At 65.2% G+C, this 54,261-nt stretch carries 61 protein-coding genes, 1 pseudogene and 1 riboswitch (1 of these 63 running past the window's edge); of the genes and pseudogenes, 21 read left to right on the top strand and 41 right to left on the bottom strand.

The window, feature by feature from the left end:
* Both ACVMIH_RS32030 and ACVMIH_RS32025 read right to left on the bottom strand, forming a co-directional pair.
* Positions 1-322, bottom strand: partial view of an HpcH/HpaI aldolase/citrate lyase family protein gene (locus tag ACVMIH_RS32030; RefSeq protein ID WP_456853482.1) — the 5' portion only. The gene continues 575 nt to the left of window position 1, outside the view; the window shows 322 of its 897 coding nt (coding positions 1-322); its start codon is at positions 320-322; the stop codon falls past the left edge of the window.
* A 19-nt stretch (positions 323-341) separates the two neighbouring features.
* The gene (locus ACVMIH_RS32025; protein WP_456853484.1) at positions 342-821 is read right to left on the bottom strand and encodes a hypothetical protein; all 480 of its coding nucleotides are present in this window, start codon (positions 819-821) and stop codon (positions 342-344) included.
* Positions 822-1,025: 204 nt separating this feature from the next.
* Here ACVMIH_RS32025 and ACVMIH_RS32020 point away from each other — a divergent pair, with 204 nt between their 5' ends.
* On the top strand, positions 1,026-1,325 hold the full coding sequence (locus ACVMIH_RS32020; RefSeq protein ID WP_016845604.1) for a hypothetical protein: 300 nt from the start codon (positions 1,026-1,028) through the stop codon (positions 1,323-1,325).
* Between the two features lie 117 nt (positions 1,326-1,442).
* On the opposite strand, the gene ACVMIH_RS32015 is transcribed toward ACVMIH_RS32020, so the two are convergent.
* A complete protein-coding gene (locus tag ACVMIH_RS32015; RefSeq protein ID WP_057016412.1) occupies positions 1,443-2,639 on the bottom strand; it encodes a hypothetical protein in 1,197 nt (398 codons plus the stop codon).
* A 149-nt stretch (positions 2,640-2,788) separates the two neighbouring features.
* On the opposite strand from ACVMIH_RS32015, the gene ACVMIH_RS32010 reads away from it, so the two are divergent.
* Positions 2,789-3,004 carry a hypothetical protein gene (locus ACVMIH_RS32010; RefSeq protein ID WP_253588169.1) on the top strand — a complete coding sequence of 72 codons (216 nt, stop codon included), beginning with the start codon at positions 2,789-2,791 and terminating at the stop codon, positions 3,002-3,004.
* Positions 3,005-3,015: 11 nt separating this feature from the next.
* On the opposite strand, the gene ACVMIH_RS32005 is transcribed toward ACVMIH_RS32010, so the two are convergent.
* Entirely contained in the window at positions 3,016-3,645 is a 630-nt protein-coding gene (locus ACVMIH_RS32005; protein WP_456853489.1) for an NUDIX hydrolase, read from the bottom strand.
* Positions 3,646-3,737: 92 nt separating this feature from the next.
* On the opposite strand from ACVMIH_RS32005, the gene ACVMIH_RS32000 reads away from it, so the two are divergent.
* The 3 genes from ACVMIH_RS32000 to ACVMIH_RS31990 all read left to right on the top strand — a co-directional run bounded on the left by ACVMIH_RS32000 (position 3,738) and on the right by ACVMIH_RS31990 (position 5,742).
* On the top strand, positions 3,738-4,163 hold the full coding sequence (locus ACVMIH_RS32000; protein ID WP_057016414.1) for a PaaI family thioesterase: 426 nt from the start codon (positions 3,738-3,740) through the stop codon (positions 4,161-4,163).
* A 106-nt stretch (positions 4,164-4,269) separates the two neighbouring features.
* Positions 4,270-5,289, top strand: a complete 1,020-nt coding sequence (locus tag ACVMIH_RS31995) for an aldo/keto reductase (RefSeq protein ID WP_456853491.1) — start codon at positions 4,270-4,272, stop codon at positions 5,287-5,289.
* Between the two features lie 252 nt (positions 5,290-5,541).
* Complete coding sequence (locus ACVMIH_RS31990; RefSeq protein WP_057016417.1) at positions 5,542-5,742, top strand: hypothetical protein; 201 nt, start codon at positions 5,542-5,544, stop codon at positions 5,740-5,742.
* A gap of 100 nt (positions 5,743-5,842) precedes the next feature.
* Here the strand turns inward: ACVMIH_RS31990 and katG are convergent, their stop codons facing one another.
* Positions 5,843-8,008 carry a catalase/peroxidase HPI gene (gene katG, locus ACVMIH_RS31985; RefSeq protein WP_057016418.1) on the bottom strand — a complete coding sequence of 722 codons (2,166 nt, stop codon included), beginning with the start codon at positions 8,006-8,008 and terminating at the stop codon, positions 5,843-5,845.
* A gap of 118 nt (positions 8,009-8,126) precedes the next feature.
* On the opposite strand from katG, the gene ACVMIH_RS31980 reads away from it, so the two are divergent.
* Positions 8,127-9,110: a LysR substrate-binding domain-containing protein gene (locus tag ACVMIH_RS31980; RefSeq protein ID WP_456864554.1), complete on the top strand. Its 984-nt coding sequence runs from the start codon at positions 8,127-8,129 to the stop codon at positions 9,108-9,110.
* 231 nt (positions 9,111-9,341) lie between these two features.
* Here ACVMIH_RS31980 and galU read toward each other — a convergent pair whose 3' ends face one another.
* Positions 9,342-10,217 carry a UTP--glucose-1-phosphate uridylyltransferase GalU gene (gene galU, locus ACVMIH_RS31975; RefSeq protein ID WP_028334743.1) on the bottom strand — a complete coding sequence of 292 codons (876 nt, stop codon included), beginning with the start codon at positions 10,215-10,217 and terminating at the stop codon, positions 9,342-9,344.
* A gap of 224 nt (positions 10,218-10,441) precedes the next feature.
* Here galU and ACVMIH_RS31970 point away from each other — a divergent pair, with 224 nt between their 5' ends.
* Together ACVMIH_RS31970 and ACVMIH_RS31965 are read left to right on the top strand one after the other, a co-directional pair.
* The gene (locus ACVMIH_RS31970; RefSeq protein ID WP_057016421.1) at positions 10,442-11,821 is read left to right on the top strand and encodes a lytic murein transglycosylase; all 1,380 of its coding nucleotides are present in this window, start codon (positions 10,442-10,444) and stop codon (positions 11,819-11,821) included.
* Between the two features lie 322 nt (positions 11,822-12,143).
* Entirely contained in the window at positions 12,144-13,850 is a 1,707-nt protein-coding gene (locus ACVMIH_RS31965) for an SGNH/GDSL hydrolase family protein (RefSeq protein ID WP_456864552.1), read from the top strand.
* A gap of 203 nt (positions 13,851-14,053) precedes the next feature.
* Here ACVMIH_RS31965 and ACVMIH_RS31960 read toward each other — a convergent pair whose 3' ends face one another.
* Entirely contained in the window at positions 14,054-14,431 is a 378-nt protein-coding gene (locus ACVMIH_RS31960) for a CsbD family protein (RefSeq protein WP_057016161.1), read from the bottom strand.
* Between the two features lie 59 nt (positions 14,432-14,490).
* Positions 14,491-15,225, bottom strand: a complete 735-nt coding sequence (locus tag ACVMIH_RS31955) for an SDR family NAD(P)-dependent oxidoreductase (protein WP_057016184.1) — start codon at positions 15,223-15,225, stop codon at positions 14,491-14,493.
* Positions 15,226-15,405: 180 nt separating this feature from the next.
* On the opposite strand from ACVMIH_RS31955, the gene ACVMIH_RS31950 reads away from it, so the two are divergent.
* Together ACVMIH_RS31950 and ACVMIH_RS31945 are read left to right on the top strand one after the other, a co-directional pair.
* On the top strand, positions 15,406-16,185 hold the full coding sequence (locus ACVMIH_RS31950; RefSeq protein ID WP_456853494.1) for an SDR family NAD(P)-dependent oxidoreductase: 780 nt from the start codon (positions 15,406-15,408) through the stop codon (positions 16,183-16,185).
* A 101-nt stretch (positions 16,186-16,286) separates the two neighbouring features.
* Positions 16,287-17,174, top strand: coding sequence for a TauD/TfdA dioxygenase family protein (locus ACVMIH_RS31945; RefSeq protein WP_057016160.1), 888 nt, complete (start codon positions 16,287-16,289; stop codon positions 17,172-17,174).
* Positions 17,175-17,255: 81 nt separating this feature from the next.
* On the opposite strand, the gene ACVMIH_RS31940 is transcribed toward ACVMIH_RS31945, so the two are convergent.
* On the bottom strand, positions 17,256-17,915 hold the full coding sequence (locus ACVMIH_RS31940; RefSeq protein WP_057016159.1) for a YqgE/AlgH family protein: 660 nt from the start codon (positions 17,913-17,915) through the stop codon (positions 17,256-17,258).
* Between the two features lie 136 nt (positions 17,916-18,051).
* Here ACVMIH_RS31940 and ACVMIH_RS31935 point away from each other — a divergent pair, with 136 nt between their 5' ends.
* Entirely contained in the window at positions 18,052-18,891 is an 840-nt protein-coding gene (locus tag ACVMIH_RS31935; protein WP_057016158.1) for a protein-disulfide reductase DsbD domain-containing protein, read from the top strand.
* Positions 18,892-19,071: 180 nt separating this feature from the next.
* A complete protein-coding gene (locus ACVMIH_RS31930; RefSeq protein WP_253588176.1) occupies positions 19,072-20,463 on the top strand; it encodes an oligosaccharide flippase family protein in 1,392 nt (463 codons plus the stop codon).
* Between the two features lie 82 nt (positions 20,464-20,545).
* Here ACVMIH_RS31930 and ACVMIH_RS31925 read toward each other — a convergent pair whose 3' ends face one another.
* The 14 genes from ACVMIH_RS31925 to cysG form a co-directional block, all read right to left on the bottom strand.
* Positions 20,546-21,727, bottom strand: coding sequence for an MFS transporter (locus ACVMIH_RS31925; protein ID WP_076824940.1), 1,182 nt, complete (start codon positions 21,725-21,727; stop codon positions 20,546-20,548).
* A gap of 24 nt (positions 21,728-21,751) precedes the next feature.
* Positions 21,752-23,143, bottom strand: coding sequence for an FAD-binding oxidoreductase (locus ACVMIH_RS31920; protein WP_456864550.1), 1,392 nt, complete (start codon positions 23,141-23,143; stop codon positions 21,752-21,754).
* Between the two features lie 202 nt (positions 23,144-23,345).
* The gene (locus ACVMIH_RS31915; protein WP_057016155.1) at positions 23,346-24,134 is read right to left on the bottom strand and encodes a 3-hydroxybutyrate dehydrogenase; all 789 of its coding nucleotides are present in this window, start codon (positions 24,132-24,134) and stop codon (positions 23,346-23,348) included.
* A 12-nt stretch (positions 24,135-24,146) separates the two neighbouring features.
* Entirely contained in the window at positions 24,147-25,316 is a 1,170-nt protein-coding gene (locus ACVMIH_RS31910; RefSeq protein ID WP_456783385.1) for a DUF3734 domain-containing protein, read from the bottom strand.
* Between the two features lie 106 nt (positions 25,317-25,422).
* Positions 25,423-25,920, bottom strand: a complete 498-nt coding sequence (locus ACVMIH_RS31905; protein ID WP_028334729.1) for a CAP domain-containing protein — start codon at positions 25,918-25,920, stop codon at positions 25,423-25,425.
* 199 nt (positions 25,921-26,119) lie between these two features.
* A complete protein-coding gene (locus ACVMIH_RS31900; RefSeq protein ID WP_028342240.1) occupies positions 26,120-27,169 on the bottom strand; it encodes a sulfate/molybdate ABC transporter ATP-binding protein in 1,050 nt (349 codons plus the stop codon).
* The gene (gene cysW / locus ACVMIH_RS31895; protein ID WP_375166529.1) at positions 27,159-28,121 is read right to left on the bottom strand and encodes a sulfate ABC transporter permease subunit CysW; all 963 of its coding nucleotides are present in this window, start codon (positions 28,119-28,121) and stop codon (positions 27,159-27,161) included. The genes ACVMIH_RS31900 and cysW overlap by 11 nt, the downstream gene beginning before the upstream one ends.
* 9 nt (positions 28,122-28,130) lie before the next feature.
* A complete protein-coding gene (gene cysT / locus ACVMIH_RS31890; protein ID WP_076824967.1) occupies positions 28,131-28,937 on the bottom strand; it encodes a sulfate ABC transporter permease subunit CysT in 807 nt (268 codons plus the stop codon).
* 50 nt (positions 28,938-28,987) lie between these two features.
* Positions 28,988-29,977, bottom strand: coding sequence for a sulfate ABC transporter substrate-binding protein (locus tag ACVMIH_RS31885; RefSeq protein ID WP_050387293.1), 990 nt, complete (start codon positions 29,975-29,977; stop codon positions 28,988-28,990).
* A 204-nt stretch (positions 29,978-30,181) separates the two neighbouring features.
* Positions 30,182-30,910 carry a phosphoadenylyl-sulfate reductase gene (locus tag ACVMIH_RS31880; RefSeq protein WP_057016152.1) on the bottom strand — a complete coding sequence of 243 codons (729 nt, stop codon included), beginning with the start codon at positions 30,908-30,910 and terminating at the stop codon, positions 30,182-30,184.
* Positions 30,907-31,422 (bottom strand): DUF934 domain-containing protein, encoded by a 516-nt coding sequence (locus ACVMIH_RS31875; RefSeq protein ID WP_456783381.1) that lies wholly within the window; start codon positions 31,420-31,422, stop codon positions 30,907-30,909. The genes ACVMIH_RS31880 and ACVMIH_RS31875 overlap by 4 nt, the downstream gene beginning before the upstream one ends.
* Positions 31,409-33,064, bottom strand: coding sequence for a nitrite/sulfite reductase (locus ACVMIH_RS31870; RefSeq protein WP_456864548.1), 1,656 nt, complete (start codon positions 33,062-33,064; stop codon positions 31,409-31,411). Before ACVMIH_RS31870 ends, ACVMIH_RS31875 begins: the two co-directional genes overlap by 14 nt.
* A 12-nt stretch (positions 33,065-33,076) precedes the next feature.
* Positions 33,077-33,394: a DUF2849 domain-containing protein gene (locus ACVMIH_RS31865; RefSeq protein WP_092086536.1), complete on the bottom strand. Its 318-nt coding sequence runs from the start codon at positions 33,392-33,394 to the stop codon at positions 33,077-33,079.
* Positions 33,391-34,842 carry a siroheme synthase CysG gene (gene cysG / locus ACVMIH_RS31860; protein ID WP_456864546.1) on the bottom strand — a complete coding sequence of 484 codons (1,452 nt, stop codon included), beginning with the start codon at positions 34,840-34,842 and terminating at the stop codon, positions 33,391-33,393. The genes ACVMIH_RS31865 and cysG overlap by 4 nt, the downstream gene beginning before the upstream one ends.
* Positions 34,843-35,089: 247 nt before the next feature.
* On the opposite strand from cysG, the gene cysD reads away from it, so the two are divergent.
* Complete coding sequence (cysD, locus tag ACVMIH_RS31855) at positions 35,090-35,884, top strand: sulfate adenylyltransferase subunit CysD (RefSeq protein WP_168858368.1); 795 nt, start codon at positions 35,090-35,092, stop codon at positions 35,882-35,884.
* 41 nt (positions 35,885-35,925) lie between these two features.
* Positions 35,926-37,845 carry an adenylyl-sulfate kinase gene (gene cysC, locus ACVMIH_RS31850; protein WP_456864544.1) on the top strand — a complete coding sequence of 640 codons (1,920 nt, stop codon included), beginning with the start codon at positions 35,926-35,928 and terminating at the stop codon, positions 37,843-37,845.
* A gap of 130 nt (positions 37,846-37,975) precedes the next feature.
* Here cysC and ACVMIH_RS31845 read toward each other — a convergent pair whose 3' ends face one another.
* Positions 37,976-38,914, bottom strand: a complete 939-nt coding sequence (locus tag ACVMIH_RS31845; RefSeq protein ID WP_375166580.1) for a cupin domain-containing protein — start codon at positions 38,912-38,914, stop codon at positions 37,976-37,978.
* Between the two features lie 139 nt (positions 38,915-39,053).
* Between ACVMIH_RS31845 and ACVMIH_RS31840 the strand changes: the two genes are divergently transcribed.
* Both ACVMIH_RS31840 and ACVMIH_RS31835 read left to right on the top strand, forming a co-directional pair.
* Positions 39,054-40,301 (top strand): MFS transporter, encoded by a 1,248-nt coding sequence (locus tag ACVMIH_RS31840; RefSeq protein ID WP_200844478.1) that lies wholly within the window; start codon positions 39,054-39,056, stop codon positions 40,299-40,301.
* A gap of 206 nt (positions 40,302-40,507) precedes the next feature.
* Entirely contained in the window at positions 40,508-42,670 is a 2,163-nt protein-coding gene (locus ACVMIH_RS31835) for a malate synthase G (RefSeq protein ID WP_456853506.1), read from the top strand.
* Between the two features lie 396 nt (positions 42,671-43,066).
* Here the strand turns inward: ACVMIH_RS31835 and ACVMIH_RS31830 are convergent, their stop codons facing one another.
* The 3 genes from ACVMIH_RS31830 to ACVMIH_RS31820 form a co-directional block, all read right to left on the bottom strand.
* Positions 43,067-43,222, bottom strand: a complete 156-nt coding sequence (locus tag ACVMIH_RS31830) for a Thivi_2564 family membrane protein (RefSeq protein WP_085970696.1) — start codon at positions 43,220-43,222, stop codon at positions 43,067-43,069.
* Between the two features lie 112 nt (positions 43,223-43,334).
* The gene (locus tag ACVMIH_RS31825) at positions 43,335-43,964 is read right to left on the bottom strand and encodes a DUF2865 domain-containing protein (RefSeq protein WP_057016146.1); all 630 of its coding nucleotides are present in this window, start codon (positions 43,962-43,964) and stop codon (positions 43,335-43,337) included.
* 27 nt (positions 43,965-43,991) lie between these two features.
* The gene (locus tag ACVMIH_RS31820; protein WP_456864542.1) at positions 43,992-44,825 is read right to left on the bottom strand and encodes a L,D-transpeptidase; all 834 of its coding nucleotides are present in this window, start codon (positions 44,823-44,825) and stop codon (positions 43,992-43,994) included.
* 227 nt (positions 44,826-45,052) lie between these two features.
* Between ACVMIH_RS31820 and ACVMIH_RS31815 the strand changes: the two genes are divergently transcribed.
* Complete coding sequence (locus ACVMIH_RS31815; RefSeq protein WP_456853510.1) at positions 45,053-46,165, top strand: AI-2E family transporter; 1,113 nt, start codon at positions 45,053-45,055, stop codon at positions 46,163-46,165.
* A gap of 84 nt (positions 46,166-46,249) precedes the next feature.
* Here ACVMIH_RS31815 and ACVMIH_RS31810 read toward each other — a convergent pair whose 3' ends face one another.
* Complete coding sequence (locus tag ACVMIH_RS31810; RefSeq protein ID WP_456853512.1) at positions 46,250-46,450, bottom strand: hypothetical protein; 201 nt, start codon at positions 46,448-46,450, stop codon at positions 46,250-46,252.
* On the opposite strand from ACVMIH_RS31810, the gene ACVMIH_RS31805 reads away from it, so the two are divergent.
* Complete coding sequence (locus tag ACVMIH_RS31805; protein WP_016842979.1) at positions 46,440-46,811, top strand: DUF883 family protein; 372 nt, start codon at positions 46,440-46,442, stop codon at positions 46,809-46,811. The two genes, ACVMIH_RS31810 and ACVMIH_RS31805, sit on opposite strands and share 11 nt — an antisense overlap.
* Before the next feature lie 166 nt (positions 46,812-46,977).
* Positions 46,978-47,418 carry a hypothetical protein gene (locus ACVMIH_RS31800; protein ID WP_456853514.1) on the top strand — a complete coding sequence of 147 codons (441 nt, stop codon included), beginning with the start codon at positions 46,978-46,980 and terminating at the stop codon, positions 47,416-47,418.
* 108 nt (positions 47,419-47,526) lie between these two features.
* On the opposite strand, the gene ACVMIH_RS31795 is transcribed toward ACVMIH_RS31800, so the two are convergent.
* The 6 genes from ACVMIH_RS31795 to ACVMIH_RS31770 form a co-directional block, all read right to left on the bottom strand.
* On the bottom strand, positions 47,527-47,919 hold the full coding sequence (locus ACVMIH_RS31795; RefSeq protein WP_076824921.1) for a hypothetical protein: 393 nt from the start codon (positions 47,917-47,919) through the stop codon (positions 47,527-47,529).
* Positions 47,920-48,270: 351 nt separating this feature from the next.
* Positions 48,271-48,444: a hypothetical protein gene (locus ACVMIH_RS31790; protein ID WP_168857994.1), complete on the bottom strand. Its 174-nt coding sequence runs from the start codon at positions 48,442-48,444 to the stop codon at positions 48,271-48,273.
* A 136-nt stretch (positions 48,445-48,580) separates the two neighbouring features.
* On the bottom strand, positions 48,581-48,763 hold the full coding sequence (locus tag ACVMIH_RS31785; RefSeq protein ID WP_057016142.1) for a hypothetical protein: 183 nt from the start codon (positions 48,761-48,763) through the stop codon (positions 48,581-48,583).
* 83 nt (positions 48,764-48,846) lie between these two features.
* Positions 48,847-49,773 (bottom strand): DMT family transporter, encoded by a 927-nt coding sequence (locus ACVMIH_RS31780; RefSeq protein WP_456864540.1) that lies wholly within the window; start codon positions 49,771-49,773, stop codon positions 48,847-48,849.
* Positions 49,774-49,816: 43 nt separating this feature from the next.
* The gene (locus ACVMIH_RS31775; protein ID WP_456853518.1) at positions 49,817-50,497 is read right to left on the bottom strand and encodes a transglutaminase-like domain-containing protein; all 681 of its coding nucleotides are present in this window, start codon (positions 50,495-50,497) and stop codon (positions 49,817-49,819) included.
* 258 nt (positions 50,498-50,755) lie between these two features.
* Complete coding sequence (locus tag ACVMIH_RS31770; protein WP_229191697.1) at positions 50,756-50,977, bottom strand: hypothetical protein; 222 nt, start codon at positions 50,975-50,977, stop codon at positions 50,756-50,758.
* A 207-nt stretch (positions 50,978-51,184) separates the two neighbouring features.
* On the opposite strand from ACVMIH_RS31770, the gene ACVMIH_RS31765 reads away from it, so the two are divergent.
* Entirely contained in the window at positions 51,185-51,439 is a 255-nt protein-coding gene (locus ACVMIH_RS31765; protein WP_057016138.1) for a hypothetical protein, read from the top strand.
* Here the strand turns inward: ACVMIH_RS31765 and crcB are convergent.
* From crcB to ACVMIH_RS31745, 4 genes are all read right to left on the bottom strand, one after another.
* Positions 51,436-51,822, bottom strand: a complete 387-nt coding sequence (crcB, locus tag ACVMIH_RS31760) for a fluoride efflux transporter CrcB (protein ID WP_168857997.1) — start codon at positions 51,820-51,822, stop codon at positions 51,436-51,438. The two genes, ACVMIH_RS31765 and crcB, sit on opposite strands and share 4 nt — an antisense overlap.
* On the bottom strand, positions 51,819-51,992 hold the full coding sequence (locus tag ACVMIH_RS31755; protein WP_229191695.1) for a hypothetical protein: 174 nt from the start codon (positions 51,990-51,992) through the stop codon (positions 51,819-51,821). Before ACVMIH_RS31755 ends, crcB begins: the two co-directional genes overlap by 4 nt.
* A gap of 68 nt (positions 51,993-52,060) precedes the next feature.
* A riboswitch (Fluoride riboswitch) is annotated at positions 52,061-52,121 on the bottom strand.
* 62 nt (positions 52,122-52,183) lie between these two features.
* Entirely contained in the window at positions 52,184-52,306 is a 123-nt protein-coding gene (locus ACVMIH_RS31750; RefSeq protein ID WP_256521238.1) for a hypothetical protein, read from the bottom strand.
* Positions 52,307-52,343: 37 nt separating this feature from the next.
* Positions 52,344-52,520 carry a hypothetical protein gene (locus tag ACVMIH_RS31745; RefSeq protein ID WP_194295308.1) on the bottom strand — a complete coding sequence of 59 codons (177 nt, stop codon included), beginning with the start codon at positions 52,518-52,520 and terminating at the stop codon, positions 52,344-52,346.
* Positions 52,521-52,698: 178 nt separating this feature from the next.
* On the opposite strand from ACVMIH_RS31745, the gene ACVMIH_RS31740 reads away from it, so the two are divergent.
* Positions 52,699-52,950 carry a hypothetical protein gene (locus ACVMIH_RS31740; RefSeq protein WP_057016136.1) on the top strand — a complete coding sequence of 84 codons (252 nt, stop codon included), beginning with the start codon at positions 52,699-52,701 and terminating at the stop codon, positions 52,948-52,950.
* A gap of 26 nt (positions 52,951-52,976) precedes the next feature.
* On the opposite strand, the gene ACVMIH_RS31735 is transcribed toward ACVMIH_RS31740, so the two are convergent.
* The 3 genes and pseudogenes from ACVMIH_RS31735 to ACVMIH_RS31725 all read right to left on the bottom strand — a co-directional run bounded on the left by ACVMIH_RS31735 (position 52,977) and on the right by ACVMIH_RS31725 (position 54,208).
* Positions 52,977-53,117, bottom strand: coding sequence for a hypothetical protein (locus ACVMIH_RS31735; protein ID WP_155258615.1), 141 nt, complete (start codon positions 53,115-53,117; stop codon positions 52,977-52,979).
* Positions 53,118-53,174: 57 nt separating this feature from the next.
* A pseudogene (locus tag ACVMIH_RS31730) lies at positions 53,175-53,345 on the bottom strand (EamA family transporter); the annotation flags it as partial.
* 140 nt (positions 53,346-53,485) lie between these two features.
* The gene (locus ACVMIH_RS31725) at positions 53,486-54,208 is read right to left on the bottom strand and encodes a TetR/AcrR family transcriptional regulator (protein ID WP_229191703.1); all 723 of its coding nucleotides are present in this window, start codon (positions 54,206-54,208) and stop codon (positions 53,486-53,488) included.
* Positions 54,209-54,261 lie beyond the last annotated feature (53 nt).

Genomic DNA, 54,261 nt, shown 5'->3' with positions numbered 1-54,261 from the left:
TGACGACATGGTGCGGCTCGGCGACCTTCGGCAGCGCGACGATATCCGGACGTCCGCGCATCACGGCGGCGAGATCGTCCATGCCGTCCTGGTCCAGCGGATTGACGCGGACCGCGACCATCACGCCCTGGTCGCGCCAGGCGGCGTAGAGCTCGGCCGCCAAGGCCCGCGCCTTCGGGCGCAGCGGCGGCGGGGTAAAATCCTCGAGCTCGTGGATCAGCACGTCGGCGCCGCTGGCGGCCGCGTGCTGCAGCACGTCCTCGTTGGCGCCTTCGAGAAACAGCCAGGAGCGGCACAGCGGGGCCGGGCGCAGCTTGCGCATCACGCGGCCCGCGCCGACGTCACTGGAACGTCATGTCGAGGCATTTCGAGATGTCGGAGCCGAGGCCGGACGAGATGGTGATGCAGCCGCGAATCTTCTGGGTGTTGACGTCGTTCGCCCAGATCGCATAGCCGCCGGAACCGAAGAACGAGTTGGTGTTCGGCGGCTCGGTCTCGGTGGCGTCGAAGGTGTAATTGCCGTCGGTCTCGAAGATGCGCGGCTTCTTGGTGCAGCCGCCGTCGGCCTGCACGTTGATGACCTCCTTGTTGTCCCGCGTCAGCGCCAGCGAGACCTGGCAGCGGAAGTATTCCGAGGTCTTGGCGTTGAACAGATAGGCGTAGGACTTGCAGGTCGCGGTGTTGAGCTTGCCGGCGGACAGGCCGCGGCTGCAGGAGATCCGCTGGTTGTTGGAGAGCCTGAACTCGTCCGCCTGCGCGACTGACGCCAGCGTCATGAACGACAGAGCGACACCGATTCCGATCTTCATGACGTGGTTCATCCTGATCATCCCAAGGTCGTGTTTCCGGCAATCAAAGCGTTTGTAAACGGTAACGCGAAAATAGTCGCCAAGCTTGATGCGGGAATTCACAAAGTCGCCGATCCCGCGAGCGGTCGCGCCGATTGTCGTATTGACGCGCGAACATCGTTCGTGATTTGTTCAAAAACGTGGGGACGACGCCGTTTTCTCGGCCGGAGGTGGATCATGACGCATTTTTTGACCAAGACTTTTATCGCGACTGCGGCGTTTGCCGCGCTGACGACTTGCGCATTCGCGCAGGAGGCTGCGCCCTGGGAGCTGAAGCCCGACATGGGCTACGCCTATGACAAGGACGGCAAGACCTGGTCCTACAAGATGGGCACCAACAACGCCGGCACGCTGCTGAAGGGCGCCAAGAAGGTGCCGAAGGGGACGCTGTTCTTCATCGGCCAGAACGGCCAGCTCTACATGCGCTCCGGGCCCTATCTCGAGGGCGACGGCAAGTTCAAGTTCGGCTCGAATTAGAGCGTTTTCGAGCGAAGTGGACGCCGGTTCGCGTAAAGAAAACGCGTCAAGAAGAGTCCAGGGCTTCGGTTCTGATTCAATCAGAACCGAAAATGCCCTAGCGGTTTTCGGCAGGCGTCAGAACGTCGCGGCCAATTCCTTCGCGCCCGGCTTGTTGCTGTTGAAATCCATCCGCTCATTGGTGACGGCAAGCAGCCTGGCCACCGTGTTGTGGCGGATGGCGACCGGGTTGCGCTCGTAGCCGGAGCGCTGGAAGAAGTTCGCGGTCGGCACCTGCTCGCGCATCGCCTGCGGCATGGTCACCATGTCGAGCCCGGTGCCGTCGCCGGTCAGGTTCATCATCTCGAGCTCGGCCGCGGTCAGCGGCCGGCTGTAGCCCTTGTTGCGGGCGAAGATCACCGAGGTCAGCAGCTTGTGGGTCTGCAGCATCGGGCCGACATCGATGTCGAGCACCATGGCATGGCACGCCCAGCCCTGCGGCGTATCGGCGAGGCGCGCATGCGCCGACCAGTCGTCGGGCACGGTGCGGGTGAACGCGACCATCTTCTTCAGCACCGCGAGCTTGTGCTCCATCGCCTTGCGCGCGGGCCCCTGCGTCCTCGCAACCCGCTCGGTCAGATCCCGCACGAATTCATGGCCCTGCTCGGCCAATAGCTCGACGGTGTTGGTGGTGAGCAGCTGGTTGTAGCCCATCGCGGTGGAGATGGCGCGCTTGCCGCCGTGCTCGATGCCCGCCTGTACGTCGTAAGTGCCGGTGCCGCCGGTCTCGAACGAATAGACCCGCACCGCCTGCTCCGGCGTCAGCCCCGCGGCGCGCGCGTAGCGGGCATAGGCGCGCTTGAACTCGACCTCGCTGGCCGGCCGCTGCGGCGTGAACTGGAATTGCTCGGCCGCCGCCCTGACCAGATCGGAGGCCACCGGAAGCGTCTTGGGCGGACGCGGCGGCTTGCCTTCCTCCTCTTCCGGAGCCGGATTGACCGGCCGCTTCGGACCCTCATAGACCGGCGGCTGCTGCAGGACGTAATCGTCCAGCGAGATCTGCACGCGGTCGCGCCGCTTGGCATTGCGGCCGCGCCTCTTCTCGGCGATCGCGTTCCAATAGGCGCTCGCGTCCTGCTCGAAGGCGGCGCGCGCCTCCTGATATTCCTGCAGCTTGCGGCGATACTCCATGATCGCCTGCGGCGATGCCTGCGCCATCGCATTGGCGACGGAAGGCGGCAGCGCGTCGGCCTCGCCGGCAAAAACGGACGGCGCGCCGGCGGCGAGCGCGAGCGCGACAAATCCAGGGCACAGGCGAATCAATTGCGGGCGCATGGCCTCGTTGTAGCAAGCACGGCCGCGAAGTCAGCCCGGAATTGTCCGGATCGCAGCGGCCGGATGCCGCGATCGATGCAGAATATTCGCCACAATGCGGTGTTCTCCGAACGAAAGCCTTGGAGAAAGCCCTGGAGATTGCGATGAGAATGGCACTCTGGCTCGTCGCCGCCTGCGCGTTGACGCTCGCCGCATCGGCGCGCGCCGAGCGTCCGGATTGCGGAACGTTTCCGGATACGCGTTCACGCTTCACCTGTTACGAGAATGTGTCGCGGGCGCCTCAGGAACCCGAGGCCGCGGCGCATTCGTCTGGTGCGCAGGGGAAATCAATAAAGATGAACGCCCGCAAGCGGCGTCACAAATAGCATCATCGTCGCTACTTCCACGCGAACACAGGCTGCTCCAGTTCGGCGACGCGGGTGTTGCGGCCGGCCAGCACCTCGCGAAATTGATAGATCAGCGCGGCGGTCGGCGCATGGATCTGCTGGCCACCGAGGCGGAAGCGGATCACGCGGCGCGAGCTTTCAGGGATCGTGGCGAAGCTGAACGCGTCCTCCAGCTCGATCGCATCGAGGCCGATGCGATGGACGGAGGCGACCTCGTCCGAGTTCGGCGTGATCGCCGCATGCGCACCGGCCCAGACCACGACCGGCGTGATCAGATAGCCGGATCGCGTCGGATAATCGTCGAGCATGCCGAGCACGTCGCTCGGGCCAAGCGCGAGCCCGAGCTCCTCATGCAATTCGCGCAGCGCGGCCTCGGCCTGCGTCTCGCCGGCATCGCAGCGCCCGCCCGGCAGCGCCCATTGCGCGCTATGGGCGCGCAGGCGCGCGCTGCGGCGGGTCAACAGGAACGCCGTACCGCTGCCGTCGTCGCCTTCGGTCAGCGCGATCGCGACCGCCGCGCGCTTCAACGTCGGCGCGGCGTCCGCCGGCGCCAGGCGTGCGAATGCGGCACAGAGCTCTGCGATATTCCGCCGGGTGGCATCGTCAAATGTGCGGGCCATCGACCTTGACTACAACACAACAGCGTTTGATGAAATGACTGCGACCACATGCCTCCTGCGATCAATCATCAGCAAGCAACGGACCCCACCTCATGACGGCCAAGGCCGCGGACAAACTCAAATCCGACGGCTGGAAGATCGCCGAAACCACGGGATTCCTGACCCTGATCGGCCCGTTGTGGGAACGGTTGAAGGACGGCGCGCTTGAACTCGCGCTGATCACCGAAGACAAGCACCACAATCGCCGCGGCCTCGTGCAGGGCGGCGTGATCATGACCTTCGCCGACCGCGCCTGCGGCATGGCCGCACGCTACGTCTCGGGCAAGCCGACGCTTGCAACCGTGCAGCTCGACACCCATTTCGTCGAGGCCGGCAAGATCGGCGAGATCCTGACGACGCGGCCGCGCGTGGTACGCTCGACCCGCAGCCTGATCTTCATCACGGCCGAGGTAACCGTCGACAAGCGCTGTATCGCGATGGCCAACGGCGTGTTCAAGATTTTGAAGAACGAGAGTTGATCCTTTGTCATTCCGGGATGGTCCGAAGGACCAGACCCGGAATCTCGAGATTCCGGGCTCGATGCTTGCGCATCGCCCCGGAATGACCGCAGGAAAGGAAAGTCCGATGCAATATCGCCAGCTCGGCCGCAGCGGCCTGAAGGTCTCGCCGATTTGCCTCGGCACCATGATGTTCGGCGGACCGACCGACGAGGCGACCTCGGCGCGGATCGTGGCGAAGGCGCGCGAGGCCGGCATCAACTTCATCGACAGCGCCGACGCCTATAATGGCGGCAAGTCCGAGGAGGTCGTCGGACGCGCGATCTCGAACAGCCGGTCGAACTGGGTGCTCGCGACAAAACTCGCCAATCCAATCGGCGACGATCCTAACCACGGCGGGCTGTCGCGTCGCTGGCTGTTCCAGGCCGCCGACGAGAGCCTGAAGCGGCTCGGCACCGACTACATCGACGTCTACTATCTGCACAAGGAAGACCACGCGACGCCGCTCGACGAGACGGTGCGCGCGATGGGCGACCTGATCCGCGCCGGCAAGGTGCGCTATTTCGGCGTCTCCAACTACCGCGCCTGGCGCATCGCCGAGATCTGCAACATCTGCGACCGGCTCGGCATCGACCGTCCGGTCGCGAGCCAGCCCTATTACAATGCGATGAACCGGATGCCGGAGGTCGAGCATTTCCCGGCCTGCGCCTATTACGGGCTCGGCATCGTGCCCTATAGCCCGCTGGCGCGCGGCGTGCTTACCGGCAAATACGCGCCCGACGCGGCGCCACCCGCGGACACGCGTGCGGGGCGCAACGACAAGCGCATGATGCAGACCGAGTGGCGGCCGGAATCGCTCGAGCTCGCGCAGGAAATCAAGCGCCACGCCGAGAGCAAAGGCATCACCGCCGGGCAGTTCGCGGTGTCCTGGGTACTGAACTCGTCGTTCGTCAGCGCCGTGATCGCGGGGCCGCGCACCGAAGCGCAATGGGACGACTACATCCGCGCGCTCGACTATCGCTTCACCGCCGAGGACGAAGCTCTGATCGACCGCCTCGTCGTCACCGGCCATCCCTCGACGCCGGGCTTCAACGACCCCGCCTATCCGATCGAGGGGCGCCGCGCGCGGAGCGGATCGTCGCTGTAGCGGCAGCGTCACAATTTTAGTTTTGCGCTCCGCCCGCCGTCATTGCGAGCGGAGCGAAGCAATCCATCGTGCCGCAAGCGGAGAAATGGATTGCGTCGTCGCTGACGCTCCTCGCAATGACGGTGTGTTGCACTCGCTCGGTACGGATAACCCGCTCGGCAACGCCGAAGTTACGTTTCGTAGCTTCCGAATTGCGCGAAGCCCGAGTCGGCTGCAGCATCAGGGCATGGAAATGCTGATGCTGGTGCTGCAATGACGGCATCCAATGTACTGGACTGGATCGTGGCCCTCCTCGTCTGCTGGGCGAGCCTGACCGCAATCTTTGAACCTTCGCGCGGTGCCTCGCAGTGCGACGTATCCACCGCGACGAGCAGCGCGCCGCAGGCCTCGCTGGCGACCCCGACGCAGGCGGAGTTCGAGGAGATGATCCGCGACATGAAGCTGCATGATTGAACGGGATCGGCAAACCGCGAAAATCCTTCCGCATCGTCCCCCAAATGAAACAGGGCGGCGCCGAAGCGCCGCCCTGCCCTGATTGCCGTTTGCTCGCCGCTTACTTCACGAGGTCGAAGCGGTCGGCGTTCATCACCTTGGTCCAGGCCGCGACGAAGTCCTTCACGAACTGCTCCTTGGAGTCGGACTGGCCGTAGACCTCGGCGAACGCCCGCAGCTGCGAGTGCGAGCCGAAGATCAGATCGACGCGGGTGCCGGTCCACTTCACCGCCTTGGTCTTGCGGTCGCGGCCCTCATAGACGCCCTGGCCGGCATCGCTCCACACCGTGCCCATGTCGAGCAAGTTGAGGAAGAAGTCGTTGGTGAGCGTCCCCGGCTTGCCGGTGAAGACGCCGTGCTTCGACTTCTTGGCATTGGCGCCGAGCACGCGCAGGCCGCCGACGAGGACCGTCAGTTCCGGTCCGGTCAGCCGCAGGAGTTGCGCACGGTCGACCAACGCCTCCTCGGGCTGCAGGAACTGATGCTTGCCGCCGATATAGTTGCGGAAGCCGTCAGCCCGCGGCTCGAGCGGAGCGAAGGACTCGACGTCGGTCTGGTCCTGCGTCGCATCGGTGCGGCCCGGCGTGAAGGGCACCTTCACATTGGTGCCGCCGTCCTTGGCCGCCTTCTCGATCGCAGCGGCGCCGCCGAGCACGATCAAATCGGCCAGCGAGACCTTCTTGCCGAACTCCTTCTGGATGGCTTCGAGCTTGCTCAGAACACCCTTGAGCTGCGCCGGCTCGTTGACATCCCAGTCCTTCTGCGGCGCAAGGCGGATGCGTGCACCATTGGCACCGCCGCGCTTGTCGGAGCCGCGGAACGTCGAGGCCGAGGCCCAGGCGGTCGACACCAGTTCGGACACCGACAGACCCGAGGCGAGGATCTTCGCCTTGAGCACCTCGATATCCTTGTCGTCGATCACGGCGTGATCGAGCGCCGGCACCGGGTCCTGCCAGATCAGCGTTTCCTTCGGCACCAGCGGGCCGAGGTAGCGCTGGATCGGACCCATGTCGCGGTGCGTGAGCTTGAACCAGGCGCGGGCGAAGGCGTCCGCGAACTGATCCGGATGCTCATAGAACCGGCGCGAGATCTTCTCATAGGCCGGATCGAAGCGCAGCGACAGGTCGGTGGTCAGCATGGTCGGGACATGCTTCTTCGACGGATCGAACGCGTCCGGAATGACGGCGTCCGCGCCCTTTGCCTTCCACTGCTTCGCACCCGCCGGGCTCTTCGTCAGCTCCCATTCGTACTTGAACAGGTTCTCGAAGAAGTGGTTGCTCCACTTGGTCGGGGTCTGGGTCCAGGTGACCTCGGGACCGCCGGTGATCGCGTCAGCGCCGACGCCGGTGCCGAACTTGCTCTTCCAGCCGAGACCCTGATCCTCGATCGCGCCACCTTCCGGCTCCGGACCGATCAACGATGGATCGCCCGCACCGTGGGTCTTGCCGAAGGTGTGGCCACCAGCAATCAGCGCGACGGTCTCCTCGTCGTTCATCGCCATGCGGAAGAACGTCTCGCGGATGTCCTTCGCGGCGGCGACCGGGTCCGGATTGCCATTCGGACCTTCCGGGTTGACGTAGATCAGGCCCATCTGCACCGCGCCGAGCGGCTCGGAGAGCTGGCGCTCGCCGCTATAGCGCTCGTCACCGAGCCAGGTGCCTTCCGGACCCCAGTACAGCTCTTCCGGCTCCCACACGTCGGCGCGCCCACCCGCAAAACCAAACGTCTTGAAGCCCATCGATTCCAGCGCGACGTTGCCGGCGAGAACCATCAGGTCGGCCCACGAGATCTTGCGGCCGTACTTCTGCTTGATCGGCCACAGCAGCCGGCGCGCCTTGTCGAGGTTGGCGTTGTCAGGCCAGCTGTTGAGCGGGGCGAAACGCTGCTGACCGGCACCGGCGCCGCCGCGGCCGTCGGTGATGCGATAGGTGCCCGCCGAGTGCCAGGCCATGCGGATCATCAGGCCGCCGTAATGGCCGAAGTCGGCCGGCCACCATTCTTGCGACGTCGTCATCAGGGCCGTGAGGTCCTTGATCACGGCGTTGAGATCGAGGCTCTTGAATTCCTTGGCGTAGTCGAAGCCCTTGCCCATCGGATCGGACAGGCTGGAGTTGCGATGCAGCACCTGAACGTCGAGCGTCTCCGGCCACCAGTCACGATTCGAGTGCCCGCGAGGCCCGCCTGTGAATGGGCATTTGCCCGCGCCTTCGTCGGTTTTTGCGTCCATGTTTCTTCTCCGAGGTGATGGATTCTGGAATGCGCTGGAGCTCTTCCAAGAATGATTCTACGCAACCCAATCCATCAGAGGAAATTGACTTTAGTGATCGCGTCGATAAGATTATCTGATGATAAATGTCACACTCCGGCAACTCAGGTATTTTGATGCTCTGGCCCACCACCGCCATTTCGGGCGCGCCGCGGATGCCTGCGCGGTGTCGCAGCCGGCGCTGTCGATGCAGATCCGCGAAATGGAACAGGCGGTCGGCGGCGTGCTGATCGAACGCAATGCGCGGCAGGTGACGCTGACGACCTTCGGCGAGGACCTGCTGCGCCGCGTGCGCGACATCCTGCGCTCGGTCGACGAGCTCGGCGACTTCGCGCGCGCCTCGCGCGACAAGCTCGCCGGGCGGCTGCGGGTCGGCATGATCCCGACGATTGCACCATATCTGCTGCCGAAGGTGATCGAGAACCTGGCGCGGCTGCATCCCGAGCTCGACATCCATGTCCGCGAGACGCTGACGCCGAAGCTGATCAAGGAGGTCGCCGAGGGCCGGCTCGACACCGCGATCGTGGCGTTGCCGGTATCGGAACCGTCGCTGACCGAGGTCGCGCTGTTCTCGGAAAACTTCCTGCTGGTGCGGCCGGGCGAGGACGCCAAGACGCCGGTGCCGAGCGCCGAGATGCTGCGCGAGATGCGGCTCTTGCTGCTCGAGGAGGGCCACTGCTTCCGCGACCAGGCATTGTCGTTCTGCAACATGCAGTCCTCGCCGCCGCGCGAGGTGCTGGACGCGAGTTCGCTGTCGACGCTGGTGCAGATGGTCGGCGCCGGTATCGGCGTCACCTTGATCCCCGAGATGGCGGTGACGGTGGAGACGCGCTCGGCGCCGGTCACGGTCTCGCGCTTCAAGCATCCGCAGCCGTCGCGCACCATCGGCATGGTCTGGCGCAAGACCTCTCCGCTCGCCGCGCAGCTCCAGCAGATCTCCGAGGTCGTCAGCCTCGCCGCCCGCGCCCTGCGTGCGCCGAAACAGGACGGGCCAAGGAGCCGGCGAAGCGCGCGGGGCGAAGGAAGATGGCGTGATTACCGAGACGCTGCGGCGAAGATGTAGTTCTCGTTTGACGCACACGTCTCGCCACCCCCACAACCGTCGTCCTGGCGAAGCCAGGACCCATAACCACCGCGTTTGATTGTGAACGGGATCGTGGCTCCAGCTTCGCTCAACAACTGATGGTCGGGGTAATGGGTCCTGGCTTTCGCCAGGACGACATCGAATATGTTGCGCGGTCCGGGAATCATACGTCCGCATTCTCGCGGCGAATGACGAGATGAGGCGGCGCCCCTACTTCTCCAGATACTTCTTCATCTCGGCGATCAGGCCGTCGCGCAGTTCGGGGCGCTTGAGGCCGAAGGCGATGTTGGCGCGGAGGAAGCCGGGCTTGGAGCCGCAATCGTGGCGCTCACCCTCGAACTCCACGCCGTAGAACTTCTGCGTCTTCGCAAGACCGATCATCGCATCGGTGAGCTGGATCTCGCCGCCGGCGCCGCGCTCCTGCGTGGCCAGGATGTTGAAGATCTCGGGCTGCAGGATGTAGCGGCCGGTGATCGACAGGTTGGACGGCGCGGTGCCCTGCGGCGGCTTCTCGACCATGCGGTCGACCTCGAAGATGTTGCCGGTGCGTTTGCCGACGCTGCAGATGCCGTATTGATGGGTGAGTTCGTCGGGCACCGCCTCGACCGCGATCAGGTTCGACTTGTCGCCAAGCCTGCTAGCGGCGTCGATCATCTGCTTGAGGCAGCCCGGCGTGTTCAGCACCAGCTCGTCCGGCAGCACCACCGCGAACGGCTCGTTGCCGATGATATCGCGCGCGCACCACACCGCGTGGCCGAGCCCGAGCGGAGCCTGCTGCCGGGTGAAGCTCATCGCGCCGGCTTCCGGCTGGTTCTGCGCCAGGATATCCTGCTCGGTCTTCTTGCCGCGCTGCGCCAGCGTGGTGTCGAGCTCGAACATGCGGTCGAAGTGATCCTCGATGACACCCTTGTTGCGGCCGGTGACGAACACGAAATGCTCGATGCCGGCTTCCCGGGCCTCGTCGACCACGTACTGGATCAGGGGCTTGTCGACGATCGTCAGCATCTCCTTCGGCATCGCCTTGGTGGCGGGCAGCACGCGGGTACCGAGACCGGCGACGGGGAATACGGCTTTGCGGATCTTCATGGGATTATCGGAAGCCTTGAAATGGGTGGGACGGCGGCACGAAATGAATCATGCCTTTGGTACCCCGTTTTGCAGCCGCCAACAAAGGCGGATGTGTGGTGCGGCTTAATTCCGCCGTTCCCGTCAGCCAAATGCGGGCCGCAACAAAATCTCGCCCTTGTTAAGTTATTGGAAACCGTGCCGGGGCCTTCTGGAACAGCACGATTTTGACAGGCACACGACAAATGCGCGCGATGGGAACATCAAGGACCAAGCTTTTCGGCGCGAGCCTGATCGCGCTGGCCCTGCTGCTGCCCGGCAGCACGCAAGCCCAGTCGGCGGGCAACGGCCTGACCAACCTGATCGACAGCATCTTTTCCGGACCGAACGCGACGCCGCCACAGGCCGCAACCGGACAGGACGGCGCGGCACCGCCGTGGAGCGGTGAAGACGGCGCCTCCGGCCATCCGCTGATGACCGCAGCGGCGATCCGCCAGGCCGCGTCGGACTTCCCGAACTGCGTCGCAGCGATGTGGCCAGATGCCGCACGGCGCAACATCACCCAAGAGAATTTCGAGCGCTTCACCGCCGGCCTGACGCCCGATCTGCGCATCATGGATCTGATGGATTCGCAGCCGGAGTTCACCAAGGCGATCTGGGATTATCTCGACATCCTGGTCAGCGACACCAGGCTAGCCAAGGGCCGCGAGATCCTTGCGAAATACAAGCCGCAGTTCGATGCCACCGAGAAGGCCTATGGCGTCGACCGCTACATCATTGCGGCGATCTGGGGCATCGAGTCGAACTACTCGACCCAGATGGGCGATCGCAACGTGGTGCAGTCGACCGCGACGCTCGCCTGCATCGGCCGCCGTCAGGCCTATTTCAAGGACGAGTTCCTGTCGGCGCTGGAAATCCTCAACCGCGGCGACCTCAGGCCCGAGCAGATGCGCGGCTCCTGGGCCGGCGCCTTCGGCCCGACCCAGTTCATGCCGACCGCGTTCAAGCGCTATGCCGTCGATGGCGACGGCGACGGCCGCCGCGACGTCGTCGACAATCCGAGCGACCTGATCGCCTCGACCGCCAACAATCTGAAGAAGGACGGCTGGCAGACCGGCGCGAGCTGGGGCTACGAGGTCGTGCTGCCGCAAGGCCTCAATTACATGCTGGCCGACCGCGCCAAGGCCATGCCGCTGTCGCAATGGGAGCATCTCGGCCTCAAGCGGCCGAACGGCCAGCCGTTCCCGCGGCCGTCCGACAAGGCCTATCTGCTGGCGCCGGCCGGCGCCGAGGGGCCGGGCTTCCTGATGCTGCAGAATTTCCGGGTGATCATGAAGTACAACCCGGCCGAGGCCTATGCGCTCGCCATCGGCCATTTCGCCGACCGCCTGCGCGGCGGCCAGCCCTTCGCGCAGCCCTGGCCGCGCCAGGAGCGGGTGCTGTCGCGCGCCGAGCGGCTGGAACTACAGCAGCTGCTGGCCCAGCGCGGCTTCTACAAGGGTACGCCCGACGGCCAGTTCGGCGGCCAGACCCGCGAGGCGCTGCGCGGCTTCCAGGTGTCGATCGGGGCACCGGCCGACGGTTTTGCCACCGCCGAGGTGCTGGAGCGGCTCAGGGGGCGGTAGGGCTGAAACCGGAGGCTGCCCCGTAGCCCGGATGCAGCGCAGCGAAATCCGGGGTTCTCGCCGTGCGACTGGTCTGGTCCCGGATTGCGCTTCGCTCCATCCGGGCTACGGCTCTTGCCCCTCCCGCAAGCGGGAGAGGAGGCACGGTTCCGTCGCCGCGACGGCTGGGCCCTCCACCCCGAAAGTAACCGTGAAATCCGATATTTGCCGCCTGCCTTGACGGCGGCCGGCGGCACCCGATTTATGGTGGAAAAGCTGCCCGCTTGCGGCCCGATTCCGCTAGTATGCTCACGTACTTCCAGATCATTTGCGACCGAACGCGATGCGAGAGCCAAAGTCCTTTTTGCGCATATTCACCGAAGCCGGTCCGCTGGTCGCGCTGACGGTGGCGCTCGCGCTGTTGATCGGCATCGCCCAGCCCGCCTCAGCGCAATTCTTCGGCTTCCCCGGCTTTGGTGGCGGACCGCCGCAACCACAGCGCCGCGCTCCGCCGCAGCACGGCGGCGGCGGCTGGTTCGGCGGCGATTTCTTCGCGCCGTTCCAGCAGCAGCAACCGCAATCATCGCAGCCGCAGCGGCCGCGCGAGGATTTCTCGCGCGCTCCGGCACCGGCCAAGCGCGAGGCGGCCGCCGAGCGCAACGTGCTCGTCATCGGCGACGCCATGGCCGACTGGCTCGGCTATGGCCTGGAAGATGCCTATTCCGACCAGCCCGACATGGGCGTGATCCGCAAGCACAAGACGGTCTCCGGCCTGATCCGCTATCAGCCCAAGGGCGATCCGGCGGATTGGGCCGCGGCCGCGAAGGGCATTCTCGCCACCGAGAACCCCGACGCCATCGTCGTGATGCTCGGCCTCAACGACCGCACCGCGATCCGAGAATCTGTCGTGGAGAAGAAGGTCGACAAGAAGGACGAGAAAAAGGACGCGCGCGGCAAGCCCGAAGCCAAGCCGGGCGACAAGCCCGATGCCGCCGCCAAAACTGATGGCAAGCCGGTCGAGGCCGAGCCGCCGGCCGACGACGCCGACAATGACTCGCAGGCCGCGCCGGAAAAGACTGCGCGTTCGCCGAACGGCCTCTATGAATTCCGCGACGACCGCTGGGTCGAGCTCTACGGCAAGAAGATCGAGGAGTTGATCAACGTGCTGAAGAGCAAGGGCGTGCCGGTGCTGTGGGTCGGCCTGCCCGCGATCCGCGGCCAGAAGGGCACGTCGGACATGCTGTTCCTCGACGCGCTCTATCGCGACGGCGCCGGCAAGGCCGGCATCACCTATGTTGACGTCTGGGACGGCTTTGTCGACGAGGCCGGCCGCTTCATGCAGAAGGGCCCGGACTTCGAAGGCCAGCCCCGCAAGCTGCGTACCGATGACGGCGTGTTCTTCACCAAGGCCGGCGCGCGCAAGCTCGCGCATTATGTCGAGCGCGAGGTGACGCGCCTGCTCGCGGTGCGCTCCGGGCCGATCGCGCTGCCGAGCGAACCCGCGACGCCGGATACCAGCGCGGAGCCCGGCAAGCCCGCGCCGCGGCCGCTGGCGGGCCCGGTGCTGCCGCTGGTCGCCTCCACCGTCGGCACCGATCAATTGCTCGGCGGACCGGGCTCGCGGCCCGCCGCCGTCGATGCGCTCGCCGCGCGCACGCTGGTGAAGGGGGAGGCGCTGGCGCCGCCCGCCGGCCGCGCCGATGATTTCGTCTGGCCGCGCCGCGAGATGGGCCGCGAGCAAGCCAAGGGCGATGTGCCGGTTGCCGCGACCACGCCCGCCGCGCCGGCGGGCGGACCGGCCAATCCGCCGCCCTCGACCACGGCGATCGCGCCCGACGGCTCGATCATCACCGCACCGAAGCCGCCAAGGCGCGTGTTCCGTCCGGCCCAGACCCAGGCCCAGCCGCAACAGCAGCCGCAGACACAGCCTTGGCTGCGCGATCTGTTCGGGTTCGGCGCGCCGCAGCAGCGCCCGTTGGTCGCTCCGCCGCCGCGCCCGCCGCGCGGTGTCGGACAGCGGGTCGCAGTGCCGGGGAGTCCGTGGCAGTAGGCCGCGCGTCTTCCGATAGAATTGACGCTACATCCACGTCATTGCGAGCCAACGGGTCGCGCGAACGCGCGCCCGATGACAGGCTCCGCAAAGCAATCCATCGATCCGCACGCGCGGACGGCTGGATTGCTTCGTCGCTTCAGCGCAAAATTGCTTTGCAATTTTGTCGCGAGCTCCTCGCAATGACGGTGGGCGAGATGGTATCAACCGTAGTAGCGCCAGCGCGACGGCGGCGGGCGACGCGGCTGGCGCGTCATCAGGAGCGCGAGCGCAAAGCCGATGCCGCCGGCGATCAGCAGCGATCCCAGCGGGTTCTCCTGCACCGCATGCGCCACCGCCTTTTGTCCGCTGCGAACGGTCTCGCCGCGATGCTCATAGGCGTCCTTGGCGTAGTTGACCGCGGTGTCGGCGGCGTCGCGCGCGGCGTCCTTGGCCTGGCCGTAGAGATCCTGCACGGAGCCCGCGGCTTCGCGCGCGCGGCCCGAGGCCTGGGTCTGCGCATCTCCGGTCGCGTCGCCCACCGCGCCTTCGGCCTTGCCCGCGAACTCCTTCGCCGTTCCGAAAATCCGATCCTTGTCCATCGTCACGCTCCCTGATCTGTCCGGAAGCTAACCGGGAAACGGCGCGCAGGTTCCTGCGGTTACAGGATCAGCCCGCCGTCGACGACGATGGTCTGGCCGACGATGTAGGAGGCAAGCGGCGAGGCCAGGAACAGCGCGGCGCCGGCCATGTCGGCGGGCGTGCCGAGACGCTTCAGCGGAATGCGATCGAGCGCGCCTTCGAGACGCTTCGGATTGGCCGTCGTCGCCTTGGTCATCTTGGTGTCGACGAGGCCGGGCGCGATGCCGTTGACCCGGATGCCGTTCTCCGCCCAGGCCTCGCCGAGCGTGCGCGTCAGCCCGACGGCACCGGTCTTCGAGGCGTTGTAGGCCGGATTGCCCATGGTCGAATGATAGGCCGCGGTCGAGCTCACGATGATCAGCGAGCCCTTAGCTGCGCTCAGCATCGCCTGGAATTTGGTCGCGCAGGCCATCAGGCTCATCAGGTTGACCTCGAGCACCTTGCGAAAACCCTCCATCTCGAATTCCCCGCGGCGGTAAATCACCGCGCCCTGCGCCAGCACCAGCACGTCGAGCCGGTCGAACGACGGCCTGAAGGCCTCGATCGCCTGCGGGTTGCTGACATCGAGCTGCGCGTAGGCGAGGCCCTCGAGATGCGAGCCTTCCTCGGCGGAATAGTCGCTCGCCTGCGCGCGGGTGCCGCAGATCGCGACGCGCGCGCCCTTGGCGCGGAACGCCTGCGCGATGCCGTTGCCGATGCCGCTGGAGCCGCCGACCACCAATACTTGCTTGCCGCCGAAATCGAGCTCGTTCATCGCGCGTTCCTCTCTCGTGCTGTTGTCTTGATTGAGCATGATCCTTCTCGGAAAGCCAACCGGGAAACTTGCGTTAACGCGCTGCGCGCATGCCGATATGGGATCAGTGGTTTGACGTATCTTGCGATCGGTGCCAGCGTTGCCGTCTCTCACAACGCAGAAAATCAACGGGGGTCCGTCATGTCCGAATACAAGCAGCTCAGCCGTTCGGTGAAGGGCCTCACCGTTCTCGTCACCGGCGCCGCCAGCGGCATGGGCCGCGCCACCGCGCGGGTGTTTGCCGATGAAGGCGCCAATGTCGCGGTCACCGACCTGACCGAAGAAGGCACGCAGGCGGTGACGAAGGAGATTTCGGCAAGCGGCGGCTCGGCGAAGGCCTGGACGCTCGACGTCGGCGATCGCGACGCCATCACCAAAGTCGTCAACGACGTCGCCGCGCATTTCGGCGGGCTCGACATCATCGTCAACAATGCCGGCATCTCGGTGCGGGTGCCGATCGACGATCCCGCGTACGAGGACGCTTGGGCCAAGGGCATCGCGGTGATGCTGACGGCGCATCCGCGCATCATCCGCGCGGCACTGCCATACCTGCGCAAGTCGCGCTCGCCGCGCATCGTCAACATCGCCTCGACCGAGGCGCTCGGCGCGACCACGCTGCACAGCCCCTACTCCGCGGCCAAGGGCGGCGTCACCAGCCTGACCCGCTCGCTCGCGGTGGAACTGGGACGCGAGGGCATCACCGTGAACTGCATCTGCCCGGGCCCGATCCGCACCGCCATCACCGACCGCATCTCCGAGGAGCACAAGACGCTCTACGCCAAGCGCCGCACCGCGCTCGCCCGTTACGGCGATCCGGAAGAGGTCGCGCACATGACGCTGAGCCTGTGCCTGCCCGCCGCATCGTTCCTGACCGGCGCCGTGATTCCGGTCGACGGCGGGTTGATGGCGCGGAATGCCTGACCCGCGCACGGCCCGCGAGCGTTGACAGCGCGCGCGCGTCGAGTAGCCTTCCCGTCAAATGAAGCGGGAAAACCGCCCGCGATAGACGGGGAGATACGCCAATGACGGTCCTGATCCGGCAGCTTCACAAGCATTTCGTCGGCGAGGTTTCCGGCGTCGATCTGCGCAAGCCGCTGACGAAGCAGGAAGCGATCGACATTGAGGCCGGCATGGACAAATACGCCGTGCTTGTATTCCACGGCCAGGACATCTCCGACGAGCAGCAGATGGCATTCGCGCTGAATTTCGGCGAGCGCGAAGATGCGCGCGGCGGCACGGTGACGAAGAAGCAGGACTACCGCCTCGCCTCCGGGCTGAACGACGTCAGCAATCTCGGCAAGGACGGCAAGCCGCTGCCGAAGGACCACCGCACCCATCTGTTCAACCTCGGCAACTGCCTGTGGCATTCCGACAGCTCGTTCCGGCCGATCCCGGCGAAATTCTCGCTGCTGTCGGCGCGCGTGGTGAACCCGAAGGGCGGCAACACCGAATTCGCCGACATGCGCGCCGCCTATGACGCGCTCGACGCCGAGACCAAGGCCGAGATCGAGGACATGATCTGCGAGCACTCGCTGATGTATTCGCGCGGCTCGCTCGGCTTCCTCGACTACACCGACGAGGAGAAGCAGATGTTCAAGCCGGTGCTGCAGCGCCTGGTGCGCACGCATCCGGTGCACGGCCGCAAGTCGCTGTATCTGTCCTCTCACGCCGGCGCCATCAGGGGCATGAGCATGCCGGAGGCGCGGCTGCTGCTGCGCGATCTGACCGAGCACGCGACGCAGCCCGAATTCGTCTATGTGCACAAATGGACGGTGCATGACCTCGTGATGTGGGACAACCGCCAGACCGTGCACCGCGTCCGCCGCTACGACCAGTCGCAGCCCCGCGACATGCGCCGCGCCACGGTGGCCGGCACCCAGCCGACGGTCGCGCAGGAAGCGGCGGAGTAGGCAGAACTACTGGTGTCGTCCCGGCGAAAGCCGGGACGACACTGAGAATGCGTTGGGATCGTCGACGACCTCAGCGACAGCCTACGCGTGGCCCGCGTCGTTCGACAGCATGCCGGCCTCGATGCCGATCTTGCGCAAGGCGCGCGCGTATTTCTCGTCGACGTCGGTACCGAAGATCAGCTCCGGATCGGCGTCGCAATGCAGCCAGCCATTGTGCTGGATCTCGTTCTCGAGTTGCCCCGGCGCCCAGCCGGCATAGCCGAGCGCGAGGATCGCATGCTTCGGCCCGGCGCCCTTGGCGATCGCTTTCAGGATATCGACGGTCGCGGTGAGCGAGATGCCGTCGTCGATGTTCAGCGTCGCATCCTGAATGTAGAAGTCGCTGGAATGCAGCACGAAGCCGCGGCCGGTATCGACCGGGCCGCCCTTCATCACCTTCATCATCTCGGCATTCTCGGGCAGCTGGATCTGGTCCGACTTCTCGATGATGTCGAGCTGCACCAGTAGCCCGGGGAAATCGATGCTGCCGGCGGGACGGTTGACGATGATGCCCATCGCGCCCTCGGAGGAATGCGCGCACATGTAGATCACGGAGCGTTCGAAGCGGGGGTCGTTCATGACAGGCATCGCGATCAGCATCTGGCCGTCGAGATAGCCACCTTCGGCGGCATGGACACCGACGGCCGGGCTTCTGCCGGCGGCGGTTTTGCGAGTCTTGCCTGTTTTGCCTTCAGGGCGCATCCGCAAAGGCCTTTCCTGCTGATTTGGCATCCTGATATCGGGTGGCGGTTCTGTCAATCAACCATCGACCGCCGTGCGGCGATGCATCACAAGCAATTCAATGGTTTGCACCGAAAGTTGCGGGTAAAGACGTCTCATGATCGTCATAGTTCCCTTGCGTGCCGCATTTGGCGTTGCCGCCCTGTTTTCCTTCGCATGTATGGCAACGGAGGTCCGCGCCGACGACGCCTCGCCGTGGCAACAGGACACGCATTCGGCGGTGCGGCTGCTCGCCGGATCGCGCAGCGGCGCGGTGCTGCTTGGCGGCATTGCGTTCCAATTGCAGGACGGCTGGAAGACCTATTGGCGGACGCCCGGCGATTCCGGCGTGCCGCCGCGGTTCGATTTCTCCAGGTCGGATAACGTCGAGGCGGTCACCGTGATGTGGCCGGCGCCGCGGCAATTCGACGACGGCGCCGGCGGCACCTCGCTCGGCTACAAGCACCAGGTGGTGCTGCCGCTGCGCATCGTGGCGAAGAATCCCGACAAGCCGCTGGTGCTGCGCGCCGACATCAACTACGCGGTGTGCGAGAAGCTGTGCGTACCGGTGGAGGCGAAGGCCGAGCTGGCGTTCGCGAGCGTCGCCTCGACCGAGGACGCCGCGCTTTCGGAAGCGCTCAACGCGGTGCCGAAGCCCGCCAATATCGGCGACCCGATCCCGTTTTCGATCCGCGACGTCAAGCGCGACGGCAAGAACAACGTGCTGGTCGATGTCAGCGCGCCCGAGAGCCGCGACCTCAGCCTGTTCGTCGAGGGGCCGACGCCCGACTGGGCGCTGCCGGTGCCCAAGCTCGTTGCGCAGGCGCCGCCGGGCGTGAAGCGTTTCTCTTTCGAGCTCGACGGCCTGCCGCCCGGCGCCAAGGCCGACGGCGCCGCGCTGAAGCTGACGCTGGTCGGCGGCGACAAAAGCTACGAATTCAATATCAATTTGAATTGAGCCGTAGGGTCATTCCGGGGTGAAGCAGCGCATCGAACCCGGAATCTCGAGCTCCCGGTTTCAGTGCTTCGCACTGCCCCGGGACGCCCCCGAAGAGGTGCGTCACCGAACCCAATCTTAACGTTTCGTTGATAGATCGGAGGCCATTGCCGCCACGCGGCGCTTTAGGAATTTTCCGCCTTGGCTGTGATGGAGACACAATCGGCAACCTCCGCGCCATTGGGCCGGGCCGCACGCCTGCGCGGCCTCGCAGCGCGCGCGCTCGGCGGCACCAACGAGGCGTCAGTCACCAAGCGCCTCGCCGGCATGATCTTCGCCATCCGCGTCATCAGCGCCGGCATCGCCTATCTCGCGCAGATCCTGCTGGCGCGCTGGATGAGCGGCTCGGATTACGGCATCTACGTCTATGTCTGGACCTGGGTGCTGCTGCTCGGCAGCACCATGGATTTCGGCATCGCGCCCTCCGCGCAGAAGATCATTCCGGAATACCGCGCGCGCGGCGACCTTGCGGCGCTGCGCGGCTTCCTCTCCGGCGGCCGCTGGGTGGTGCTTGCGACGTCCAGCATCGTCGCGCTACTGCTCGCCGGCGTGATCCACCTCGCCTCGCCCTGGATCGATCCCAACGCGGTGCTGCCGCTCTATATCGGCTGCCTGACCTTGCCGCCCTTCGTCGTCGCCAACACCCAGGACGGCATCTCCCGCGCGCATGACTGGATGCAGCTCGGCCTGATGCCGCAGTTCATCGTGCGGCAGGGGCTGATCATCGCGCTGACCGCCGGCGCGCTGGCGCTCGGCCTCAATCTCGGCGCCACCGCGGCGATGATCGCGAGCGCCGCCGCGGTATACATCGCGGCGATCGGCCAGATGGTCGTGCTCAACCGCCGCCTCACCGCCCATCTCGGGGTGGGCGAGAAGAGCTACGACGTCAAGGGCTGGTTCGCGATCTCGCTGCCGATCATGCTGGTCGAGAGCTTCTATCTGCTGCTCGGCTACACCGACGTGCTGATGCTGCAGCAGTTCCGCTCGTCCGAGGAGGTCGGCATCTATTTCGCCGTGGTGAAGACGCTGGCGCTGGTGTCGTTCGTGCACTACGCGATGGCGGCGACCACGGCGCACCGCTTCGCCGAATACAACGCGCTCGGCGACAAGGAGCGGCTGTCGGCCTATGTCGCGCACGCCATCAGCTGGACGTTCTGGCCCTCGCTGCTCGCGACCGTCGCCCTGCTGGTGTTCGGCAAGCCGCTGCTGTGGCTGTTCGGCCCGAAATTCGTCGACGGCTACAGCATCATGTTCGTCGCCGCGATCGGCCTCGTGGTCCGCTCGGCGATCGGGCCGGTGGAGCGGCTGTTGAACATGCTCGGCCACCAGAGCATCTGCGCGACCGCCTATGCGGTGTCGTTCCTGATGAATGTCGGGCTCTGCATCGCCCTCGTCCCCCGCTACGGCGGGATGGGCGCCGCCGCCTCGACCTCGCTGTCGCTGACCTTCGAGACGATCCTCTTGTTCTATGTCGTGCGCTCGCGCCTCGGGCTGCACGTGCTGGCGTTCGGCAAGCGGCGGACGGCGCCGTAGCATTCGGCCGGCGCGGCATCATGCGATGCATGAGCGCCGCCGGACTGGAAAACCCGCCTAACGGCGTTCAGCCTTGCGCCGGTCAGGCGCGCCTGATGTCCGCCTGCTTCCAAGAGTGGCCGGCAACCATGCGTCGGAAGAACCACAGAACGGCCGGGCAAGCCAGCAGCACGGCGGCGCCGAAGTCGAGCGCCGCGCTCGCGGAGCCGACCGCGGTGGAGAGCTTTCCTCCGATCGCAGGTCCAGCCAGCATGCCGGCGTAAAAGACGGTGTAGAATATTCCCATTCCGATCGGCCGCGTCCTCTGCTCGAGCACGCGCGCAGGCAGGCTCATGATCGGACCGGCAGGCAGGCCGCAGAGGATTCCAAGAGCAATGACGACGGGAAGCACCGTGCCGCTGCGCGACAAGAGCAGTGTCAGAAGCGCGAAGGCGATGCAGCCCGTGATCAGGATGACCTCGCCGCGCCTGGTCCGATCGGCGAGGAAGCCGCCCAACGGCACCGAAAGGGCGGCGAGCCAGAGCACGATACTGATGGTTGATCCGGCTGCGGCGCCGGACCAGCCTTGCTCGACCAGCATCGATGGACCGAAACTGAAGATCATCGCAAAACCGATGTTGTAGAGACACCAGATCAGCCCAGCGGCAATCACGGCGCAGATCGTGTCGGCGGTCAGGCTGCTAGGCTCGCCTTCAACCGCGACGGCCGCATCCGGCGCGCGATAAACCAGAGCTATGAGGCCGAGACCGATCAGGATCACCCCGGCGACGGCAAGATTGACGGCATGGAGTCCGAGCGTGGCTCCGATTGCCGGCAACAGCATGAGAGCGACTGCGATGCCGGCCGGCCATGAGTTGATGAAAATGGCCATCGCGGTGGCGATTTCCCGGCCGGCAAACCAGTCCGCGACCATCTTGGTCATCAGGACGTTCAGGAGGACGCCGCCGATGCCGGCAGTCAGCCGGCCTGCGATCTGCACGCTCCACGACGTCGACGTGGTCATCAGCAGTTCGCCTGCCAGCATCATCAGGAGACCGGCAAGGACCACCACCTTGTCGCCATAGCGGCGGCCGATCGCGCCGCCAGGCAAGGCAAGCAAGGCGCCCGGCGCAAAGTAGAGCCCGATCAGAACGCCGATATCGGCCAGGCTCGCGCCCAGACCCTGGCTGAGCTGTGGCGCGATGGCCGCGACGCTCTGAAACTGAAAGGCGATGGTGGCACGAGCGACGAACAGAGCAGCAAGAATGGTCCAGCGGCTTCGCATTTGGATTTTCTCCGATGCCCAGAACTATGTCGTCGGCTTGATGTTCTGGTTCAGGCGGAAGAAATTCGTCGGATCGTATTTGTTCTTGAGCGCGACAAGACGTGCGTAATTTTCACCATAGGCATCGCGCACGCGGTCTTCGCCCTCATCCCCCAGGTTGTTGGCATAGACGCCGCCGGTCGAATAGGGCCTGACGGCACTCCACAGCTCGCGCGCCCAACGCATGTTCGCTTCGTCACCGGCCGGATCGTCCCAGATCGCGACCGGAAAGCAGTCGAACGCCGCATCGCGGTTTGCGTAAGGCGAGCTCGATACCGGAACCCGTGCAATTGCGCCGCCGACATGCTGGAGAACCAGCAAGGACGAGGTGTTGGGGGCTCTCGCATAGGCGTCGAGCAGCGCGTCGATCGCGCCGGCACCGATCTCGCGCAGGAATTGCGCCTTCCAGTAATAGCGACGTCCCCGCGGAAACAGGGCATCGCCGCCTGACTGAATCTCGAGATAGGGAACGGTTGCGAGGCGCGTCTCGACGGGCGAGCCGAACTTGACGATCGGCGAAAGGGCGCGCTCACCGTCATGATGCGAGCCGACATAACAACCGGAGATGTTGAAGAACCGCTCGCCCGACGGCAGCGTCACAAGGGCCGCATCGACGTTGACCTCATCGGCAGCGTTGCGGGCGAATTCATCGTAGAACTGCATGGCCTCGCGCGCCTGATCGTAAGGATAAAGCGTTGACGCGACGGGCAACGACGTGCCGATCGCATGCAACTGGTATTCGAACGCAGTCACGATGCCGAAATTGCCGCCGCCTCCTCTCAAGCCCCAGAGCAGGTCGGGGTGTTCGGTCGCGCTGGCCCTTAAAACCCGTCCCTCGGCTGTCACCACTTCGGCGGCAATCAGGTTGTCGCAGGTCAACCCGTATTTTCGCCCGAGCTTGCCGAAGCCGCCGCCAAGCGTGAGCCCGGCGATGCCGGTGTCGCTATTGACCCCCATGGTGGTCGCCAGGCCGTGCGCCTGCGTGGCACGATCGAATTCGCCGAGATCGAGGCCGGCTTCCGCGCGCGCGGTGCGCCGGACCGGATCGACATCGATGCGCTTCATCCGGGACAGGTCGATGACCATGCCGCCGTCACAGACCGAGAGGCCAGCGACATTGTGGCCTCCGCTGCGAACGGCCACCGGGAACGTGCGGGACCTCGCGAATGTCACAGCCTCGACCACATCCCGGGTATCCGCGCAGTAGGCGATCATGGCCGGCCGCCTGTCGACGGCGCCGTTCCAGACCTTGCGCGCCTCGTCGTAACCGGCGCTCCCGTCGAGGACCACTTGGCCCTTGAGCCGTAGCTGGGAGCTGGGCCGAAGCTCGGAATGCGGCTCGCCCATCACCTCGTTATTTGCCTGCCGCTGCTCCATCCGATTTGCTCCTCGTCAGGAATGCCCATGCCATCATCCCACGGCGTGCCAAATCGTCCTGAATCCGATCGGAAAAAGTTGCAAAATTTCGCCAAAAGCGATGGCTCCAGGCGATGGCGACGCTTGCAGCCCCAAAACAAAAGCCGGCCCTGATCCAATCAGGGCCGGCTTGTTCTGAGGCCGCCAAATCCCGCCGGAAAAATTACTCCGCGGTCCAGCCGCCGTCGATCGAGTAGTTGGAGCCGGTGATCTGCGCGGCATCGTCGCTGCACAGGAACAGCGCAAGCGCCGCAACCTGATCGGAGGTCACGAACTCCTTGGTCGGCTGCGCGGCGAGCAGCACGTCCTTGATGACCTGCTCCTTGGTCATGTTGCGCGCCTTCATGGTCTCCGGGATCTGGTGCTCGACCAGCGGGGTCCAGACATAGCCCGGGCTGATGCAGTTGCAGGTAATCTTGTGCTGCGCGAGCTCCAGCGCCACCGTCTTGGTGAGGCCGGCGATGCCGTGCTTGGCCGAGACATAGGCCGACTTGAACGGCGAAGCGACCAGCGAGTGCGCCGAGGCGGTGTTGATGATGCGGCCCCAGCCGCGCTTCTTCATGCCGGGCACCGCGGCGCGGATGCCGTAGAACGCGGACGACAGATTGATCGCGATGATCGCTTCCCACTTCTCCGGCGGGAATTCCTCGATCGGCGCAACGAACTGAATGCCGGCATTGTTGACCAGGATATCGACCGAACCGAAGGTCTTCTCGCCGAGCGCAACCATCTCGGCGATCTCGGCCGGCTTGGTCATGTCGGCCGGCGAATGCACGGCCTTGACCTTGAAGTCGGTCTCGATGCCGGAACGCTCCTTCTCGATATCGGCCGGAACGCCCATGCCGTTGAGAACGATATTGGCGCCGGCACCGGCGAAGGCGCGCGCGATCGCCAATCCGATGCCGCTGGTCGAGCCGGTCACAACGGCGGTCTTGCCTGTCAACGTACCCATTGTCGGTCGCTCCTATTTGCTTGCGGGGGGTGTGGGTTCATCCCCCGTGAGGTCGTAAGTCACCATGGTCTCCCCGGACTGCGGCCGTTCTAGCCATTCTTTGTGACGCATCGACAAATGCACGTCGCGGACGCCCGCGCCCCAGTGCTCGACCATCGCAACATGGGAGAAGTCGTAGTCCTTCGAGGAGCTCTCGTAGTTCTTGCTCTTGTAGATCAGGTGAACCACCGTGACGGTGTTCTCCTTGGACGCCTTGCGCAGCAGCTCGACCGACGGATCGTTCTTCAGGTAATCGGGCAGCTTGCCGATCAGGTCGCGTACCGCCATGCGGGCGTTGTGGATCTGCCGGTTCTTGTCGGTGTTCATCCGCGTCCGGCTGGAATAGCGGATGTCCTTCTCGCGCTCGGCGGCCTCCAGCAGCGTCTCCGGCAACGGCCCGCGCGCGCTGAACAGATCGACCTGGAAGATCAGGAGATCGCGGCTGGTCTCCTCGTCGAGCACGAAGTCGAGCGGGGTGTTGGAAGCGATGCCGCCGTCCCAATAATGCTCGCCCTCGATGACGACGGACGGAAAGCCCGGCGGCAGCGCGCCCGAGGCCATGATGTGCTCGGGGCCTATCTTCTTGCCGAGCTTCCTGAACTCGTAATTGTCGAAATAGCGGAAATTGCCCGAGGTGACGCTCACCGCGCCAACCGACAGGCGCGTCTTCAGATCGTTGATGCGGTCGAAATCAACGAGGCGCTCCAACGTCTTCTTCAAGGGCCCGGTGTCGTAATAGCTCAGCGATTGCGAGCTGCCAGGCGGCCACAGCGGCGCCGGCGGAATCCGCGGCGTGAAGAAGCCGGGCACGCCGAAGGTCGCGATGATGGCGGCACTGGTCTCGTTGAACAGCGAGCGGGCGCGCTCATGGTTGGAGACCGGATTCCACGGCACCGGCGCCGACACCATCTCCCAGAATTCCTTCAGCCGCGGCACACGCTCGGCCGGCTCGTTGCCGGCGATGATCGCGGCGTTGATGGCGCCGATCGAGATGCCGGCGATCCATTCCGGCTCGAAGCCTGCGTGGCAGAGCGCCTGAAAGGCGCCGGCCTGATAGGAGCCGAGCGCGCCGCCGCCCTGAAGAACCAGCACGCGCTGCGCTTGCGCCGGCGTCGAGGCAGGCGCGGTGTCGGAAGTATCCATTCGTAACCGTTCGCTCAAAAACGACTTGGGCCGCAACCGTGGCGACAGTTCGCCGCGGCGTCAATCAGCGAGATTATGGGGTTAGATCACGCGGAATTTATCGAGATCAGGTTGCCGCCAAAATGAGCGTCCAGAACACCTTGTACTTGGTGTTGGGAGCATAGACCGCCGCGATGCCCATTTTTGTGACACCGCTCTTCAGCATATTGGCCTTGTGCGGCGGTGAATCACGCCAGCCCGAAAAGGCTTCTGCCAGCGTGTGATAGCCGGCCGAGATGTTCTCGACCGCGACGGTGGCGGGATAGCCTCCGGCCTGCAGCCGCTTGCCGAGCGGGGCCTTTACGTCATGGTCCATCTTGTTGCGGGCGGCCATCGCCTGCGACTGCTGCTCAGCGAGCTTGGTCAGGTCCGGATCGACCACCACGGTGCCAAGACCATTGTTCTGGCGATACTGCGAAAACATGATCGCGGCCGCCTGGCTATCCAGGACAGCGCCGGGTTGGGCCATGTTGAGATACATGGTCGGTTCTTCCGGGATTTTGGTGTCCGTGCCGCAGCCGGCAAGCAGCAGAAGCCCGAACAGGGCGACCGTCGTCCGTTTCACTGTAAGAAAACCCCCAAAGATTGGCCCGCCGTTGTTGCATACCAACCGTGGCTGAATGGTGAACAGGGGCTAACTTTTGGCTGCGAAATGCCGTCATTCCGGGGCGCGAAGCGAGCCCGGAATCTCGAGATTCCGGGCTCGGTCCTACGGACCGCCCCGGAATGACGGTGAATGTGGTCAGGAACCGTCGCCCGGATGCCTACTCCTGGGCGGCAAAGATCCGGTAGCGGCGGGGCTGCAGCGAGACGATTTCGCCGGCCTGGAGCTCGCGGTCGCGGGGGGCGTCGATCTCGATCACGGTCTTGCCCTCGCTCCCCGACAGGGCCACCTCGGCGCGCTGGATCGGACCGAACGAGCGGACGTGCCGGATGGCGCCTTCCAGGGCGCCGGTTCCGGCCGGGCCGACCGCCATGTCGTGGCGGCGGACGAACAGTTTTGCCGCGCCCGACGCCGCGCCCAAAGCCGGAATGTTCAGGGGACGGCCGTCCAGCCGCACCGCATCGCCGGCGACGTCGACCGGCAGCACGATGGATTCGCCGATGAAGCCATGCACGAAGGCGGTCGCCGGATTGTCATAGACCTCGCCGGGCGAGCCGATCTGCTCGATCTTGCCCTTGTCCATCACCACGACGCGGTTGGCGACTTCGAGCGCTTCTTCCTGGTCATGGGTGACGAAGATCGAGGTGACGTGGATCTCGTTGTGCAGCGAGCGCAGCCATTGCCTGAGCTCCTTGCGCACCTTGGCATCGAGCGCGCCGAACGGCTCGTCGAGCAACAGGATCCGCGGCTCGATCGCGAGCGCGCGCGCCAGCGCGATGCGCTGGCGCTGGCCGCCGGACAATTGGCTGGGATAGCGATTGGCCAGCCAATCGAGCTGCACCAGGTCGAGCAACTCCTTGACGCGGGCACGGATCGTCGCCTCGTCCTTGCGGATCGCGCGCGGCTGCACGCGCAGGCCGAAGGCGACGTTCTCGAACACCGTCATGTGGCGGAACAGCGCGTAGTGCTGGAACACGAAGCCGACCTGGCGCTCGCTGGCGCCGCGCGAGAGCGCATTCTCGCCGTCGATCGCGACCTCGCCCGAGTCGGGCCAGTCCAGGCCCGCGATGATGCGCAGCAGCGTCGTCTTGCCGGAACCGGACGGACCGAGCAGCGCCAGCAACTCGCCGTCGGCGACCTTGAGGTCGACATTATCGAGCGCGGCAAAGCTGCCGAACGTCTTTACGATATTCTTGACTTCAATCGCCATCGGGCACCTCTGCCTCGTCGAGCCGCCGTTCGAGAACGGTTTTCGCCACCAGGGTGATCAGCGCCAGCATCGCGAGCAGCGATGCGATCGCGAACGAGGCGACGAACTGGTACTCGTTGTAAAGAATTTCGACCAGCAGCGGCATCGTGTTGGTCTCGCCGCGGATGTGGCCGGAGACGACCGACACCGCGCCGAACTCGCCCATCGCGCGCGCGTTGCAGAGCAGTACGCCGTACAGCAGGCCCCATTTGATGTTGGGCAGCGTGACGCGGAAGAAGGTCTGCAGGCCGGAGGCGCCGAGCGAGATCGCCGCCTCCTCTTCCTGGGTGCCCTGCTCCTGCATCAGCGGGATCAGCGCGCGCGCCACGAAGGGGAAAGTGACGAAGATCGTCGCCAGCGCGATGCCCGGCACCGCGAACAGGATGTGGACGTTATGCGCCTGCAGCCACGGCCCGAAATAGCCCTGCGCGCCAAACAGCAGCACGTAGACCAGGCCCGAAATCACTGGCGAGACCGAGAACGGCAGGTCGATCAGCGTGATAAGGAAGGTCTTGCCGGTGAACTCGAACTTCGAGATCGCCCAGGCCGCGATCACCCCGAACACGAGGTTGAGCGTGACCGAGATCGCGGCGATCAAGAGCGTCAGCTTGATGGCGGCGAGTGCCTCAGGCTCCGCCAGCGCCGCGAGATACGCGCCGACACCTTTCGAGAACGCCGACGCAAACACCACGACCAGCGGCAGCACGACGAAGACGCTGAGGAAGGTGATCGCGAGTGCGATGATGATGAAGCGGATCGGCCCGGGCTCGGTGCGCAGATTGTGCTGCGCCGTCCCCGGCTCCGCGCGCGCGATCTCGAGCCGCGGCGCCGGCGCCGCGACGCTGACATCGGTCGCGGGTGCGTAGGTCCGCAGTTGCGTGGTCGAGGTCACCAATCCCGTCTGCATCGACATCGCAAGACCTCAATGCACGGGGATGCGGGCTTGCGCCCAGCGCTGCAGCCGGTTGATCAGGAAGATGATCAGGAACGAGGCCACCAGCATCACGACCGCGATCGCGGTGGCATCGGCGTAGCGGAATTCGGACAGCCGGATCACGATCAACAGCGGCGCGATCTCGGAGACATTGGGCAGATTGCCGGCGATGAAGATCACCGAGCCGTATTCACCGATGGCGCGGGCAAAGGCCAGCGCAAAGCCGGTGAGCAGCGCCGGGATCAAACTCGGCAGGATGACGCGAAACACCGTGTGCCAGCGATTGGCGCCCAGGCTCGCCGCCGCCTCCTCGATCTCGGGATCGAGATCGATCAGCACCGGCTGCACCGTGCGCACCACGAACGGAATGCCGATGAAGATCATCGCGATGAAGATGCCGATCGGCGTGAACGCGACCTTGATGCCGAGCTCGGCGAGCGGCGCGCCGAGCCAGCCCTTCTGGGCGAACAGCTGCGTCAGCGCGACGCCGGCGACCGCCGTCGGCAAGGCAAACGGAACATCGACGATGGCGTCGAACAGCCGCCGGCCCGGAAAGCGATAACGCACCAGCGCCCAGACGATGACGGTGCCCATCACCAGGTTGACGCATGCGGCCGCAAACGAAAGCCCAAACGAAATCTTCAGGGCGTTCAGGGTGCGGCGGCTGGTGAGGATGCCCCAGAACTGGTCGAGGCTCAGCTCGAACGTCTTGAGGAACAGCGCGGCCAGCGGAATCAGGATGATAACGGACAGCCATGTCAGGGTCAGTCCCATGGTGAGACCGAACCCCGGCAGGGTACTGCGCCGTGCAACCGCTGTGCTCACATATCCCCCTGATAATCCGATCAGTTCTTGTAGATCTGATCGAAGATGCCGCCCTCGGCGAAGTGCTCCTTCTGGGCCTTGGTCCAACCACCAAAAACGTCGTCGATGGTGAAAAGTTCAACCTTGGCGAAGGATTTTTCGTACTCCTTGGCGATCTCGGGATCGCGCGGTCGGTACGAGTTGCGCGCGGCGATCTCCTGGCCTTCCTTGGTGTACCAGTACTTCAGATAGGCCTCGGCGACGGCGCGGGTGCCCTTCTTGTCGGCGACCTTGTCGACCACGGCGACCGGCGGCTCGGCCAGGATCGACTGCGCCGGGGCCACGATCTCGAACTTGTCCGCGCCGAATTCGCGAAGCGCCAGAAAGGCTTCGTTCTCCCACGCCAGCAGCACGTCGCCGACGCCGCGCTCGACGAAAGTCACGGTCGAGCCGCGCGCGCCGGTGTCGAGCACCGGCACGTTCTGATAGAGATCGGCGACGAACTTCTTCGCCTTGTCCGCGGAGCCGAACTTCTTCTGCGCATAGCCCCAGGCGGCGAGATAGTTCCAGCGCGCGCCGCCCGAGGTCTTCGGGTTCGGCGTGATGACGCTGACGCCGGGTTTAATCAAATCGTCCCAATCCTTGATGCCTTTGGGATTGCCCTTGCGCACCAGGAACACGATGGTCGAGGTGTAGGGCGAGGCGTTGAGCGGCAGCCGCTTCTGCCAGTCGGCCGCGATCAGGCCCTTGCCCGCGATCGCATCGATGTCATAGGCGAGCGCCAGCGTGACGACATCGGCCTGCAATCCGTCGATCACCGAGCGCGCCTGCGAGCCGGAGCCGCCATGCGACTGCTTGATCTCGACGCTCTTGCCGGTTTCCTTCTGATAGGCCGCGGCGAACGCCTTGTTGAAATCGACATAGAGCTCGCGGGTCGGATCATACGACACGTTCAGCAGCGAATAGTCGGCCGCAAAGGCCGAGCTCGCCCACAACAGTCCCGCGACCAGCGGCAGGATACGACGGATCATTTCGCTCTCCATTCAACCTGAGAAATGTCAGGGAACACGCAAGACATAACTCACGGCGAAGTGGTCTTAAGTCAACGAAACCGGTTTTCTTTGTTTTCGGCGGCGCAGCGCGCTTGTGCTACGAAGTTGCCGCACTGCGAAGGCTTTGTCGCGTCGCCAAATCGCGACGAAGGCTCATCGCGATCGAGCGCCCTGCTCCATACCCTATGACATCTTCATCGTATGGATGCCGCATTCCGTCTTGGCCCGGCCGCGCCAGCGGCCGTCGCGCGCATCCTCGCCGGCAGCGGACCGGCTGCTGCAAGGCATACACCCGACCGACTGATATCCCGATGCGACAAGTGGATGCGGCGGCAGCTTGCCGAGCGTGTAGATCGCCTCGATCTCCTCGCGCGAGACGTTGGCGAACGGATTGAATTTCAGCCTGACGCCGTCATCCTCGACAACCGGGATGTCGGCGCGGGCACCGCCCTGGAAACGCTTGCGGCCGTTGATCCAGCCGGCGAACGGCTTCAGCGCACGCGCCAGCGGCTCGACCTTGCGGATGCGGCAGCATGCGTCGGGATCGGTGAACCACAATTCGCGGTCCGGATCCTGGCGCGACAGCGCCTCCTCATCGGGCTTGATCGAACGCACGTCGGTGAGGCCGAGCGTTTCGACCAGCGTGTCACGATAAGCCAGCGTCTCCTCGAACAGCCAGCCGGTATCGAGAAACACCACCGGGATCGCCGGATCGACGTCCGCCATCACCTTGAGCAGCGCGGCGGACTCGGTGCCGAACGACGACACCAGCGCCACCTTCTCGCGGCCGAGCGTCTTGACCGCGGCTGCGATCACCTCGGCGGGTGATGCCGTGCGCAGCGCGCGATCGAGCGCATCGGCCGCTGGCAATGCGGCCGGCGCCACTGCGAGCTCTGGTGCGAGCGTGCTCACTGGCCGGCGCTCTCCGAGTGACGCAGCTGCATGCGGCGGTTGAGTGCGGTGACGCGGCCGTCGCCGGTCGGCTGGTAGAACACCGAATAGCGCTTCATAGTCGCGGCGAACGCGTCGGCGTCGGCGTCCTTCTTCACCTCGAAGGCGTCGAAGCCGGCGCGCGTCATGAACACGAACTGGTCGCGCAGGATCTGGCCGGTGGCGCGCAGTTCGCCGTCATAGCCGTAACGCTCGCGCAGCAGGCGCGCCTGGCTGTAGGCGCGGCCGTCGCGGAAGGTCGGAAACACCAGCGCGACCGAGGCCAGCCGATCGAGATGCGGCACGAGATCGTCGAGGTTACGGTTGTTCGGCCAGATCACCCCTAGCTTGCCGGGACGGCGCAGCAGCGCCTCCGGATCGGCGAGAAAGCGCGCGGCGCTCACCAGCACCGCGCCGTCGCCCGGCAGCTCGGCGCCGTCGGCGACATGCACGAACAGATCGGTGGTGATTCTTCCCTGCTTAACGAGTGGCATAGACCCGCTCCCTGATAGGCTCGACGCCCAGACGCTTCACCGTATCGACGAACAATTCCTCGGGACGGTCGCGCAGCGCGAGATAGGCTTCGACAATGTCTTCGATCACGTCGGCGACTTCCGCATAGGGAACGGCCGGGCCGATCAGCGTGCCCAACTGCGCGTTCTCGTCGGCGCGGCCGCCGATCGTGATCTGGTAGAATTCCTCGCCGTTCTTCTCGACGCCGAGAATGCCGATGTGGCCGACATGGTGATGGCCGCAGGCATTGATGCAGCCGGAGATGTTGATGTGCAGCCGGCCGATCAGGTCGGCGGTGTCGTGGTTGGCGAAACGACGCGTCAGCTCCTGCGCGATCGGGATCGAGCGCGCGTTGGCCAGCGAGCAGTAATCCAGCCCGGGGCAAGCGATGATGTCGGTGACGAGGTTGACGTTCGGCGTCGCGAGGCCGAGGCGGTCGAGCGCCTTGAACAGCTGCGGCAGGTCGCGCTTGGCGACGTGCGGCAGCGCCAGATTCTGCTCGTGGCCGACACGGATCTCGCCGAACGAATATTTGTCCGCGAGGTCGGCGACCGCGTCCATCTGCTCCGCGGTGGCGTCGCCCGGAGGGCCACCGACCGGCTTCAGCGACAGCGTCACGATCGAATAGCCCTGCACCTTGTGCGGCGCCACCGAGTTCTTGCGCCAGCGCTCGAACAGCGGATCATGCGCGGCCTGCTTCAGCTCGTCCGGCATGTGCGGCAGCTTCTCGTAAGGCGGATAGGAGAAGCGCGAGCGGACCTCCTCGATGGCGGCGTGATCGAGCGTCAGCCCGACATCGCCCATCGCCTTCCACTCCTCCTCGACTTCCCTGGCGAACTTCTCGATGCCGAGCTCGTGCACCAGGATCTTGATGCGCGCCTTGTAGATGTTGTCGCGGCGGCCGTACTGGTTGTAGACGCGCAGGATCGCCTCGACATAGCTCAGGATGTCGCGGCCGTGGACGAACGGCTTGATGGTCTTGGCGATGAACGGCGTGCGGCCGAGGCCGCCGCCGACCAGCACCTCGAAACCGGTCTCGCCGTCGGCGTTCTTGTGCAGCCGCAAGCCGATGTCGTGGATCTTGATCGCGGCACGATCGTGCTCGGATGCGGTGATCGCGATCTTGAACTTGCGCGGCAGGAACGAGAATTCCGGATGCAGCGTGGTGTGCTGGCGCAGGATCTCCGACCAGATGCGTGGATCCTCGATCTCGCCGGGCGCCACCCCTGCCCACTGGTCCGAGGTGACGTTGCGCATGTTGTTGCCGGAGGTCTGCATCGCGTGGATGCCCACTTCGGCGAGGTCGGCCAGCGCGTCGGGCAGCTCGGCGAGCTTGATCCAGTTGAACTGGATGTTCTGCCGCGTAGTGAAATGGCCGTAGCCGCGGTCGTAGCGGCGCGCGACATGGGCGAGCCGGCGCAGCTGCTTCGACGACAGCGTGCCGTAGGGGATCGCGACGCGGAACATGTAGGCGTGCAATTGCAGGTACACGCCGTTCTGCAAGCGCAGGATCTTGAATTCGTCCTCGGTGAGCTCGCCGGAAAGGCGGCGTTTCACCTGGTCGCGGAATTCCGAAACACGCTCGTTGATCAGCGTGCGGTCGAGTTCGTCATATGCATACATGATGGATGAGCCTTACGCCGGCACCTGGAGATCGATCGTGACGCCCTTGGCGCGGATGTGTTCGCGAAGATTGCCCGGCTTGAGCTTGCCGCCGTCCTTGAGCTCGACCGGCGCGATGTAGGGGCCGACCGCGCCGACATCGTCAGCGGCGGCTTCGGCCAAGAGAGCGCGCGCGTCGTCGGAGGTGCTGACGACGGCGGAATCGGACAGTTCGGTGGACCAGCCTTGCTTGGCGGTCCGGTACACCACGGCACCATCCCAGGTGCGGTTGGCGGTCACCACCGAGGGGCCCGTGATCCTGATTTTCTTCTGTTCAAGCGGAGAGGTCATTCGGCAGCTTTCAGCAGTTCGGAGAACATCTGGTTGGAGAAGAGTTGGGTGACGTTGGACCGGCTCCACGGCGCGGAATGCGCGACCACGTCGCCGATGATGAGAATGGCCGGACCGCCGTCGACCTGTTTGACCAGTTCGGGCAGCCGCGCCAGCGTGCCGACCGCGGCCTTGGCATCCGGCCGCGTCACGCGCGCGAACACGCCGACCGGCGTCTCCGGCGAGCGGCCCGCGGCGAGCATGCCTTCGCGGATCGAAGGCGCCGCGGTCATGCCCATATAGACGACGACGGTCATCTTCTTGTCCGTCAGCACCGACCAGTCGACGACCTCGGCATCGCGCGCCTTGTGCGCAGTGAGGAAAGTGATGCGCAGCGCCTCGTGCCTGAAGGTCAGCGGCACTTCGAATTGCGCGGCCGCGCCCAGACCGGCGGAGACGCCCGGAATGATGGAGTAAGCGACGCCGGCGTCGCGCAGCGCCTCGATCTCCTCGCCGCCGCGGCCAAAGATAAAGGGATCGCCGCCCTTCAGCCGCACCGCGCGCTGGCCCGACTGCGCGGCCTCGATCATCAGCGCATTGATGGCGTCCTGGCCGATGCCGGGCTTGCCGACACGGCGGCCGACCGGGATTCGCGTGGCATCGCGCCGGATGCGGTCGAGAACTTCGGATGACACCAATTCGTCATAGAACACGACGTCGGCATCCTGCAGCGCGCGCAACGCCTTCACCGTGAGCAGATCCGGATCGCCGGGACCGGCGCCGACCAGCGTCACGTGACCAATGGCTTTGCCTTCCGCGCTCGCGCCAGCGAATGCGGCGGGATCGGTGATCGCGTTCAGCGCTTGCTCGGCCTCGTCCTTGCGGCCGGCCAGCACCAGCGCGCCGATCGGGCCGTCGACAATGCGCTCCCAGAAGCGGCGACGCAGCGGAAACTCCTCGATGCGGGCGTGGATCGATTTGCGGACGCCGCCGATGAAGCCGGCGAGATCGCCGATCCGCGCCGGCAGCACCGCCTCGATCTTCTCGCGGATGCGGCGCGCGACCACCGGCGACGTGCCGCCGGTGCCGACCGCGACCACGACATCGCCGCGATCGACGATCGCCGGCATGATGAAGGTGGAATGCACGAGGTCGTCCATCACGTTGACCGGCAGGCCGATCGCCTTGGCGCGCACCGACATCGCAACACCGATCTCGCCTGCGCCGGCACAGAGGACGGCGATGACATCGGAGAGGTCGGCGGTGAGCGGATCGCCTTCGGCGCGCTCGATCCGCGCGGCGTCCTCCGCCGCGAGACCGGCAATGTCATGATCGCTGTCGGTCGCGTACCAGCGCACCGCGGCGCCGGCGGCTGCGAGCAGCCGCAACTTGGCGCGCGCGAGGTCGCCCGCTCCAACGAGCAGCACCTTGCCGCTTTGCAGATCCAGAAACACCGGCAGATATCGCATCAGACACTCGCTTCCCCAACTTGGGGGTTGACTGAAATTATTTTCTATTTATCTCTCGATCAAGGCCAGCAAAGAGAAAATTATTTCTTCTCTATTGCAGCGCAACTTTAGAATTTTCAACTCCACAGGCCAAGGCCAAGAGATGCATCTTCTCGACAACGAATCCGTCGCCGCCAGGACGCGGTCCGCAGCGCTTAGCAATGCATCTTCCGTGCCGGGGATTCCCGCCAATCAGGCGCCTCCGTCGATGGATCATCTCGACGAGCTGGAGGCGCAGAGCATCTACATTCTGCGCGAAGCGTTCGCCCGGCTGAAGAAGCTCGCGTTGCTGTGGTCGCTCGGCAAGGATTCCAACGTGATGATCTGGCTGGCGCGCAAGGCGTTCTTCGGCCGCGTCCCGTTCCCGGCATTGCACGTCGACACCGGCAAGAAATTTCCGGAGATGTACGCGTTCCGCGACCGCTTCGGAAAGGAATGGGATCTCGACCTGCGCGTCGAGCCCTGCCCGCCGATCGACAGCGTCGACCCGACCCTGCCGCCGGCCGCGCGTTCTGCCGCGCGCAAGACCGAGGGGTTGAAGCTCGCGCTTAACAAGTTCGGCTTTGACGGATTGATCGCCGGCATCCGCCGCGACGAGGAGGCCACCCGCGCCAAGGAGCGCGTGTTCTCGCCGCGCGGCCTCGAGGGCGAATGGGATGTCCGCGACCAGCCGCCGGAGTTCTGGGACCAGTTCAACGCCTCGCCGCCGCAGGGCGCGCATTTGCGCATCCATCCGATCCTGCATTGGACCGAGGCCGACATCTGGGCCTACACCAAGCGCGAGAATATTCCGATCATCCCGCTCTATCTCGCCAAGGACGGCAAGCGCTACCGCTCGCTGGGTGATGCCGACATCACCTTCCCGGTCGCATCCACCGCCTCCAACATCGACGAGATCCTCACCGAGCTCGACGGCACCAAGATCCCGGAGCGCGCCGGCCGTGCGCTCGACCACGAGACCGAGGATGCGTTCGAGCGGCTGCGCGTCGCCGGCTATCTCTGACCAACACTTCAAGCAACACCAAGCTTCGTGCGAGCGTTCCGATGAACATGATCCTTCCCACTGCCTCGATCTCGGCAACGCCCAACGGCACGACGCGGCCGCAGGTGCGCATCGTCATCGTCGGCCATGTCGATCACGGCAAGTCGACGCTGGTCGGGCGCCTGCTGCACGAGACCGGCAGCCTGCCCGACGGCAAGCTGGAAATGCTGAAGGCGGTGAGCGCGCGGCGCGGCATGCCGTTCGAGTGGTCGTTCCTGCTCGATGCGCTGCAGACCGAGCGCGACCAGGGCATCACCATCGACACCACCCAGATCCGCTTCCGCACCCGCTCGCGCGACGTCGTGCTGATCGACGCGCCCGGCCACGCAGAGTTCTTGCGCAACATGATCACCGGCGCCTCGCAGGCCGACGGCGCGGTGCTGATCATCGATGCGCTGGAAGGCGTGCGCGACCAGACCAGGCGGCACGGCTATCTCCTGCATCTGCTCGGCGTGAAGCAGGTCGCGGTCGTGGTCAACAAGATGGACCGCGTCGAGTTCAGCGCCGACCGCTTCAAGGAGATCAGCGACGAGATTTCCGCGCATCTGATCGGCCTCGGCGTGACCCCCACAGCCGTGATCCCGATCTCGGCGCGCGACGGCGACGGCGTTGCCGAACGCACGCCGCGGATCGACTGGTACAAGGGCGCGACCGTGGTCGAGGCGCTCGATGCGCTCGAGCCGGCACGCCCGCTGGCCGAGCTGCCGCTGCGGCTGCCGGTGCAGGCGATCTACAAGTTCGACGACCGCCGCATCGTGGCGGGCCGCATCGAGTCCGGCAGCCTGAAGGCCGGCGACGAGATCGTGATCATGCCGACCGGCAAGATCGCGCGGATCAAGACCGTCGAGAGCTGGCCGGTGACGCCGGTGAACGCCCCACAGGGCGCTGGGCGCTCGGTCGGCATCACGCTCGACCGCGAGCTGTTCCTTGAGCGCGGCGACATCATCGGACATTCCGGGCAGAGCCCGCGCGACACCCGCCGCATCCGCGCCCGGATCTTCTGGCTGCATGACAAGCCGCTGACCAAGGGCGAGCAGATCCTGATCCGGCTCGGCACCAAGGAAAGCCGCGCCACCGTGGTCGCGATCGAGAAGGCGGTCGATCCCGGCGCGCTGTCCAACGAAGAGAACACCGCGATCGCGCGCAACCATGTCGGCGAGATCGACATCTCGCTGGCGCAGCCGGTTGCAACCGATCCCTACACCGACAATCCGCGCACCGGCCGCCTCGTGATCGAGGTCAACGGCCGTATCGCCGGCGGCGGTCTCGTGCTGTCGGTCGACGCCGGCCGGCCGGCGGTGCCGGTCGATATCGTGCCGGTGGAGTCCGCGCTGCGGCCGGACGAGCGCTCGGCGCGCTATCACCACAACGGCGCAGTGGTCTGGCTGACCGGCCTGCCCGGCTCGGGCAAGTCGACCCTGGCGCGGGCGCTGGAACGGCGCCTGTTCGGCAATGGCGGCTCGCCGATCCTGCTCGATGGCGACACGCTGCGTGCCGGGCTGAACGGCGATCTCGGCTTCTCGCCGCAGGACCGCGCTGAAAACATCCGCCGCCTCGCCGAAGTCGCGACCCATCTGGCGCGCAACGGCCATATCGCCATCGTCGCCGCGGTGTCGCCATCGACCGCCGACCGTGCGGCAGCTCGCCGCATCGCCGACAGCGCATTCCGCGAGATCTATGTCGCAACGCCTGCCGAGGTCTGCGAGACCCGCGATCCGAAGGGCCATTACGCCAAGGCGCGCTCCGGCGGATTGCCGTCTTTCACCGGCATCACCAATGACTACCAGCCGCCGACCGGCAACGAACTGACCATCGACACCTCGAACCGCTCGGTCAGCGATGCCACCGACGAGATCGAGCGGATGCTGGCCACGACCGGCATCCTGTTCGACGAAGTGACCGACCTCGCGGCGAATATTTAGCTTCTCTTGCTGTCATCGCGCGGCTTGTTGTCCAGGCGATCCAGTATTCCAGAGACAGCAATTATCGAGCCGATAGGCCGCGGCGTACCGGATGCCCCGCTTGCAGCGGGGCAGACGGCGGTGTTGAGGCCTATTCGGCCGCGCGGCTTGCGGCCCCGTGCCGTACCATCCCAGGCGATTGCCCGGTAACACGCTTGAACGCGCGGCTGAACGCCGCCTGTGACGCATAGCCAAGCCGCTGCGCGATCACATCGATCGGCTGGCGTTCATGCTTGATCCACTGTGTCGCGAGACGCATGCGCAGCTCGGCAAGATAGCGCAGCGGCGATTGCCCGGTCATGGCCTGGAAGCGCTCGGCGAACAGCGAACGCGAGCAACCCGCCTCCGCCGCCAATTCAGCAACAGTCCAGTTGCGGCCGGGCGCGCGATGCAGCGCGCCGATCGCGCGGCCGAGACGCGGATCACGCAAGGCCTCGAACCAGCCCATGGCGTTGTCGCCGCCGCATTCGACCCAGCCACGCACGATCGACGCGGCGAGCACATCGGCGAGCCGCGCCATCACGCCGACGGAGCCGGCCCGCGGCGTGCAGGTCTCCCGCTCCATGGCCTTCAGCATCGGTTCGATTTCCGGCTGGCGCGCAAGCAACGTGTCGGCCCGCATCACCTCCGGCATCAGCGCGATCAGCGGGCGCATGCCGCCAAGATCGAAATTCATGCAGGCACTGAAGACCAGGACCGACTCGTCCTGCGGGCATCCTTCAGGGCAGGCCGATGTCACATCGACATTGCCGCACAGCGTCTCGGTCTCGAAACGCTCGACGTCGCAACTCGGCTCATCCGGGGCCGAGACAAGATCATGCGCGCCGCCGCGCGGCAGGAAAATCGCGTCACCGCATCCAAGGGGAAGCAGCGTCGCATCAGCGTAGCGCAGAAGTGCCGTGCCATGTGCAACGAAGTGGAATTGCGCGCGTCCGTACGGCGTTTCGAACCGAAACCCGAAGGGCGCCCGCGTCTCGATCCGACGGTAGTGAACGCCCTCAAGCCGCATGCCGAGCAGCAACTCGCTCACCAGATCGACGGCGGCGTCGGTCGTATCGGCGGTGGACGATCTGGACGAATGATCAAACATTGAAGCGTTTATGGCATAGATCGTCCAAAACCTCCAGCCTATGTCTGCGGCGGTGCAACATAGATGGAAGGTTCGGCCAATGGATCAAGAAGTGGACCCCGCTCTGGCGCACGCCGATGCCGTTGCGCTGATGCCGGGCGACGCCGCGCTCAAGGTTGGTGACAAGCCGGCCTCACCGGAAAGGCCCGCCTGGGGCGCCGTCGCGGCCATGATGCTGGGCGTCACCGCACTTCTGACGGCCGAGTTCCTGCCGTCCGGTCTGTTGACGCCGATGGCGCGCGATCTCGGTGTGAGTCCGGGCCTCGCCGGTCAGGCCGTGACCGCGACCTCGCTGGCCGGGCTGGTCGGAGCATTGTTCACGCCGACACTGACGCGCAGGTTCAACCGAAAGCCGGTGCTGCTCAGCTTTTCGATTCTCCTGGTGATCTCCAATCTGCTGGTGGCGCTGGCGCCGAGCATCACGTTCCTGCTGGCGGCGCGGATCGTGCTCGGCCTTGCCATCGGCGGGTTTTGGGCGATGGCGGCAGCGACGACGATCAGGCTGGTGCCGCCGTCGCTGGTTGCCCGGGCCTTGTCGATCGTGATGAGCGGCATTCCCGCCGCGATGATCATTGCCGTTCCGCTCGGCAGCTATCTCGGCGAGGTGGCGAGCTGGCGCTCCGTGTTCCTGCTCGCGACGGCATTGGGCGCAGCGGTATTCGTCATCCAGGCACTTGCTCTGCCGCGTTTGGCTCCAAGGGGAGAAGCCGGGCTCGACACCCTGATCGACATCCTGACACGGCCGGGGATCGGCGCCGGCATCTTGGCGGCAACGTTGGTCTTCACCGGACACTTCGGCTATTTCGGCTATATCCGTCCATTCCTTGAGAGCGTGACGGGGCTGGGCGCCGCCGGAGTTGCGGCGACCTTGCTTGCCTTCGGCGTCGCCAACTACCTCGGCTCGTTCGCGAGCGGGCTGATGGCCGAGCGCAAACTCAAGCTCACGCTGATCGCGATGCCGCTGGCGATCAGCGTGATCGGTCTGTTGCTCTCGGTCTTTGGCAAGGACGTCATTCCAGCTCTGGTGCTGGTCGCACTCTGGGGATTTGCCTTTAGTGGCGTACCGGTCGCGACCACGACATGGATCACCCGCATGGTGCCCGACGAGACCGAGAGCGGGACCGGACTGACCGTGGCCTCGATCTTCCTCGGCATCACCATGGGCGCGGCCGGCGGCGGGCTGGTGCTTGATCTGATGGGCGCAGCCGCTGTGTTCGTAGCGGGCGCAATTCCCCTGGTGCTCGCTGCATTGCTCATCGCCAGCAAGGTACGCACCGGGGCGCCCTGACGGGTCTTTCCGGGAGCGGACCCCGGCGTTTGGAAGATTCAGGGTGGCCGCCCGCGTGACGATGCAGCGTGGGGCCGGAAAGGGGGCCTTCTCAGAACCGGGACTTTAGGGCTAAAAGGGCCGTGAACGCGGCCCTTTGGCGCGTTTTTTGCTGATTTCTCTGGAAAACAGCTCCTAAACGCCCCATTTCTTTGAGAAAGCCCATCATGACTCGTGTCGATGCCCATGGATTGAAGATTGCCCCTGTCCTGTTCGATTTCATCGCCAAGGAGGCGACGCCGAAAACCGGGATCGCCCCGGATGCGTTCTGGGCCGGACTTGCCGCCATCATCCAGAAGCTCGGACCGAAGAACCGCGAGTTGCTCGCGGTCCGCGACACGCTGCAGGCCAAGATCGACGACTGGCATCGCGCCAACAGGGGCAAGGCGTTCGACATCAACGCCTACACCGCGTTCCTCAAGGACATCGGCTACCTGCTGCCCGAGCCCGCGACCCACAAGGTCGAGACATCAAATGTCGATGAGGAAATCGGCAAGATCTGCGGCCCGCAGCTGGTGGTGCCGCTCACCAACGCCCGCTACGCGCTGAACGCCGCCAACGCGCGCTGGGGTTCGCTGTACGACGCGTTCTACGGCACCGACGCGATCCCGCACGATCCGAGCGAGGCTGGCCGTGGCTACAACAAGGCCCGCGGCGACAAGGTGATCGCGAAGGCGAAGGCGTTCCTCGACGCCGCCGTGCCGCTTGCGACCGGAAGCCACACCGACGTCACCTCCTACGCCGTGATCGCGGGCAAGCTCTCGGTCAAGCTGAAGAGCGGCAACTCGACCGCGCTGAAGAACGCCGCCCAGTTCGCCGGCTATCAGGGCGACGCCGCTCAGCCTTCCGCGATCCTGCTCGTCAACAACGGCATGCATGTCGAGGTCAAGATCGACCGCAACAACGTGATCGGCAAGGATGACCCGGCCGGCGTCGCCGACATGATCCTGGAATCGGCGGTCTCCACCATTCTCGACATGGAGGACTCGGTCGCTGCCGTCGACGCCGAGGACAAGGTGCTGGTCTATCGCAACACGCTCGGCCTGATGAACGGCACGCTGTCGGCCGATTTCGAGAAGGGCGGCAAGACGCTGACCCGCTCGCTCAATGCCGACCGCGTCTACAAGAAGCCCGACGGCAGCGAGCTGAAGCTGCACGGCCGCAGCCTGCTGTTGATGCGCAATGTTGGCCACCACATGTTCACCGACGCCGTGCTCGACGCCAAGGGCGAGGAAATCCCGGAAGGCATCCTGGATGCCGCGGTCGCCGGCCTGCTCGCGATCCACGACCTCAAGGGCAATTCCAAGGTCAGGAACAGCCGCACCGGCTCGGCCTATATCGTCAAGCCGAAGATGCACGGGCCCGACGAGGTGACGCTGACCTGCGACCTGTTCGCCGAGGTGGAAAAGATGCTCGGCCTGCCGGAGAACACGCTGAAGGTCGGCATCATGGACGAGGAGCGCCGCACCACGGTCAACCTCAAGGCCTGCATCCAGCGCGCCTCCAAGCGCATCATGTTCATCAACACCGGCTTCCTCGACCGTACCGGCGACGAGATCCACACCTCGATGGAGGCGGGTCCGATGATCCGCAAGAACGACATGAAGGCCCAGCCGTGGATCAGGGCCTATGAGGATTGGAACGTCGACAACGGCCTGATCGACGGCCTGCCCGGCCATGCCCAGATCGGCAAGGGCATGTGGGCCGCCCCCGACAAGATGGCCGACATGCTGGTGCAGAAGATCGGCCATCCGCAGGCCGGTGCCACCACCGCCTGGGTGCCGTCGCCGACCGCGGCCACGCTGCACGCGCTGCACTATCACCAGGTCAATGTGATCGCCCGCCAGCAGGAGCTCGCCAAGGGTGGGCCGCGTGCCAAGCTCTCCGACATCCTCACCATTCCGGTGTCGCAGTCGAACTGGGCGCCCGACGATGTGAAGCAGGAGATCGACAACAACTGCCAGGGCATCCTGGGCTACGTCGTGCGCTGGATCGACCAGGGCGTCGGCTGCTCCAAGGTGCCCGACATCCACGATGTCGGGCTGATGGAAGACCGCGCCACGCTGCGCATCTCGAGCCAGCACCTCGCGAACTGGCTGCATCAGGGCGTCATCACCAGGGACCAGGTGATGGAGTCGCTGAAGCGCATGGCTGTCGTCGTCGACAAGCAGAACGCCGGCGATTCGCTCTACAAACCGATGGCGCCCGCGTTCGATGGCACCGCCTTCAAGGCCGCCTGCGACCTGATCTTTGAGGGCCGCACGCAGCCGAACGGCTATACCGAATACATCCTCACCGCGCGCCGCCGCGAGGCCAAGGCCGCGGGCTGATCTGCAAGCGATCGCAACGACAAGCAAAAGCCCCGGCGATAAGCCGGGGCTTTTTTGTTGGCGCCGCAAGTGACGCCGGAATAGCCGGATGCGATCGCCTGCCGTCGCAGGGGCGCACTGCCAAATTATCGAAAACAACCCCATGCAAAGGTGCCGGCGGATACGGCGACTTGACTCGTCGGGCAAATCAGCTCTACATTTCCATTATCCCGAAATCGTGCAGACGCCCTCGCCGTGTCACCCCCCGCTCATGCATGCGCGGGTGACGACACCGAGAAGCTGTTTGACAACTTGAATCACGACCGCCGCCATCGTCGTCCTTGCCTAGTGCGCAATTGCGCACCAGGCAGGGACGACGATGAGGATGGTTGCGCTTCGCTCCTCGCAATGACGGATCTAGAACACCGCCAGATACTTCAGCAGCGAGATGATGCCGATGATGATGACGACGGCGCGCGCGATCTGCTTGGCGCGGCCGTCGAGCGGCAGCATGTTGATGAGATAAAGAACGAGAATAACGACAAGGAAGGTGACGAGTACGCCGACGAGCATGCGGAGCCCCCTGATGGCATCGGTGAATGTGCTGTTCGCCCTTTGCTAACGTGCAGGAGGCAGGCCGGTTCCGCGCCAGGAACCGAAGGCGGCCGCCCGCGTGTGATCGACGCTACTCGCGCGCCACCACCGCCGGCCGGCCATATTTGGCGCGGATGCGATCCGGCGCCGGCGTGAAGTTGAGCTGCGCGCCGCGCCGGTCCGGACGGCTCACCGACATCAGCCCGTCCTTGCCGGCGACGATGTCGCCCTTGCGCAAGGTCGGATCGTCCTCGATTTTCACCGCGGCGAGGCCGACAGAGTCCTTGCCGTTGCAGGTGCAGCCCGAGACCAGCTCGTCGCGATAGCGGAACGCGTTCGGCAGCTCGGAATACGGCTTGCCGTCTTCCGTCGCGGCGTTGTCGATATTGCCGCCATAGACCACTTCGGTCGCGCTCGCCGGACAGAAGCTGTTGCAGCTTTCCGCCTTGCTCTGGTTGCCGGTCGACGCAAGCGGGAAATAGCGGCCGTCGCAGGTCCGCACGCAATAGGCCTGGCCGACGTCATAGCGTGGACGGCGCTCGACCCGCGGCATCATAGGCGGCCCATCGTCGAACGGCATCCGAATCATCGGCGGGCGGCCATGCATGAAGCCGCCGAACAGTTGCGAGAAGAAATCCTGGGCTTGCGCCGCAGGCGCAAGGGACAGGCCAAGCACTGCCGCGGTCCCGAACGCCCACCGCCTGGAGTATCGCGTCACCATCACCGGCCCTCAGTACAACATCGATCGTCAGTACAACGAGGAAGCCGTCGGGATGTTCATCGCCTGACGCCCGGACGGCAGCGTCGCCGCCGCGGGGCGCGGCCGCGCCGCGGCCGGCCGGACCGAGATCTGCGTCGTGGTCGGGCCGATCTCGCGCGCGGCGAGGTGCGGCGCGTTCTTCGGCAGCACCACGACCCTGGTGCCGACATCGACCCGGCTGAACAGGTCGGAAACGTCTTCATTGGTCAGGCGGATGCAGCCGGACGAGACGAACTTGCCGATCGTCGAGGGATCGTTGGTGCCGTGGATGCGGTATTCGCTGGAGCCGAGATACATCGCGCGCGCACCGAGCGGGTTGCCCGGGCCGCCGGCCATGAAGCGCGGCAGATAGGGCTGGCGCCTGATCATCTCGGCCGGCGGATGCCAGTCCGGCCATTCGGCCTTGCGGCTGATGGTCTGTGTGCCGGCCCAGGTGAAGCCCTCGCGGCCGACGCCGACGCCGTAGCGGATCGCTCGGCCGCCGCCGAGCACGTAATAGAGTGCGGTGTTGCCGGTATCGATGATGATGGTGCCGGGCGCCTCAGTCGTATTGAGCGCGACGGTGGTCCGGCGCAGCCGCCGCTCCGGCAGCGCGCCGTCCTCGCCGGCCCCACTCGAGGGGTCGTTCATCACCTCGTCGGCGGGAAATGCGCCCGGCTGCGTCGGCGCATAGCCGAGCGCGGAAGAACGGACCTGGGCGCTGGCCGACGTGGCGACAACAAACGGCGTCGCAAACAGGACGCTGGCGAAGGCAAGGGTGCGGGCAAGGGTGCGCGCGGCGCGCGACGCAAGCCGGCGGCTGGAAACAGACTGCTGTGTCATGTGCTGCCCCTGGACGGGATGCGCATCGTGGTGATGCGATGCCGGACCAACGCGCATGGCCGCGAGTCGGTTCCGCCGCGAATCGTCCCGAAGCTGCGACTGTCAACCCGTCACGTCTCACGAACGCGCGACGGAACTTTCCGAGGAGCGGCCCGTTGTCATCGCGCCATTCGACGCGCGGGGCGACCACGCGACGGGTTTGTTCGTCCTCACGCGGGAGGAGTTCGGTGCGCGCCTTTCCAAGTGAAGACCTGCTTGGCAAAGCGCCCGAAGGCACGCCAGTCCCCGACAGCAAGATCGAACTGCCGCCGGTTGTCAGCCGCGCCGAGGCCGTCGCTTTCGCATTGATGGCCCTGCTGGTTATCGTCATTGTCGCGGTGCTCTATTTCGCACGCGCCTTCTTCCTCCCGATCACCATGGCCTTCATCGTCGGCACCATGCTGTCGCCGGCGGCGAGCATGCTCGAACGCTATCGGATTCCGCGCGCGCTCGGCGCGGTCGTCATCGTGATCGCGGTCGGCGCCGCCGTCAGCTTCATGGTCGGGCTTATTGCCTCGCCGGTGATGGAGTGGAGCTCGCGGCTGCCCGAGCTCGGCGCGATCCTGAAGGAGAAGCTGCACGTGTTCGACCGGCCGCTCGCGCTGTGGCAGGAATTGCAGACCATGGTCGGCGGCTCCGATACGCTGGCCACGCTCCAACTGCCGAAATTCGAATGGGTGCAGCCGACGCTGGAATTCCTGTCGCCGACCTTCGCCGAATTCCTGCTGTTCATCGCGACCCTGATCCTGTTCATCGCAAGCTGGAAGGATCTGCGCCGCGCACTGGTGATGGCATTCAGCGAACGCACGGCGCGACTGCGTACGCTGCGCATCCTCAACGAGGTCGAGACCCATCTCGGCAATTATCTTCTGATGGTGACCATGATCAATGTCGGCGTGGGCATCGTCACCGGCGCGATCTGCGCAGCAACGGGCATGCCAAATCCGGCTGGGCTCGGTGCGCTCGCCGCCACGCTGAACTTCGTTCCGATCATCGGGCCGATCGCGATGTTTGTCGTGCTGGTCGCGGTCGGCATCATCGCCTCGCCGACCATCGGCGCCGGGCTGATCGCGCCGGCCTGCTTTGCCGTCGTGACCTTCATGGAAGGACATTTCGTCACGCCGACGATCGTCGGCCGCAGACTGTCGCTGAACGCGCTCGCAGTCTTCCTGGCGCTGGCGTTCTGGACCTGGCTATGGGGCCCGATGGGCGCCTTCCTGTCGTCGCCGCTCCTGATCGTGGCACTGATCGTCAAGGAGCATTTGATGCCGGTCAATTCGCCGCAGCTGCCGGAGGAGTAGTGTCCCGAATCCGAAGTTCGCATCATTTGCCGTACCTTCGGCGCGAACTTCGGATTCGATAAGGACACTAGCAAACTTATGATTCTAGTGTGCTTTATGAATGCGAAGTTCGTGAAAGTGGCTGGCGCGAAATCGCACGACCTTCGCATTCAGCACACTAGCAAGGCGTTCTCGAGCGAAGCCGGCACCGTTTGAAAGCCCGGTTTCACGGCTGGAACCATGCACCGCGCGGCGCGTTTTTGCTCCAGCACGCAAGTTCTCCGGGAGCTTTTCGATGTCGAGCACGGACAGCGCATTTGGGATCAAGAACATGACGGACAAAGCGACCTACGAACGCCTTGAAAAGGATGTCACCGCCGTGAAGAACGATATCGCCGCCCTCACCGAACAGATCACCGACGCGCTGAACTCGTTTGCCAACAACGCGGGCAAGCAGGCCCGCCGCCGCTACAAGGATGCGCGCGCCAGTGCGGAAGATACACTCGACGACATGTCGGAGCGCGGCAGCGCGATGATGGGCGCGGCGCAGGATGCCGCATCCTCGATCGAGGAATCGCTGGAAGATATGATCACGCAGCGGCCGCTGGCGACGGTCGGCCTTGCGCTCGGTCTCGGCTTCCTGATCGGCGTCACCTGGCGTCGCTAGGCAATCTGCGGTCTCCGGGGGATGAGCCCCATGGTGGCGATCACGCGGAAACCACCCCTCTGGATGCGATGGCGGCGCTGGCGCGCCGCCGCCGCGTTTGTCGACGCGCTCTTCAGGGCAAGGTTCGAGGCAAGATTCAGGGCAAGATTCAGGGCAGGGCCGGTCGATGCTTCAGCGGCTGATCAATGACGTCAAGGATTCCACCGGCAACGCGCTGCGGCTGACGTCGCTGGCCGCAGCCGCCGCGATCGCGCTGTTCATCACCATCGGCTTTCTGTGCGCCGCCGCCTTCGTCTACGTGCTGCAGCACTACGGGCCGGTGGAAGCGTGCCTCGCCGGCGCCGCGCTGTTCCTTGTCGTCACGCTGATCACCGCCAGCGTCTACATCGTGCGCAAGCGCGAGATGCGCCGCCGCGCCGAGAAGGCGGCAAAGGCCGCCGCGGCCAATGTGTTTGCCGATCCGGTGGTGGTCGCCACTGGCCTGCAGATCGTGCGGGCCATCGGGGCGAAGCGGCTCATCCCGATCCTGGCGATCGGCGGCCTCGCACTTGGCCTGATGGCAGGCCGCAGCGCTGCCAGCGGCGGCGAGGCGGACGAGGAGGAATAGCCTGCGTTGCCCGGTAAGGTGCAAACCGCAACCGACGATGTCATCGCCCCGGGCTGAACATCAAGCCGGGCGATGACGCCGTCGATATTAGACGACTGTGCGCCCTTTTCAGGTCACGCAGCGGCCGGGCTGCAGCAGCTTGGCCACTTCGGTCAGCACGCTGACCACGGGCTCGCAGGCCACCTTGCGGGTGTCGCCGGGCCGTGCCCGAGCCGGCACCGCGGGGCGATGGCGCGCCTCTTCCTTGGCCACGGGGACGCGGACCAGCACCGACGTATCGGGAAGCCGCTCGACCTTCAGCGCAACGGTCCGGCTCGGCAGGCCGATGACCGGAACCGTGGAACGGTCGGTCTTGGCGGCGCGATTGACGGCGCTCTCCGGCGCCAGTGCGGTGGTGACCTGCTGGCGGCCGATGAGATCGTGGCCAGATGCCAGCTGGACGGCGCCAAGCGTCAGCCCAGCCGCCAGCGCAGCGAAAATTCCCATCTGAATCTTTGACATGGTGATGTCCCTCGCCCCATGGAAATTCGCTCGACGATCCCTTGGCGATCCCGGACACAACGCGAACGAAACCCGCGGGGTTCTCGCGTCCGGCCATCACTTAACCGTGTACGAAAATATTTTCGCTTGTGCGGAACGACTCAGGGGGTCTGCGAGTCTTTGGAAGAGCCGGTTATTCCCCCTGCCCCATTGACCGGCGACGTAGGGCGCGACCGTGGTGATGCCGGTCGCGCCCTGCTCTTTTCTGGTGTGCCGCAAACGATGCGTCAGCCGGCCTGTCGCTCACCGGTCGCAATCGAAAAATCTGAAACCAATGGCCCGGTCCTCCCACTCGCGAGAGGACCGTCCGCGTCAGGCATTGTCGTTCGATGGCATGTCCTGGGATCGAACAACCGTCACTTCACGGCAGGACGGGCAACGACCGACGTGAAACTTGATTCCGGTTGTCTGGTCGTCGACGAGCATCAATTCGCTCAAGGGCTCACCGCATTTGCAGGTGACCGTTTTCTGATCGGCAAAGTACATCTGACGTCCTCCATAAGCCTGGAGATTTCTCGTCTTCGGGGCGAGCTTGTTTGCGCCGTGCTCGCCCCCTCGCTTCCGCTCCTTCTCGGTCGATCAGATCCGGGCCATCCGGATTGGTGGGTGTGACTCCAAGCGCTTATTTCGAAGCGGATTTCGTCTTCCGTAACTCCGCAGCTTCGCGCGCCTGCCGTTCGGCCTTGAGGCGCTGGAAGTTGTCGTAGAACGCCTTCTCGTTGGCGCGATGCTCCTTCATCGCCTGCGATGCATCTTGCTGACGCTGCGCATCACGGTCCTTGCGCTGCTGGGGAGTAAGATTCATGCGACCTCCGACTAAGCTCTTGAATCAACGCTGGATTCAACGCACGAGGCCGGAAAAGGTTGCACCTTGGCAAGCAACTGGATCTATTTGCGCAGGCTCGCCCAGACGCCGCCGAGGATCAAAAGGCCGCCAACCAGATGGATCAGCTTCGGCGGCTCGCCAAGGATGATCCAGGACAGCAGCGCGCTCGCGATCGGTGCGACGTAGAGCACCAGCGAGCTCCGCACCGAGCCGAATCTCGCGCCGAGCCAGGCGAAGCCGGCATAGGCGATCAGGCCGGGCACGAGGCCGGCGAAGACATAGGCCTCGAACGCCCGGGTGTTGAACACCTCCGCCGGCATGGCCCACATCTCCCGGAGCGCCTGCGGCAGCGAGCACAGCGCGCCGGCCGCCGAGAACAGGCTGACCCGAGCCAGCAGCGAGGCGCGCGGCGCGACGCGCGACTGCAGCAGCGTGTAGCCGGACCAGCCGAGCATCGCGCACACCACCAGGAGATCGCCCCAGGCCGCGCTCGATTGCGTCAGCGTTTCCAGATGACCGCCCGAGACGATCAGGAGCGCGCCGCCGAGCGCCAGCGCCGTGCCGAGCCATTGCAGCGGACCAATATGCTCGATGCCGAGCGCCGCCGAGATCAGCAGCACCATGATCGGCGACAGCGCGAAGATCAGCGCGATGTGGATCGCCGTGGTCGTGATGCCGGCGATGTAGACCGGGCCGCCGCACAGGAACATGCCGAGGAAGCCGGCGGCGAAGATCGGCCAGAGGTTCTGCGCCAGCGGGATCTTGCCGTCGCGGATCGCTGCGATCGCAAACGGCGCGAGGCCGATGGCGATGATGCTCCAGCGGAAGAAGGCCAGCGAAAACGGCGGCACCGAGCCGGCAAGCCCGCGCGCCAGAACCTGGTTGGAGGCCTGCCCGACCGCGACCAGTATGAAGCCGGTCAGCGCGACCGCGTCCTCCCAGCCCTTGGTAGGGCGGCTGACCTGCGCCTTCGGCGGCTCCGCATCCATGACACCGCCCCCTCAGCCGGCGCGCGATCGGCTCACACGTCCGCTACTGCTCGGCCGCCTCGCGCTCCATGTCGCGGCCGGCGAGATCCTCGCCCTGCATGTTGGCGTATTCGCGCGCCATCTCGCGCATCAGGAATTTGGCAGGGACGTCATGATAGCTGCCGTGGTCGTTGACATACTGCATGTAGGCGCGCCCTTCGCCGTCGAATGGATGCAGCAGCGCGTCGGCATGGCCGTCGAAATCGAGCGGTTTGACGCCGAGCTTCGCGCACAGCGTGTCGTTGAAGGTCGGGGTCGCCTTGCGCCAGGCGTCATCGACGAACACTTCGGTGAAGCCGTGCCAGGTGAACAGGTCCGAGCCCATGCTCTGGCGCAGCTTCTCGGTGGTGAGATGGTTGCGCACATCGGCGAAGCCGACACGCGCCGGGATGCCGTGGACCCGGCAGGCCGCGGCATAGAGCGCAGCCTTGCCGACGCAGTAGCCGTTGCCGGCGGCGAGCACGCTGGAGGCCCGGTAGCTCTCGGGCGAGCGCATGCTGACATAGGGGTTGTAGCGGATGCTGTCGCGCACCGCGGTGTAGAGCCGGCGCGCCTTGTCGCGCGCGCTGGCGTCGGACGGAACGGCGGCGCGGGCGAACGCCTCGACGGCGGGATGGTCGCTGTCGACATATTCGCCGGGGTCGGTGTAGAGGCGGCTGATCGTATCGGGGAGATGCTCGGTCATGGCGCGAGCTTAGCAAGCCATGTGCGCAGTTCAATGCAGCACGTGCAGCCCGTCCCGCAGCCCTGCCCCGCTCCGATTGAATCGAAACGGGGCTCTGGATTTTAGTTTTGACGCGTTTTCTTCAGGCGAACCGGTGCCCACGTCGCTCGAAAACGCGCTAAAGCGCGATGAGATTAGGTTGAATAATCATCGCGTTTTAGCTCCTTGTTTGAGCATGATCTTCTCGGAAAACCGCTTCGCACTTTTCCGGATCATGCTTTAGTTCTTGAAGTGTTCGTCCAACTGCGGCGGCGGGTAGCTGCGCCGCCTCGCCTTGAAATATTCACGTGCGAAATGGATGCCGATCCCGATCAGGAACGGCGGCGCAAGCGCGGCGGCGATCATCAGCGCGGTGATCGACTTCGGCGTCAGGATGTCCAGCACCATCGACGCCAGCAGCCACAGCGTGGCAGCAATCACTGCGACGTCGATATGCTTCATTCCCCGGTCTTTCCCTTGGTTCCTGGCTGCCATCCGGGTTCCATCCTACCGGCTGGTCCCGGACGCGCCAAGGATTCCGGGCGGCGGACGGTACCTCCCGCCCTTCACTTTCATGTTTGGAACGGCGCTTGCGCCGGCCACGTTGGTGCAGAAGTCCTGGATCCAGGATCAAATCTTGATCCGGATCCGCCGAGCACGGAGGCCGCGATGGGCAACTCCAGTGACATCCACAGCGGCGTCGACCATCCCGCCAGCCGGAACGGCGTCAACGATCCCGTCGACGGCGTCGACGTGAAGCGAACCTTCAACGACAACCAGACGCCGCACGAACGTGCGCAATGGGCCGCCGATGTGCGCGCCGACGCCACGCCGAAGCGCGGCGAGCCGTTCCTGCCCGAAGCGCTGCGACGGCCGCCGACCGCACCGCTCAATCCACGCACCGGCCGCCGCGCCACTGACTAGGCTGTGAACGCCCGCACCAGCAGCAGGCCGCCGAACAGCGCGAAAATCGAGAGCGCGACGGAGGCCGCGATGTAGGTGCCGGCCGACCATAGCTCGCCGCGCTGCATCAGCACGATCGCATCGAGCGAGAAGGTCGAGAAGGTGGTGAAGCCGCCGCAAATGCCGACGGTGAGAAACACCCGCATCGCCTGGCTGGCATTCCAGCTCAGCGCGAACGCCTCCGCGAAGGCGCCGATCAGGAATGAACCCACGATGTTGATCACCAGCGTGCCCCAGGGAAATTCCGTACCGACAAGGCGCCCCGCGCCGATCGCCACCAGATAGCGCGCGACCGATCCCAGCGAACCGCCGATCGCGACCGCCGCCAACAACTGAACGTTCAATGCTCCACCTTTCCGGCTCGCCATTCGACGAAGCCCGCCACCAACCCAAGCACGAAGGTCGGCGCGACCAGCTCGCCCGGCGCGCCGACCAGCAGGGCGACGACACCGACGAGCCAGATCGACCCGACCAGCGACAATGCGATTGAGAGTGAACCAGGAAGACCCGCCATGCGCTGTCCCTTCTCATTCGCGGGACACGGCGGGTCGGCGGTGGCGCATGCTCCTACCGACGCTGTCGCGCCCGGTAGGAGTCATCAGCCTTGCGGCGGTTATCGGGGAACTCCATCCCCATCAACATGGGAATGGTAGGCGGGCGGAGCGGCGGGAGCAAGTGGGCCGTTCCGCCGTTTCGCTTCTCGGCTCAGCCGGCCGTCGACAGCATCGCGTTCAATTCGACGGCTGTCCGCAGTTGCTCGATGCGCGCGACGATCTGCTCGCGTTCGGCACCGCGCGGCAATTGCGCGAGCCGGCTTTCAAGTCGCACGCGGTGTTCCTCGAGGCGCTGCTCGAATGTGTGGGGTTCAGATCGCTTCCGCTTTTGAATCGTCCTCTGCATTATCGACCTTTGGCGGTTGAAGACCGGGGCTGTTGGCCCAGCGGTCCAGTTGCTCGATGACTTTCGCGTGGCTCGGACGCCGCGGTTTCGGGGCTTCCGGCTCCTCGGATAGCTTGCGGGGAAGCTTGACGTGGTTGGTCATGGCATCTCTCCAGCAGCATAACGAGATGGGTGGTCGGACCGTTCCTTTATTTTTATCCAAGCTATTGATTTCATTTGGAAAATTTACTCAATCAACGTTCTTAACTCAACCGATGGAACCCCACGCGAGTTTGGCGGTTTAGCAAATCACTCAACAAGCTAAGTCTGGGTGTTTTGCGATGAATGAGCTTCGCGCCGAACGGCTTCAGGTCATGCTGTCGCCAGAGGAGTTGGCAGCCCTCGACGATTTCCGCTTCAAGCACCGTATGCCGACCCGCGCCGCGGCGGTCCGCGAGTTGCTCAAGCTCGGTCTGGCCGGCGGTGGCACCGATGGGGCGGCAGGAGTGAAATCGAGCGATTACGGGGTATTCAACCGGGGGCCGGATGGACATATCCAGAGCGATGCCCCGCTAGAGGCGGAAGAGGATTGACGGCGCGTTGGCGCAGACGTGGCGGTTCAGCCTGCGGCGAACAGGTCGACAATCGCCTTCAGGATGCACACCACGAGGGCCGACGTGAACATCGCCGTACCGAGATCTGCGAGATAAAGCAGTTGCGCCCTCTGCTCCGCATCAAGCCGCGCGATCGCCTTGCGCATGGCCAAGCTCCCTTTTCGGGAGAACGCGATGCACCGATGTCCGTTCCCTCCTTTGCGTCAGGCCTGCTGCAGCGCCAGCGTCACGCCGCCGAGCGTCAGTGCCATGGCGCCGATCTCGCGCAGCCCCAGCGGCTCACCGAGAATGATCGCGGCCGACACCACGCCGATGACCGGCACCAGCAGCATGCCCGTTGACGCCGATGTCGGCGGCAGGCGGCGCAGCGTCTCAGCCGAACCGCCGTCACACCACTAGGCAGAGAAAGCCCACCGTTCGATCGCGCTGCGTCGTATCCATGGGCGGCGCTTAGCAGGCGAACGCACGGGATTCCACATCGCTTCGCGTATGAGGGGACGCGCGGCACGCTCCGTCAGGCGAAGGTGCCGATCGTGATCCGCGGCCAGCCGTCGTTTTTCCGAGCGGCGGCAAGCCTGGCCGTCCAGGCATCGATCAGGCTTGCGATGAGCAGGCGGCCGGTGCCGCGCATGTCGGGCAGTTTCATGGTCGGGGTGCCGAGCGTGAGCGCGACCACGCCGTGGGTCGCCGCCAGCAGCGCGGTCGCGAGCCGCTGCGGCAGGCCAGGCGCCGGCTCGGCGCCATGTGCCGCCAGAAATTCCCGCACCGAGATCACGAACAATTCGTAGCTGCGGCGCGCGATCTCGGTCTCGCCGAAATAGACGCCGTCGGGAAAACGGCGGTCCTCGGTCGTACCGGACATCGAGAACAGTGAGCGGAAGTGATCGGGATTGTCGGCCCAGTAATCGAGATAGGTTTCCATCACGCGCCGCAGCCGCAGATCGCTGTCGGCCGTCTCCGCGCGGACCCGCTCGAGGCGTTCGGCGACCGCCTCGAGATTCTGCTGCTTCACCGCGAGCAGCAGCAGCAGCTTGGTCGGGTAATATTTGAGAACGGTGCCCTTCGAGTAGCCGATCGCGTCGGCGATCTTCTGGATCGATACGGTCTCGAGCGTGCCGGCGGCGAACTCCTTGCGCGCGGTCTTAAGGATCAGCGCCTTCAGCGCCTCCTTGTCGGCCTCCTGGCGCGCCCTGCGCTGAAAGCGCCGTGCGTCTTTGGCTCGCTCCACGATCGACATCCCCATCTGCCTCGCGCCTCCATGCCGCGCACCCGCCCCGATGGCAACCCCGC

Source organism: Bradyrhizobium sp. USDA 4503 (genome assembly GCF_054055815.1).
Note: the sequence above shows the minus strand (reverse complement) of the source record. Positions and strands in the feature narration are given on the sequence as shown.

Coding starts and splice junctions, on each gene's coding strand:
- ACVMIH_RS32025 (WP_456853484.1), bottom strand. CDS start 821: ATGAACCACGTCATGAAGATCGGAATCGGTGTCGCTCTGTCGTTCATG.
- ACVMIH_RS32020 (WP_016845604.1), top strand. CDS start 1,026: ATGACGCATTTTTTGACCAAGACTTTTATCGCGACTGCGGCGTTTGCC.
- ACVMIH_RS32015 (WP_057016412.1), bottom strand. CDS start 2,639: ATGCGCCCGCAATTGATTCGCCTGTGCCCTGGATTTGTCGCGCTCGCG.
- ACVMIH_RS32010 (WP_253588169.1), top strand. CDS start 2,789: ATGGCACTCTGGCTCGTCGCCGCCTGCGCGTTGACGCTCGCCGCATCG.
- ACVMIH_RS32005 (WP_456853489.1), bottom strand. CDS start 3,645: ATGGCCCGCACATTTGACGATGCCACCCGGCGGAATATCGCAGAGCTC.
- ACVMIH_RS32000 (WP_057016414.1), top strand. CDS start 3,738: ATGACGGCCAAGGCCGCGGACAAACTCAAATCCGACGGCTGGAAGATC.
- ACVMIH_RS31995 (WP_456853491.1), top strand. CDS start 4,270: ATGCAATATCGCCAGCTCGGCCGCAGCGGCCTGAAGGTCTCGCCGATT.
- ACVMIH_RS31990 (WP_057016417.1), top strand. CDS start 5,542: ATGACGGCATCCAATGTACTGGACTGGATCGTGGCCCTCCTCGTCTGC.
- katG (WP_057016418.1), bottom strand. CDS start 8,008: ATGGACGCAAAAACCGACGAAGGCGCGGGCAAATGCCCATTCACAGGC.
- ACVMIH_RS31980 (WP_456864554.1), top strand. CDS start 8,127: ATGATAAATGTCACACTCCGGCAACTCAGGTATTTTGATGCTCTGGCC.
- galU (WP_028334743.1), bottom strand. CDS start 10,217: ATGAAGATCCGCAAAGCCGTATTCCCCGTCGCCGGTCTCGGTACCCGC.
- ACVMIH_RS31970 (WP_057016421.1), top strand. CDS start 10,442: ATGCGCGCGATGGGAACATCAAGGACCAAGCTTTTCGGCGCGAGCCTG.
- ACVMIH_RS31965 (WP_456864552.1), top strand. CDS start 12,144: ATGCGAGAGCCAAAGTCCTTTTTGCGCATATTCACCGAAGCCGGTCCG.
- ACVMIH_RS31960 (WP_057016161.1), bottom strand. CDS start 14,431: ATGGACAAGGATCGGATTTTCGGAACGGCGAAGGAGTTCGCGGGCAAG.
- ACVMIH_RS31955 (WP_057016184.1), bottom strand. CDS start 15,225: ATGAACGAGCTCGATTTCGGCGGCAAGCAAGTATTGGTGGTCGGCGGC.
- ACVMIH_RS31950 (WP_456853494.1), top strand. CDS start 15,406: ATGTCCGAATACAAGCAGCTCAGCCGTTCGGTGAAGGGCCTCACCGTT.
- ACVMIH_RS31945 (WP_057016160.1), top strand. CDS start 16,287: ATGACGGTCCTGATCCGGCAGCTTCACAAGCATTTCGTCGGCGAGGTT.
- ACVMIH_RS31940 (WP_057016159.1), bottom strand. CDS start 17,915: ATGCGCCCTGAAGGCAAAACAGGCAAGACTCGCAAAACCGCCGCCGGC.
- ACVMIH_RS31935 (WP_057016158.1), top strand. CDS start 18,052: ATGATCGTCATAGTTCCCTTGCGTGCCGCATTTGGCGTTGCCGCCCTG.
- ACVMIH_RS31925 (WP_076824940.1), bottom strand. CDS start 21,727: ATGCGAAGCCGCTGGACCATTCTTGCTGCTCTGTTCGTCGCTCGTGCC.
- ACVMIH_RS31920 (WP_456864550.1), bottom strand. CDS start 23,143: ATGGAGCAGCGGCAGGCAAATAACGAGGTGATGGGCGAGCCGCATTCC.
- ACVMIH_RS31915 (WP_057016155.1), bottom strand. CDS start 24,134: ATGGGTACGTTGACAGGCAAGACCGCCGTTGTGACCGGCTCGACCAGC.
- ACVMIH_RS31910 (WP_456783385.1), bottom strand. CDS start 25,316: ATGGATACTTCCGACACCGCGCCTGCCTCGACGCCGGCGCAAGCGCAG.
- ACVMIH_RS31900 (WP_028342240.1), bottom strand. CDS start 27,169: ATGGCGATTGAAGTCAAGAATATCGTAAAGACGTTCGGCAGCTTTGCC.
- cysW (WP_375166529.1), bottom strand. CDS start 28,121: ATGTCGATGCAGACGGGATTGGTGACCTCGACCACGCAACTGCGGACC.
- ACVMIH_RS31885 (WP_050387293.1), bottom strand. CDS start 29,977: ATGATCCGTCGTATCCTGCCGCTGGTCGCGGGACTGTTGTGGGCGAGC.
- ACVMIH_RS31875 (WP_456783381.1), bottom strand. CDS start 31,422: ATGCCACTCGTTAAGCAGGGAAGAATCACCACCGATCTGTTCGTGCAT.
- ACVMIH_RS31870 (WP_456864548.1), bottom strand. CDS start 33,064: ATGTATGCATATGACGAACTCGACCGCACGCTGATCAACGAGCGTGTT.
- ACVMIH_RS31865 (WP_092086536.1), bottom strand. CDS start 33,394: ATGACCTCTCCGCTTGAACAGAAGAAAATCAGGATCACGGGCCCCTCG.
- cysG (WP_456864546.1), bottom strand. CDS start 34,842: ATGCGATATCTGCCGGTGTTTCTGGATCTGCAAAGCGGCAAGGTGCTG.
- cysD (WP_168858368.1), top strand. CDS start 35,090: ATGGATCATCTCGACGAGCTGGAGGCGCAGAGCATCTACATTCTGCGC.
- cysC (WP_456864544.1), top strand. CDS start 35,926: ATGAACATGATCCTTCCCACTGCCTCGATCTCGGCAACGCCCAACGGC.
- ACVMIH_RS31840 (WP_200844478.1), top strand. CDS start 39,054: ATGGATCAAGAAGTGGACCCCGCTCTGGCGCACGCCGATGCCGTTGCG.
- ACVMIH_RS31835 (WP_456853506.1), top strand. CDS start 40,508: ATGACTCGTGTCGATGCCCATGGATTGAAGATTGCCCCTGTCCTGTTC.
- ACVMIH_RS31830 (WP_085970696.1), bottom strand. CDS start 43,222: ATGCTCGTCGGCGTACTCGTCACCTTCCTTGTCGTTATTCTCGTTCTT.
- ACVMIH_RS31825 (WP_057016146.1), bottom strand. CDS start 43,964: ATGGTGACGCGATACTCCAGGCGGTGGGCGTTCGGGACCGCGGCAGTG.
- ACVMIH_RS31820 (WP_456864542.1), bottom strand. CDS start 44,825: ATGACACAGCAGTCTGTTTCCAGCCGCCGGCTTGCGTCGCGCGCCGCG.
- ACVMIH_RS31805 (WP_016842979.1), top strand. CDS start 46,440: ATGTCGAGCACGGACAGCGCATTTGGGATCAAGAACATGACGGACAAA.
- ACVMIH_RS31800 (WP_456853514.1), top strand. CDS start 46,978: ATGCTTCAGCGGCTGATCAATGACGTCAAGGATTCCACCGGCAACGCG.
- ACVMIH_RS31795 (WP_076824921.1), bottom strand. CDS start 47,919: ATGTCAAAGATTCAGATGGGAATTTTCGCTGCGCTGGCGGCTGGGCTG.
- ACVMIH_RS31790 (WP_168857994.1), bottom strand. CDS start 48,444: ATGTACTTTGCCGATCAGAAAACGGTCACCTGCAAATGCGGTGAGCCC.
- ACVMIH_RS31785 (WP_057016142.1), bottom strand. CDS start 48,763: ATGAATCTTACTCCCCAGCAGCGCAAGGACCGTGATGCGCAGCGTCAG.
- ACVMIH_RS31780 (WP_456864540.1), bottom strand. CDS start 49,773: ATGGATGCGGAGCCGCCGAAGGCGCAGGTCAGCCGCCCTACCAAGGGC.
- ACVMIH_RS31775 (WP_456853518.1), bottom strand. CDS start 50,497: ATGACCGAGCATCTCCCCGATACGATCAGCCGCCTCTACACCGACCCC.
- ACVMIH_RS31770 (WP_229191697.1), bottom strand. CDS start 50,977: ATGAAGCATATCGACGTCGCAGTGATTGCTGCCACGCTGTGGCTGCTG.
- ACVMIH_RS31765 (WP_057016138.1), top strand. CDS start 51,185: ATGGGCAACTCCAGTGACATCCACAGCGGCGTCGACCATCCCGCCAGC.
- ACVMIH_RS31755 (WP_229191695.1), bottom strand. CDS start 51,992: ATGGCGGGTCTTCCTGGTTCACTCTCAATCGCATTGTCGCTGGTCGGG.
- ACVMIH_RS31745 (WP_194295308.1), bottom strand. CDS start 52,520: ATGACCAACCACGTCAAGCTTCCCCGCAAGCTATCCGAGGAGCCGGAA.
- ACVMIH_RS31740 (WP_057016136.1), top strand. CDS start 52,699: ATGAATGAGCTTCGCGCCGAACGGCTTCAGGTCATGCTGTCGCCAGAG.
- ACVMIH_RS31735 (WP_155258615.1), bottom strand. CDS start 53,117: ATGCGCAAGGCGATCGCGCGGCTTGATGCGGAGCAGAGGGCGCAACTG.
- ACVMIH_RS31725 (WP_229191703.1), bottom strand. CDS start 54,208: ATGTCGATCGTGGAGCGAGCCAAAGACGCACGGCGCTTTCAGCGCAGG.